Raw genomic sequence first — 54,450 nt, 5'->3', positions numbered from 1 at the left:
CGGGGACGACAACATGCCCGTCTCGATCGGGCATGGCTGGCAGAAGGGGCCGCGCAACTCGCCCACCGTTCTCAACGCGGTGTTCAACGAGGCGCAGTTCTGGGACGGACGCGCGCCCGACCTCGCCGAGCAGGCGAAGGGGCCGGTGCAGGCTGGGGTGGAGATGGCGAACACGCCCGACAACGTGCTCGCGACGCTCAACTCGATGCCCCAATACGTCGACTGGTTCGACGCGTCCTTCCCGGGCGAGGGCGATCCCGTGACCTTCGACAATTTCGCGAAGGCGATCGAGGCGTTCGAGGCCACGCTCATCACGCCGTCGCGCTTCGACGCCTGGCTGAACGGAGACGACAACGCGCTCGACGCGGAGGAGACGCAGGGCCTGGAGCTCTTCCTCGAGGCGGGCTGCGCGAGCTGCCACAACGGCGTGAACCTCGGCGGCAACGGCTACTATCCCTTCGGCCTCGTCGAGAAGCCCGGCGCCGACATCCTGCCCGTGGGCGACAAGGGCCGTTTCACCGTGACCGAGACGGCGGTGGACGAATACGTCTTCCGCGCCTCGCCGCTGCGCAACATCGCGGTCACGGCCCCCTACTTCCATTCCGGGGTGGTCTGGGATCTGCGCACCGCCGTCGACATCATGGCGAGCTCGCAGCTCGGCGCGGACCTCGACGAACAGGAGATCGACGCGATCACCGCGTTCCTGGGCTCGCTGACCGGCGACATGCCGGAGATCACCTACCCGATCCTGCCGGCGGAAACCGCCGACACGCCGCGCCCGACCGGCGAAGTGCTGCCGAACTGACCCGGCATCCGGCCCGATGCGAAGCCCCCGGCCTCGTGCCGGGGGTTTTTGCGTCGAGGATGCCTCCGCGCGGGTCAGCCGGCGCCGGGCAGAAGCGCGGCGACGATGGCCTTCGCGCTCTCCGACGCCCAGTCGGCATCGCCCTGGAGCCGCGCGATCTCTCGCCCCTGCGGATCGAGGATCACGGTGATGGGCAGGCCGAAGACGCCCATCTCCCGCGCCAGCGCCTGGCGCGGGTCGCGGTGGAGCGGCAGGTTGTCTACCCCGATCTCCTCGAAGAAGTTGCGCATCGCCGGCAGCGCGTTGCGCCCGGTGGCGATGGTCACGACCTCGAAATCCTCGCCGCCGAACTCGGACTGAAGTTCGGAAAGCTGCGGCATCTCCTTGCGGCAGGGCGCGCACCAGGTGGCCCAGAAATTCACCACGAGATGCTTGCCGCGGTAATCGGCGAGCGAGCGCGTCGCGCCCTCCGCCGTCTCGAAGGCGGTCTCGGGGGCGGGCTTCGCTTCTGTCGCGAAGGCGAGCTTCTTCATGTCGCCCTCGGCGAGCGCCCGAAGCGCGGCGGTGTCGGCGGCCGCGGCGGCGTTTGCGCCGAGCGCGAGAGCCGTGTAGAGGGCGAGGGTCGAAAGGCGCATGGACGAACTCCCGGGTAGCGGCATGTCAGCAGATTCCTCGAATGCGATGTGGGGCGGGCGCTTTGCGGCCGGTCCCGATGCAATCATGGAGGCGATCAACGCCTCCATCAGCTTCGACCGACGGCTCGCGCCGCAAGACATCGCGGGCTCTCGGGCCCACGCGGCGATGCTCGCCGCGACGGGCATCCTGAGCAATAGCGATGCCGAGGCGATCCGGGAAGGCCTCCTCACGGTGTTGTCAGAGATCGAGGGCGGCAGTTTCGGATTTTCCACCGCGCTGGAGGATATCCACATGAACGTGGAAGCGCGGCTGAAGGACATCGTGGGCGAGCCGGCGGGCCGGCTGCACACGGCCCGCTCGCGCAACGACCAGGTGGCCACGGATTTCAGGCTCTGGGTGCGCGACCAGGCCGACGCGGCCGACGCGGGGCTCGCCGCGCTGATGCGCGCGCTCCTCGCGCAGGCGGAGGCGGGGGCGGACTGGGTCATGCCGGGGTTCACCCATCTCCAGACCGCGCAGCCTGTCACCTGGGGCCATCACATGCTGGCCTATGTGGAGATGTTCGCGCGCGACCGCGGCCGGCTTCGAGACGCGCGCGCGCGGATGAACGAATGCCCGCTCGGGGCGGCGGCGCTTGCCGGCACATCTTTCCCGATCGACCGGGAGATGACGGCGCGCGAGCTCGGCTTCGACCGGCCCTGCGCGAATTCGCTCGACGCGGTGAGCGACCGCGACTTCGCGCTCGAGTTCCTCGCCGCGGCCTCGATCTGCGCCATGCACCTCTCGCGACTGGCCGAGGAGCTGGTGATCTGGTCTTCGGCGCAGTTCCGTTTCGTCGCCATGTCGGACCGCTTTTCCACCGGCTCGTCGATCATGCCGCAGAAGAAGAACCCGGACGCCGCAGAGCTGATCCGCGCCAAGATCGGGCGGATTTTCGGTGCGAACGTGGCGCTGATGACGGTGATGAAGGGCCTGCCGCTGGCCTATTCCAAGGACATGCAGGAGGACAAGGAACAGGTCTTCGACGCCGCCGACACCCTGATGCTGGCGCTCGCCGCGATGGAGGGGATGGTGCGCGACATGGCCGCCAACCGCGACGCGCTGGAGACGGCCGCGGCGAGCGGCTTTTCCACCGCCACCGATCTCGCGGACTGGCTCGTGCGCGAACTCGGGCTACCCTTCCGCGAGGCGCACCACGTCACCGGGAGGCTCGTGGCCGTGGCCGAGGCGGCGGGCCGCGACCTGCCCGATCTCACGCTCGAGGAAATGCGCTCGGTGCACGAGGGCATCCGCGAGGACGTGTTCGATGTGCTGGGCGTCCACAATTCGGTGGCGTCGCGCCGGTCCTATGGCGGCACGGCGCCGGAGCAGGTGCGCGCGCAGCTCGCGCGCTGGAAGGAGCGATTGGGATGAAACGTCTTCCGATCACCGCAGCGGCGCTTCTGGCGCTCGCCGGATGCGGCGCCGACGGCGCGCCGGAACCGCCCGCGCCGAAGCCCGCCACCGGGATCACGATCAGCGGAACCGCCGAGATCGGCGTGTCGGGACGGCGCTGATGGCGCGGCTCAAGTATCTGTGGGCCGCGCTCGCCGTCTGGGGCTCGATCCACCCGATGTACTGGTTCGTGACGTGGTTCCGGCAGAATGGCTGGGACCTCGGCGCAATGATCGACGCGTGGTATGTCAACGCCGCCACCACGGGGCTCGTCTGGGACCTGACCATCGCGGCCATCGCGCTGACGCTCTGGGTGCTCTTCGACGCGGTGGCGCGGCGCGACTGGCTATCGCTGGTCACGATCCCGGCGATCTACGGCATCGGTGTCAGCTGCGGGCTGCCGCTTTACCTCTATTTCCGGGCGCGGCGGCAGGGCCCGGCGGCATAGGGGCGTCCCGCCGCGCGCGCGTCGCGCATCCCATGAGGGCCCCGGGCCTGGAGTTCGAGGATGGATCACTTCCTTTACCGCGACGGCGCGCTTCACGCCGAAGACGTGCCCGTGGCCGAGATCGCGGCGCGGGTCGGCACGCCCTTCTACCTGTATTCGGCCGCCACGCTGGCGCGGCATTACCGGCTTTTCGACGAGGCGCTCGAGGGGCTCGACCATCTCGTGTGCTTCGCGGTGAAGGCCGCCTCCAACCTCGCGATCCTGAAGCTTCTGGGCGACATGGGCGCGGGGATGGACGTGGTGTCGGGCGGGGAATACGCCCGCGCCCGCGCCGCCGGCGTGCCGGGTGAGCGCATCGTGTTCTCGGGCGTCGGCAAGACGCGCGAGGAGATGGCGCAGGCGCTCGCGGGCGGGGTGCGCCAGTTTAACGTGGAAAGCGAGCCCGAGATGCGGGCGCTTTCGGCCGTGGCGACGCAAATGGGGCGCACGGCCCCGATCACCGTGCGCGTGAACCCCGACGTGGATGCGCGCACGCATGCCAAGATCGCCACCGGCAAGGCCGAGAACAAGTTCGGCGTGCCGATCTCGCGGGCGCGGGAGGTCTATGCCGAGGCCGCGGCGCTGCCCGGGATCGAGGTGGTGGGGATCGACGTCCATATCGGCTCCCAACTGACCGAGCTTGCCCCGTTCGAGGCCGCCTATGCCAAGGTCGCGGAGCTGACCGAACTCCTGCGCGCCGACGGCCACGACATCCGCAGGCTGGATCTTGGCGGCGGGCTCGGCATCCCCTACGAGCGGTCGAACGCGGCGCCGCCGCTGCCCACCGAATACGGTGCGATGATAAAGCGCACCGTGGGGCATCTGGGCTGCGAGGTGGAGATCGAGCCGGGCCGCCTCATCGCCGGGAACGCCGGCATCCTGGTCTCGCGGGTGATCTACGTGAAATCCGGGGAGGGGCGGGATTTCCTCATTCTCGATGCGGCCATGAACGACCTGATCCGCCCTGCGATGTATGACGCGTGGCACGAGATCGTGCCGGTCGTCGAACCTGCGCCGGGCGTCGCGCAGGCGCGTTTCGACGTGGTGGGGCCCGTCTGCGAGACGGGGGACACCTTCGCCCGCGAAAGGATGCTGCCCCCGCTCGCCGAGGGCGATCTCGTGGCATTCCGCTCCGCCGGGGCCTACGGGGCCGTGATGGCGAGCGAGTACAACACCCGCCCCCTGATCCCCGAGGTTCTGGTGCGGGGCGATCACGTGGCCGTCATCCGCGCCCGCCCATCCTTTGACGACATCCTGAATCGGGATACCATTCCTGAATGGCTATAGGACGGGGGCGCAGTCACGCGCCCGTGCCTCATGGCCGAGGGAAGGGATCATGCAGGACAACCCGACCGGACAGGACGACGTTTTCCGCGCGATACGCTGGCCTTTCAGGCTGACGCGCGCGGGGATGGCAGCCGAACGCGCGGTGTGGGCGTTCTGGCCGCTCTGGTCGATCCTGGCCGCGGCGCTCGCTCTTCTCATGCTCGGCGTTCAGGACATGGTGCCGGTCGAGGCGGTGTGGGCCGCGGGCGCGCTCGCGGGTCTGGGCGCGACCGCTGCGGCGATCCACGGGGCGCGCCGGTTCCGCTGGCCGTCGCCGGCCGAGACGCTGGTGCGGCTCGATGCGACGATGGCGGGCCGGCCGATCCGGACGCTGCTCGACGAGCAGGCGATCGGCGCGGGCGACGCGGCCTCGGCGGCCGTCTGGGCGGCGCATCAGCGCCGAATGGCCGCCCGCGTCGCGGCGGCACGCGCCGCGCCCCCCGACCTGCGGGTCTCGTCGCGCGATCCCTTCGCGCTGCGTTACGTGGCGCTGCTGGCCCTCTCGGTCGCGCTCGTCTTCGGCTCTTTCTGGCGGGTCGGCTCGGTGACCGAGATGGCCCCCGGGCAGGCGAGCGCGCTGGCCGGCGGGCCGGCCTGGGAGGGCTGGGTGGAACCGCCCGCCTACACCGGGCTTCCCGCCGTCTATCTCAACGACATTACCGCGGGCGAGCTTTCCGTCGCCGAGGGTAGCCGCGTGACGATCCGCCTTTATGGCGAGGTGGGCGCGCTGTCCGTGGCCGAGACCGTCTCGGAGCGCGAGGCCCCCGCGGAACCGGCCGCGGAGCCCTCGCAGGGGTTCGACGTGGCGCGCTCGGGCCGGATCGAGATCGACGGACCCGGGGGCCGCGGCTGGGATGTCGCGCTCCGTGGCGACGCCGCTCCGCGCGTGAGCCTTGCCGGCGAGGCGGAAGCGTCGGCGCGCGGCGAGATGACGTTGCCCTTCACGGCGCGCGACGATTACGGCGTGGTGGCGGGCACGGCGCGGCTCGCCCTCGATCTCGATGCGGTGGAGCGGCAGCACGGGCTTGCCGCCGAGCCGGAAGCCCGTCCCGCCATCGAGGTGCCGCTGCCCATGCCGGTCACCGGGGATCGGGCCGAGTTCGAGGAAAGCCTGATCGAGGACTTCTCGAAGCACCCCTGGGCCAACCTGCCGGTGCGCGTCGAACTTTCGGTGGAGGACGCCGCGGGGCAGCAGGGCGCGTCCGCCCCGACGACCATGGACCTGCCGGGCCGTCGCTTCTTCGATCCGCTGGCCGCCGCGGTGGCAGAGCAGCGCCGCGACCTGCTGTGGACCCGCGACAACGCGCGCCGGGTGGCGCAGGTGCTGCGTGCCGTCTCGCACCGCCCGGACGACGTGTTCCGCTCCGAAACGGCCTACCTGCGGCTTCGCGTGCTTCTGCACCGGATGGAGACCTTCACGAACCATGGCGGCGGGCTCAGCGGGGAGCAGCGCGACGAGATCGCCGAGGCGCTCTGGGATCTCGCCATCCTTCTGGAAGAGGGCGATCTCGGGGACGCGCTGGAACGGCTGCGCCGGGCCCAGGACCGGCTCTCGGAGGCCATGCGCAACGGCGCCTCCGACCAGGAGATCGCCGAACTGATGCAGGAGCTGCGCGAGGCGACGAACGAATACCTGAACGAACTGGCCCGCCAGGCGCAGCGCGACGGCGAAGAGGGCGCGCAGGACCAGATGGCCCAGCAGATGCCCGGCATGGAAATGTCGCAGGACGACCTGCAACGCATGATGGACCGCATCCAGGAGCTGATGGAGCAGGGCCGCATGGCCGAGGCGCAGGAGGCGTTGCGCCAGCTTCAGCAGATGATGGAGAACATGCGCGTGACCCAAGGCCAAGGGCAGGGTCAGCAATCCCCGGGCCAGCAGGCGATGGAGGGTCTGTCGGAAACGCTGCGCAACCAGCAGGGGCTTTCCGACGAGGCCTTCCGCGACCTTCAGGAGCGTTTCAATCCCGGCCAGCAAGGCCAGCAGGGTCAGCAAGGTCAGCAAGGTCAACAGGGGCAACAAGGACAGCAGGGCCAGCAGTTCGGCCAGCAGCCCGGACAGGGGCAAGGGCAGGCGCCCGGTCAGCAGCAGCCCGGGCAGGGCGGCCAGCAACAGGCCCGCCCCGGCGAGGGGCAGGGCGATGCGCCCGGCACCGAGGAGTCGCTCGCGGACCGGCAGCGCGCGCTTCGCCAGGAACTGAACCGCCAGCGCGGGAACCTGCCCGGCCTCGGCGGCGAGGCGGGCGAGGAGGCGCGGCGCGCGCTCGATCGGGCCGAAGGCGCGATGGAAGGCGCCGAGGGCGCGCTGCGCGAGGGCGACCTCGCCGAGGCGATCGACCGCCAGGCGGAGGCCATGGATGCGCTCCGCGAAGGGTTGCGCAACATGGGCGAGGCGCTCGCGCAGGAGCAGCGCCAGAACGGGCAGGGCCAGCAGGGCATGGCCGAGGGGGATCCGGGCAGCGAGTCCCGCGATCCGCTCGGACGCAGCGCGGGCAACGCGGGCCAGATGGGCACCGAAGACAGCCTTCTTCAGGGGGACGATGTCTATCGCCGGGCGCGCGACCTTCTCGAAGAGCTGCGACGCCGGAGCGGCGACAGCGAGCGCCCGGAGATCGAGCGCGAGTATCTGGAACGGTTGCTGGACCGCTTCTGATCCCGGGCGCGATCGCGAAAGGCGCGGTGATCAGGCCGTGTCGAGATCCGCGGGTTTCGCCTCCGTGAGGCCGTCGAGCCAGACGAGGATGCCGGTGACCTGCCCGTTGAGCCAGCCCCGCCCCGCATCGACCACCGCGACATACCCTTCGAGAAGGGGGGCGAGCACCGGGATGTCCCGGGAAAGCTGAGGCGCCAGCGCGTATGTGACGACGAGCATGACCGCCAGAAGCAGCGCGATCGCGAAGCCGCGGGAGAAGCCGCCGCCCCTGCCTGTCTCCTCGGGCTCGTGACAGTCGTCCGCGGCCGGGGCGTCGTGGATCGCGGTCCCCTCGTCGGTGGCGCGCAGCGTCGAATTGATCGCGTCGATATCGGGCAGAAGATCACGCCGCGCGCCTGCGGAGGCCGATCCGGTGGCCGCCGCGACCTCCTCTTCCTGCGCCGGGGCGGGGATGTCGGGCGTGTCCGCGGGCTCTGCCGGGGCGTCGGCGTCGCGATCGACCGGCGCGTCCGCTTCCGGAGCCACCTCCCCCCGCATCCGGGCCATGCGCGCGCGCGCCTCGCGGGCGCGGCGGCTTGCCGCATCCTCTCCGTCGCCGTCGTCAAGGCCAAGCTCGGGCTGGCTTTCGATCGGGGACGCCGCCTCCGAGGCGCGGGCGCGGGCCTCCTGTTCGGCTTCCTCTTTCAGAAGATCGGCGACCGAGGGGTCGAGTTCGCGTCGCGGGGGCGGCGGTGGCGCCTCCGCGCTGTCCTGCGCGTCCTCGGCCATGTCGTCGTCGCTTTCCGCCCGGGGCTGCGCCGCTTCAGGGGCGGCCGCCGGCCCGTCAGCCTCTTCTCCGGCATGGGTCGGATGGTTCTGGAACCATGTGATGCCGCAGGCCGAGCACTGGACGTCGCGCCCCTCTTCGGGGATGACTTCATCGGGAACTTCGTACTGCGCACCGCAATTCGGGCAAGTCAGACGCATCGCCACTCCTCTCGGACCAACCAGCCGGCGCGTCGCGCCGGAACGGCCCTTTCCCCAAGCCCACCGCGCATGAAGTTACCGGCTGGTGCGAGGCCGCGAAAGCCCATTCGCCCGCGCAGCCGGCGATTGCAACCCGACCGGTGCTGAGGCACAACATGGCCCCTGCGGGCAGGCGGAAAACTGGGGGCGGCGGTGATCGAGCTGGACGGTGTGGGCTACAGCTACGGGGGCGGCGAGCTTCTGCAGGACATCTCGCTGGCCATCACGCCCGGCAGTTTCCATTTCCTCACCGGGCCGTCGGGCGCGGGAAAGACGACCTTCCTGAAGCTTTGCTACGGCGCGCTGCAGCCCAGCGCCGGCCGGTTGCGGATTTTCGAGACCGACGTGACCGCCATGAGCCGCGACGCCATCGCCCTGGCGCGGCGCCGCATCGGGGTGGTGCACCAGGATTGCCAGTTCCTGGACCATCTGCCCGTGATGGAGAACGTGGCATTGCCGCTCACGGTGTCGGGGCAGGGGGGCGGTGCCGCACAACAGGACTTGCACGAACTGCTGAACTGGGTGGGCCTGACGGAGCGCGCCACGGCGCTGCCGCCCGAACTCTCCGGCGGGGAACGCCAGCGTGCCGCGCTCGCCCGCGCGGTCATCATGTCGCCGGACGTGATCCTTGCCGACGAGCCGACGGGAAACGTGGACTGGGAAATGTCGGAACGGCTTCTTCAGCTTCTGGTGGAGCTCAACCGGCTCGGCAAGGCGGTCATGGTCGCCACCCACGACCTTGCGCTCATCCGCGCCGCGAAACACCACGTGCAGGCGCGCGTCGTCCGGATCGCCGGTGGCCGGTTGCAGGCGGCGGGGGCCGATCTGTGAGGGGCGCGGTCACGCTGCTGCGCGGGGACACGCAGGCCGACCGGGTGGTCCCGCCCACCGGGATCACCGCGCGGCTGACCGTCTTCACCGCCGCGGCCATGGCCTTTCTGGCGGTCTTCGCGCTGGCGCTGTCGCTTGCCGCTGGGCGCCTCGCCGACCGCTGGGGCGAGGAACTCGCCCGTTCGGCCACGCTGCGCATCTCGGCGCCCGAGGGGCAGATGGCGGAACAGACGCGCGCGGCGCTGCGGCTGCTGGAGACCACGCCGGGGGTCGCCGGGGCACGCGCGCTGGCGCCGGAAGAGCAGCGCGCGCTGCTGGAGCCCTGGCTCGGGCCGGACCTTCCGCTCGACACGCTGCCGGTGCCGCAGCTCATCGAGATCATCGAGACCGAAGAGGGCTACGACGCGGCGGGGCTTCGACTGCGTCTCGCGGCGGAGGTGCCGGGGGCGGTCCTTGACGATCACACCCGCTGGCGCCGTCCGCTGGTGCAGGCGGCCGACCGTCTGCGCCTTCTGGGCTGGGTCTCGATCGCGCTCATCGGCGCGGCGGTGGCGGCGATGATCACCCTGGCCGCGCAGGCAGCGCTGGCGGCCAACGCGCAGGTGATCGCGGTGCTGCGGCTCGTCGGCGCGCGCGACGTCTACATCGCGCGCGCCTTCGTGCGCCGCTTCACGCTCCGCACGCTCACCGGCGCGGCCGTGGGAACGGCGTTCGGCATGATCGCGGTGGCGGCGCTGCCGGGCGGCGGCAGCGGTGAGGACAGTTTCCTCACGGGGCTCGGCTTTCGGGGCTGGCACTGGCTTGCGCCGCTTCTCGTGCCGCCGCTCGCGGCGGTCGTGGCGTTCTGGGCGACGCGCGCGGCGGCCGGGCGCACGCTCAGGGCGCTGACCTGATGCTGCGCTGGGCGCGCTCGGCGCTTTTCGTGGGGCAGATGTACGCCATGATGGCGATCATGGCCGTGTTCTTCACGCCCTGGGCGATCTTCGACCGGCGCGGCGCCTATGCCGGCGTCCGCACCTATTGCCGCTATGTCCGCTGGACGGCGCGCTGGATGGTGGGGCTGCGCACGGAGGTCCGCGGACGGGTCCCGGTGGAGGAGGTGCTGATCGGCTCCAAGCACCAGAGCTTCCTCGACATCATCCTCATCGTCAGCGTCGTGCCACGGCCGAAGTTCATCATGAAGAAGGAACTCGGGCGCGCGCCGATCCTGGGCTGGTACGCCAAGCGCATCGGGTGCGTGGCCGTGGATCGCGGCCGCCGCCGCGCGGCGATGCGCCAGATGGTCGAGGGGGTACGCCACGGTGACGCGCCCCCGGGGCAGCTCATCATCTATCCCCAGGGCACGCGGGTCGCGCCGGGCGTGAAGGCGCCCTACAAGATCGGGACGGCGGTGCTCTACGAGGAGACGGGGCAGCCCTGCGTGCCGGCCGCGACCAATGTCGGCGTCTTCTGGCCGCGCAAGGGCATCCTGCGCAAGCCCGGCCTCGCCGTGGTCGAGTTCCTCGAGCCGATCCCGCCGGGACTGCCCGCCGAAACCTTCATGGCACGCCTCGAGCAGGTCGTGGAAACGCGGTCGGACGCGTTGATGGCCGAGGCCGGTTTCGATCCGCGCCCGCCGGGGCGGGAGAGCGCGGAAGAGAGCTGAGCGGATCCTGCCGGGGGCGCGCGACGTCCCCCGGCCCCCCGCGGTCAGGCGTGGATCGGACCATCGCCGCAGGCCAGCGCCGCCTCGCGAACCGCCTCGGAATAGGTCGGGTGCGCGTGGCAGGTCAGCGCGAGATCCTCGGCGCTGGCGCCGAATTCCATCGCCACGCAGATCTCGTGGATCAGGTCGCCGGCCATCGGGCCGATGATGTGCGCGCCGAGGATGCGGTCGGTCTGCTTGTCTGCGAGGATCTTCACGAAACCGTCGGCGGCGAAATTGGCCTTGGCGCGGCCGTTGCCCATGAAGTTGAACTTGCCCGCCTTGTAGGCGCGGCCCTGCTCCTTGAGGGTCTCCTCGGTTTCGCCGACAGCGGCGACCTCGGGATGGGTGTAGATCACCGACGGGATCACGCCGTAGTTCACGTGCCCGGCTTTGCCGGCGATGACCTCGGCGCAGGCCATGCCCTCGTCCTCGGCCTTGTGGGCCAGCATCGGCCCCGCGATGCAGTCGCCGATGGCGTAGACCCCGTCGACGTTCGTGCGCCAGTGGCCGTCCGTCTTCACCTGGCCGCGCTCGGTCATCTCGACTCCGAGCGCCTCGAGGCCGACGCCGTCGGTGAAGGGTTTGCGGCCCGTCGCCACCAGCACGACATCGGCGTCGAGGGTCGCCTCGCTCTCGTCCTTGCGGAGCTTGTAGTGGACCTTGGCCTTGGTCTTGAGCGCCTCCACGGACTGGACGGCGGCCCCCATGACGAAGTCCAGACCCTGTTTCTTCAGCAGGCGCTGGAAGCCCTTCTGCACCTCGGCGTCCATTCCGGGCGTGATGTGGTCGAGGTATTCCACGACCGTGACCTGCGCGCCGAGGCGCGCGTAGACGGAGCCGAGCTCGAGCCCGATCACCCCGCCGCCGATCACCGCCATCCTTTTCGGGATCCTGGAAAGCTCGAGCGCGCCGGTGGAGGTGACGACCACGGTCTCGTCGATCTCGACGCCGGGCAGGCCGGAGGCCTCGGATCCCGTCGCGACGATGATGTTCTTCGCCTCGTGCGTCTCCTCGCCCACCGTCACCTTGCCGGGCGCGGGGATCGCGCCCCAGCCCTTGAGCCAGTCGATCTTGTTCTTCTTGAAAAGATACTCGATGCCCTTGGTGTTCTGCGCGATCGTGTCGTCCTTGTAGGCGAGCATCGCTTTCCAATCGACCTTGGGCGCGCCGACCTTGAGGCCCATCTTCTCGAAATTGTGCTCGGCCTCGTGAAGCTGGTGGGTGGCGTGCAGAAGCGCCTTGGAGGGGATGCAGCCCACGTTGAGGCATGTCCCGCCCAACGTCTCGCGCCCTTCCACGCAGGCGGTCTTGAGACCCAGCTGCGCGCAGCGGATGGCGGCCACGTAGCCGCCGGGTCCGGAGCCGATAACGATCACGTCGTAGGAGGCCATTGGGTCAGTCCTTTCCCTTTCTGGCGGAGGAGGGGGGCGCTGCCCCCCTCGGCGGCCTGCGCCGCCTCACCCCCCGGAGTATTTGAACCAAGAAGAAGTCACAGGAGCGCCGCGAGGATCATCACCAGGGTGGCGAGGAAGCCCGCCGCCCAGATGAGCGAGCGGCCCGGCACCCAGCCGAAGAGGTAGGCGGGCACGTAGAGAAGGCGGGCGGCGAGGTAGATCCAGGCGCAGGCGGCGGTGACGGGGCTGGATTGCTGCGACAGCATGACGATCGCCACGGCTGCTGTGAAGAGGGTCAGCCCCTCGAAGTGGTTGTCGAGCGCGCGCTTGGCCCGCCCGGCCATGCCGGGCAGCGCAATCGCTTCGTCGCGCGGGCTCATCGCGGCGCGGGGGCCGGCCACCTTCTGGCCGAGCACGGAGTAGAGCGCGAGCTGCCCGGCCTGCAGCAGCACGGCGAGGGCGAGGGCGGTGAGTTCGGGGGTCATGGAATGTCTGCCTTGGTGATCGAGGACGTGGCCGATAGCACGTCCTGCCACTGCGGGGGCGGCGCAGCGGGCCGAGGACGCGTGGTGACGGGGGATATGACGGGCGCCCCGAATACCCTAGCCATTGTTCCGGTAAAGCTGAACATGCGCGTTTTCAAAACCGTCAGATTGGAAATCCGTGTGTCCGTCCCTGCGCGGGCGCTGCAGGCCGGCAACCCGGTGGCGGGGCCGTGGGGACGGCTGCCCGCGCGCCGCGACGCCCCGTGCACGCGGGCGATGATCTTTGCGACGGACACGCAAGGCCCGCCTACAGGTCCATCAGGAGCCGCCGCGGGTCTTCGAGCGCCTCCTTCACGCGCACGAGGAAAGTGACCGCGCCCTTGCCGTCCACGATGCGGTGATCGTAGCTGAGCGCGAGGTACATCATCGGGCGGATCACGATCTCGCCCTTCACCACCACGGGCCGGTCCTGGATCTTGTGCATGCCCAGGATGCCCGATTGCGGTGGGTTGAGGATCGGCGAGGACATGAGGGAGCCGTAGACGCCGCCGTTGGAGATGGTGAAGGTGCCGCCCTGCATCTCGGCCATCGAGAGCTTGCCGTCGCGGGCGCGCTTCGCCTTTTCCGCCATCTCCTTTTCGAGCTCGGCGAAGGNTCTCGCCCTTCACCACCACGGGCCGGTCCTGGATCTTGTGCATGCCCAGGATGCCCGATTGCGGTGGGTTGAGGATCGGCGAGGACATGAGGGAGCCGTAGACGCCGCCGTTGGAGATGGTGAAGGTGCCGCCCTGCATCTCGGCCATCGAGAGCTTGCCGTCGCGGGCGCGCTTCGCCTTTTCCGCCATCTCCTTTTCGAGCTCGGCGAAGGACTTGGCGTCGGCGTCGCGGATCACCGGCACCACGAGGCCCTGCGGCGTGCCCGTGGCGATGCCGATATGGACGAAGTTCTTGTAGACGATGTCGGTGCCGTCGATCTCGGCGTTGACCTCGGGCACCTCGCGGAGCGCGTGGCAGCAGGCCTTGGTGAAGAACGACATGAAGCCGAGCCGCACGCCGTGCTTCTTCTCGAAGAGGTCCTTGTATTCCGAGCGCAGGTCCATGACCGCCGACATGTCCACCTCGTTGTAGGTGGTCAGGATCGCCGCCGTGTCCTGGGCATCCTTGAGGCGGCGCGCGATGGTCTGGCGCAGGCGGGTCATCTTCACCCGCTCCTCGCGCCCGGCATCCTCGGCCGGGACCGGGGCGCGCGGGGCCTGCGCGGGGGCCGCGGGGGCCTTCGCGGCGCTTCCGGCGGCGGCCGCCTTGGCGACGTCGTCCTTCATGACGCGCCCGTCGCGGCCGGTGCCGGTGACCGCGTCGCGCGACAGCCCCGCCTCGGCCATGGCCTTTTTCGCGGCCGGCGCGTCTTCCACGTCCGCACGCTGCCCGGCCGTCTCTTGCGAGGTCTCGTGCTTGTCCGTCCGGGCCGTGTCATCCGATGCGGGCGTGGGGGCCGCGCCGCCCGCCGCGCCCGAGATCACGCCGAGCTTCCCGCCGGCCTGCACCGTTTCGCCTTCGGGGGCGAGGATCTCGGACAGCACGCCGGAGGCGGGCGCCGGCACTTCCACCGAGACCTTGTCGGTCTCGAGCTCGCAAAGCATCTCGTCCTGCTCGACCTTGTCGCCGGTCTTCTTGAACCAGGTCGAGACGGTGGCCTCGGTCACGCTTTCGCCCAGCGCGGGGACCATCACGTCCGCGCTGTCCCCCGCGCCGCCGTCGTCATCGCCGCCCGCGTCGCCGGCCTTCCCGGCGCCCGCTTCGGACGCGGCAGGCGTCTCGCGCGGCTTGATCTCGGTGCTGTCCACCTCGCCGGCCGGGGCGAGATTGGCGAGCAGCGCGTCGACGCCCACCGTCTCGCCCTCCTGGGCGACGATGTCCTCGAGCACCCCGTCGGTGGGCGCGGGCACCTCCACCGTGACCTTGTCGGTCTCGAGCTCGCACAACATCTCGTCGGCGGTGACGCTGTCGCCCGGCTTCTTGAACCAGGTGGCGACGGTGGCCTCTGTCACGCTCTCTCCGAGCGTCGGCACGCGGACTTCGACAGTCATCTTTATCTCACTTTCCTTCGATGGAGAGCGCCTCGTCGACGAGCGCCTCCTGCTGTTTCTTGTGCTGCGAGGCGAGCCCGGTGGCGGGCGAGGCGCTCGCGGGGCGGCCGACATAGCGCGGGCGCCCGTGCTCGGCGCCGATGCGCCCCAGAACCCATTCGAGGTTGGGTTCCATGAAGGTCCAGGCCCCCTGGTTCTTCGGCTCCTCCTGGCACCAGAGGATCTCGGCCTGCTTGAAGCGCTCGAGCTCCTTCACCACCGAGATCGCCGGGAACGGATAGAACTGCTCCACCCGCAGCAGGTAGACGTCGTCGATGCCGCGCGCGTCGCGCTCTTCCAGCAGGTCGTAATAGACCTTGCCCGAGCACATCACCACGCGGCGGATCTTGGCGTCGGGCTTGAGCCGGGTGTCGGAGTTGCCCTTCTCGGCATCGTCCCAGAGCACGCGGTGGAAGCTTGAGCCGGTGACGAACTGCTCGGCATCCGACACGGCGAGCTTGTGCCGCAGCAGCGATTTCGGCGTCATCAGGATGAGCGGCTTCCGAAAGCTTCGGTGCAGCTGGCGGCGCAGGATGTGGAAGTAGTTGGCCGGCGTCGTGCAGTTGGCCACGATCCAGTTATCCTGACCGGACATCTGAAGGAAGCGTTCGAGCCGCGCCGAGGAGTGCTCGGGGCCCTGGCCCTCATAGCCGTGCGGCAAGAGGCAGACGAGCCCCGACATGCGCAGCCACTTCGATTCGCCCGACGAGATGAACTGGTCGAACATGATCTGCGCGCCGTTGGCGAAGTCGCCGAACTGCGCCTCCCACAGCGTCAGCGCGTTGGGCTCGGCCAGGCTGAAGCCGTATTCGAAGCCGAGCACCGCGTATTCCGACAGCATGGAGTCGATGACGTCGTAGCGGGCCTGGCCCTCGCGAATGGCGTTGAGCGGGTAATGGCGCTCTTCGGTGTCCTGATCGACGAGCGCGGAGTGACGCTGGCTGAAGGTGCCCCGCGTGCTGTCCTGCCCCGACAGGCGGACCGGGTAGCCCTCGAGGAGAAGTGAGCCGAAGGCGATCGCCTCGGCCGTCGCCCAGTCGAAGCCCGTGCCTGTCTCGAACATCTGCTTCTTGTGCTCGAGAAGGCGCCCCACGGTCTTGTGGAGGTTGAAGCCCTCGGGCACGCGGGTGAGCGCGACGCCCACGTCCTCCAGCGTTTTCTCGGAGATCGCGGTGTCGCCGCGCTGGTATTCCTTGCCCTCGCGGTCGAGGTGCGACCAGCGGCCATCCAGCCAGTCGGCCTTGTTCGGGCGGTAGGTCTTGCCGGCCTCGAACTCGTCGGCGAGCAGCGACTGGAACTGCGCCTTCATGTCCTCGACCTCGCCCTCGGGGATCAGGCCGTCCCGCACCAGCCGTTCGGTGTAGAGCGACAGCGTGGTCTTGTGCTGCTTGATCTCCTTGTACATCAGCGGGTTGGTGAACATGGGCTCGTCGCCCTCGTTGTGACCGAAGCGCCGGTAGCAGATCACGTCGATGACAACGTCCTTGCCGAACTTCTGGCGGAACTCGGTGGCGACCTTGGCGGCGTGCACCACCGCCTCGGGGTCGTCGCCGTTGACGTGGAATATGGGCGCCTCGACCATCAGCGCGATGTCGGTGGGGTAGGGCGAAGAGCGCGAATAATGCGGCGCCGTGGTGAAGCCGATCTGGTTGTTCACGACGATATGCATGGTGCCGCCGGTACGATGCCCCTTGAGGCCGGAAAGCCCGAAGCATTCGGCCACGACGCCTTGTCCGGCAAAGGCCGCGTCGCCGTGGAGCAGCACCGGCAGCACCTTGCGGCGCTCGGCGTCGTTGAGCTGGTCCTGCTTGGCGCGCGCCTTGCCCAGCACCACCGGGTTCACGGCCTCCAGATGCGAGGGGTTCGCCGTCAGCGACAGGTGCACCGAGTTGCCGTCGAATTCGCGGTCGGACGAAGCGCCGAGGTGGTATTTCACGTCGCCCGAGCCGTCCACCTCCTCGGGCTTGAAGCTGCCGCCCTGGAACTCGTTGAAGATGGCGCGGTAGGGCTTGCCCATCACGTTGGCCAGTACCGACAGCCGCCCGCGGTGGGGCATGCCGATGACGACCTCCTTCAAGCCCAGCGCGCCGCCGCGCTTGATGATCTGCTCCATCGCCGGGATCACCGCCTCGCCGCCGTCGAGGCCGAAGCGCTTGGTGCCCATGTACTTGACGTGAAGGAACTTCTCGAAACCCTCGGCCTCGACGAGCTTGTTGAGGATCGCGCGCCGGCCTTCGCGGGTGAACTTGACCTCCTTGCCGTAGCCCTCGATGCGCTCCTTCAGCCAGGCGGACTGCTCGGGGTTGGAGATGTGCATGTACTGCAGCGCGAAGGTGCCGCAGTAGGTCCGCTTCACGATGTCGAGGATCTCGCGGATCGAGGCGATCTCCAGCCCCAGCACGTTGTCGATGAAGATCGGCCGGTCCATGTCGGCCTCGGTGAAACCGTAGGTCCGGGGGTCGAGTTCCGGGTGGTCGGTCTTGGCGCGCAGGCCGAGAGGGTCGAGATCGGCGGCCAGATGCCCGCGGATACGGTAGGCGCGGATCAGCATGAGCGCGCGCACCGAGTCGAGCACGGCGCGCTGCACCTGGTCGTCGGTGACCTCCACGCCATGCGCCTCGGCCTTCTCGCGGATCTTGTCGCCGGCGGCCTTGGCCTCCGCCCGCGCCTCGGCTTCGGGCCATTGCCCGTCGAAGGCGTTGATGAGCTCGCCCGCGGGCGTGGGCGGCCAGTCCCGCCGCGCCCAGGAGGGGCCCTCGGCCTCCCGTCTCACCTCGGCCTCGGGGTCGCCGAGCTCCTGGAAGAAGGCGGCCCAGGCCTCGTCCACCGCGGAGGGGTCCTCCGCGTAGCGCGCGTAGAGCTGTTCGAGATACTCGGCGTTCTGCCCCTGCATGAAGCTCGAGGCCTTGAAGAGATCGTTCGGGCTTTGCTCGGTCATGGGCGCACCTCTTGTGGGTTGGGGCCGAAGCGGTTGGAGCCGGGCTCGGACGGCCGGGTCAGCCAGTAGACGACGATGAGGGGGGAAATCAGGAAGATCAGGAAGGCGACATGCATGACGATCGCGCTCGCGCCGAAAAGGATCGCGCGTAGATCGCCGGCAAGCACCGCGTCGAGGCCGGACACCACGCTCGCGAAGCCGCCGATGCCCACCATCACGATGAGCGGGTAGAGAAGGTGCAGGCCCGAGCGCCCGCTGTCATGCATCCGTCGCCAGCCGGCGGAGAGACCGGGCAACAGGGTGACGAGAAAGAAGCCGGTCGCGAGGACGCCCTCGCTCCGGTACTCGATCACGCCGGGGGCGACCTCGACGGCCCGGGCCCCGAAGATCGCCGCGTCGAGGACGCTCAGCGCAAGGCTTCCCCCGACGACGAAAAGGGTGAACCACCAGTATTCGGGGCGCGACGCGCGCCCGGAAAAGGTGGCGAACTTGCGCAGGCAGGTGGTGACGGCGTCGGCGAAACTCATGCCGGCGCCTCCGTGACGGGCCGGACCCTCGGTTCGGGGCCGTAGTCGTTCGGGCCTTTCTGAGAGGGCCGCGTCAGCCACCACAAGATCAGGATCGAGGCCGCGAGCTGCGCGATCGCGGCCGCCGCCGCCAGCCCCGCACCCATGCCAGGCATCATCGCGCCCGGCCCGGCGCCCGGCCCGTCCCCGGCCATGCGCGCCGCGAGCCCGAAGCCCGCGAAGAACAGGATCGCCAGGGAAATCAGCATCGGGATCAGAAGGTACCACCCGGGCCGGCCGGTGTCGTGCATACGCCGCCAGCCCGCGGCGAGCAGCGGCAGAAACATCGCGAGGCTGAAGAGCGGGCCGACGATGCGGGTCTCGGGCGCCTGCGGCGTGCCGAAGCCGAAAAGCGCCCCGTCGACCAGGCGCGCCACGAGGCCGCCCAGCATCACGAAAAGGAAGAACCACCAGTATTCGGGCCGCCGCGCGCGGCCCGAGAAGGTGGCGTATTTGCCCAGGCAGTTCCGGACTGCCTCCGAAAACCCCATGCTACGTGCCTCCTTCGCGGCACTCCCGCTCAGCCGATGGCCTTCAGCACCGCCTCGCCCAGCCCGGCGGGGCTGTCGGCCACGACGATGCCGGCCGACTTCATCGCCTCGATCTTGTCCTCGGCGCCGCCCTTGCCGCCGGCGACGATGGCGCCGGCGTGGCCCATCCGCCGCCCCGGGGGCGCGGTGCGCCCGGCGATGAAGCCCGCCGTCGGCTTGGAGCGGCCCTTCTTCGCCTCGGATTTCAGGAAGTCCGCGGCGTCCTCCTCGGCCGAGCCGCCGATCTCGCCGATCATGATGATCGCTTCCGTCTCGTCGTCGGCGAGGAACCATTCCAGCACGTCGATGTGCTCGGTCCCCTTGATGGGATCGCCGCCGATGCCCACGCAGGTGGACTGGCCGAGGCCGACATCCGTCGTCTGTTTCACGGCCTCGTAGGTAAGGGTGCCCGAACGGCTTACAACCCCCACCTTCCCGCGCTTGTGGATGTGGCCCGGCATGATGCCGATCTTGCAGGCGTCGGGCGTGATCACGCCGGGGCAGTTCGGCCCGATCAGCGTGGTCGTGGCCCCTTCGAGCGCGCGCTTGACCTTCATCATGTCGAGCACCGGAATCCCTTCCGTGATGCAGACGACGAGCGGGATGCCCGCGTCGATCGCCTCCAGGATCGAATCCGCGGCGAAGGGCGGGGGCACGTAGATGACCGAGGCGTTCGCGCCGGTCTGCTGCACCGCCTCGTGGCAGGAGTTGAAGACCGGCAGGCCCAGATGCTCCTGCCCGCCCTTCCCGGGCGTCACCCCGCCCACCATCTTCGTGCCGTAGGCGATGGCCTGCTCGGAGTGGAAGGTGCCCTGGCTGCCGGTGAAGCCCTGGCAGATCACCTTGGTGGTTTCGTCGACGAGAACTGCCATTTTAATTTCTCCCAAGCCCCAATCGGAGCTCTCTTTGTCTGTAGAGCTTTATTGCTGTTTCTCTGCGGATGACAGAAAGAGCGCTTGAAAAAGCATCCCCTGGTGGCTGTTCTTGCAGATAATCTCGAGAATTGACCATGTCGTTTGCCAAGTCTGTCGCAGCGAACATGCACAGTGCTTCGGCGATTAGCTTGGCGCCGTCCCAGACGGATGGTTCAGCCTGTTCAACGTTCGCCAGAACGTTGGCTTCGCAGGCCCAGTATTCCTCCCAACGTTCTTGTGAAGACGCTGAAGTCGCCAATGCAGCGAATACAGCGACTGGAAGCAATCGTCGGAGCATCTTCTACCCCTTGACCGCCTTGACGATCTTCTGCGCCGCGTCGGACAGGTCGTCCGCCGCGATCACGTTCAGGCCGGAAGTGTTGATGATCTCCTTGCCCTGCGCGACGTTCGTGCCCTCGAGCCGGACGACCAGCGGCACCTCGAGCCCCACCTCCCTGACGGCGGCGACGACGCCCTCGGCGATGATGTCGCAGCGCATGATGCCGCCGAAGATGTTCACGAGGATGCCCTTCACGTTCTTGTCCGACGTGATGATCTTGAAGGCTTCCGTCACCTTCTCCTTGGTGGCCCCGCCACCCACGTCTAGGAAGTTCGCGGGCTCGGCGCCGAAGAGCTTGATGATGTCCATCGTCGCCATGGCGAGGCCGGCGCCGTTCACCATGCAGCCGATCTCGCCGTCGAGCGCGATGTAGTTGAGATCGTATTTCGACGCGGCGAGTTCCTTCGGATCCTCCTCGGACTCGTCGCGCAGCGACGCGATGTCGGCGTGCCGGTAGAGCGCGTTCGAGTCGAAGCTCATCTTGGCGTCGAGGCATTTCAGCTCGCCCTCGTCCGTCACGATGAGCGGGTTGATCTCCAGCATCTCCATGTCCTTGTCCACGAAGAGCCTGTAGAGCGTGCCCATGAGGCCGACGCACTGCTTGATCTGCTTGCCCTCGAGGCCCAGCATGAAGGCGATGCGGCGGCCGTGGAAGGGCTGGTATCCGGTCACCGGATCCACCGAGAAGGACAGGATCCGCTCCGGCGTCGACGCGGCGACCTCCTCGATGTCCATGCCGCCCTCGGTGGAGCAGACGAAGGACACGCGGCTCGTCTGCCGGTCCACCAGGAGCGCAAGGTAGAGCTCGCGCGAGATGCCGGAGCCGTCCTCGATGTAGATGCGCCCCACCTGCTTGCCCGCGGGGCCGGTCTGGTGGGTGACGAGGGTGCGGCCGAGCATCCGGCGCGCCTCCTCGGCGGCCTCCTCCACCGACTTCGTGAGGCGCACGCCGCCCTTCTCGCCGGCGCCGTCCTCCTTGAAGTGGCCCTTGCCGCGACCGCCCGCGTGGATCTGCGCCTTCACCACCCAGAGCGGGCCGTCGAGCTCTCCGGCGGCGGTCTTCGCATCCTCGGCCTTCAGCACCACGCGCCCGTCGCTCACCGGCGCGCCGTAATCCCGCAGAAGTGCCTTGGCCTGATATTCATGTATGTTCATTCAGCACTGTCCCGTCACGGTTCGTTTGTCCCGGTATACTCATATTGTCGCACCCGGTCGAAACCGTTTTCTGGTCTGTCACGCGGTTTTGTGCATTCTTGGGGAGGTTTGTGATCACGCATTTTCGGGGTGTGATCACGAAACTGGCGTCGGTGCGCCCGTGCCGGCAAGAATCGCTTCCGACCGGGCGCTCCGCGGAACAATTCTCGTGTCCGCGCGGGCGCATGTGCCCGCGCCGCGCGGCAGACCACTCCCGGGCCGGCGCCATGGGGCGGGCCCGGGAGCGGGCGTCGCGCCGGTATCAGGCGAGTGTCTCGTCGATTTCCTTGCACGCCTTCACGAGGCCGCGCACCGAGTCGACGGACTTGTCCATCATCGCCTGCTCGTCCTTGTTGAGCGCGATGTCGACCACCTTCTCGATGCCGCCCGCGCCGATCACCGTGGGCACGCCGACATACATGCCGTCGAGGCCATAGGCGCCCGAAACATAGGCCGCGCAGGGCAGCACGCGTTTCTGGTCCTTGAGATAGGCTTCGGCCATCTCGATCGCCGAGGCGGCGGGCGCGTAGAAGGCGGAACCCGACTTCAGCAGCCCCACGATCTCCGCACCGCCGTCCCGGGTGCGCTGCACGATCGCGTCGAGCTTTTCCTGCGTCGTCCAGCCCATCTTCACCAGATCCGGCAGCGGGATGCCCGCCACGGTGGAATAGCGCACGAGCGGCACCATCGTGTCGCCATGCCCGCCGAGCACGAAGCCCGTCACGTCCTTCATCGAGACGTTGAACTCCACGCTCAGGAAGTGGCGGAAGCGCGCGCTGTCGAGGATGCCGGCCATGCCGCAGACCTTCTCGTGCGGAAGGCCCGAGAACTCGCGCAGCGCCCACACCATCGCGTCGAGCGGGTTGGTGATGCAGATCACGAAGGCGTCGGGGGCGTTGTCGCGGATGCCTTCGCCGACCGCCTTCATCACCTTGAGGTTGATGCCGAGAAGGTCGTCGCGGCTCATGCCGGGCTTGCGCGGCACGCCGGCGGTCACGATGCAGACGTCGGCGCCGGCGATGTCGGCGTAATCCTGCGTTCCCTTGAGCGCGGCGTCGATGCGCTCCACGGGGCCGGATTCGGCGATGTCCAGCGCCTTGCCCTCGGGCGTGCCTTCGGCGATGTCGAACAGGACGACGTCGCCGAGCTCCTTGATGGCGGCGAGATGGGCGAGCGTGCCGCCGATCTGCCCCGCGCCGATCAGGGCGATCTTGGGTCTGGCCATGAAAGTCTCTCCGGTCGATTGCAGACGCCGCATGGCCTAGAGCCTCGCGCAGCGCATCGCAAGAGCGGAGCGGGGCTGTCGCGCGCCCGCCCGAGCGGCTAAGCCTGAACCACGACGCGTGTTGCGTGCGGGGAGGGGGCGATGCTGAACGATCCGGGCATCTTCGTGCTGGCGGCGCTCGCGGTGGTCTTCGCCGGCGTCTCGAAGGGCGGCTTCGGCTCGGGCGCGGCTTTCGCATCCGCCGCGGTCCTGGCCCTCGTGATGCCGCCGGGCGAGGCGCTCGGCATCATGCTGCCGCTTCTCATGCTGATCGATCTTGTCACGCTGCCGCCTTACTGGCGGCGCTGGGATCCGGCGGCGGCGCGGCTTCTCATCCTGGGCGGCCTGCCCGGCGTCGCGCTCGGGGCGGCGCTCTGGCGGGTGGCCGACGACGACCTGATACGGCTCCTGATCGGGGCGATCAGCCTGGCCTTCGTCGCCTGGCGCGTGCTGGAAACGCGTGGCGTCATCCGGCCCGCCGCGCGCCGCCCGGGGCGGGGCTGGGGGCTCTTGGCCGGGCTCACCGCGGGCTTCACGAGCTTCGTCAGCCATGCCGGCGGCCCGGCGGCCGCCGTCTACCTGCTTGCGGGGCGGCCCGACAAGACGACCTATCAGGCGACAACGGTGCTGATCTTCTGGGCGCTCAACATCGCCAAGGCGATTCCCTACGGCGTCCTCGGCATCTTCACTGCCCAGACGCTCATGGCGAACGCCGCGCTCGCCCCTTTCGCGGTGCTTGGCGCCTGGCTCGGCGTGAAGGCGCATTTCCTCGTGCCGGAGCGCGCCTTCTTCCTGCTGACCTACACGCTGCTCACGCTGACCGGCGCGAAGCTGATCTGGGACGCGCTCACCTAGCCGTCGCGGCCCGGGGGCGGCGCGTCGTGGGCGGAAAACGCCCCTCCCGATGCCAGCAGGCAGGTGCGGCCCGCGGCCGTCGTCGCGGTGAGCGTCCAGCTTCCCGTGTCCGGGTTGGCGAAAAGCTCGACGAGCGCCCCGGAGGCGAGACCCGCCGCGCGACGCGATTCGCCCCAGCCCCGGGCGAGTTCCTCGAGCATCGCGTCCCGCGGCCCGCAGCCGGGCAAGGCTTCGCCCTCGACGGTGGTCGCGGCAAGCGCCATGAGCGCGAGGCCGGTGGCGTGGACGAGGGCATGCCGGATCATGGCGGGATCTCCTTCGATGGGGGCGCGACGTCGCCGTGAAGATCCGGAGAAGGCGTTAACGGCGGCCGAAGGGCGCGTGGCGCAGCCGTTGCGGGGCCGGTTTTGCCGCATTGCAGCAGAAAGGGGCTTGAACATCTGCCAAGAAAATGCGCTCTACCGCGCAACTTTGTTACGGGAGGCTTCGATGGACCCGCGCTCACGCCCCTACCGGTCCGTGCTCTACATTCCCGGCTCGAAGGAGCGTGCCCTCGAGAAGGCGCGGTCGCTGCCGGTGGACGCCATCATCTTCGATCTCGAGGATGCGGTGGCGCCCGATGCCAAGGAAGAGGCCCGGCGCACGTTGCGTACCGAGCTCGACGCGGGCGGATACGGCAAGCGCGCGCGGATCGTCCGGGTCAACGGGCTGGAGACCGCCTGGGGCGCGGCGGACATCGAGGCGATCCGCGGCGCCGATATCGACGCGCTGCTGCTGCCCAAGGTCGATGACCCCGCGCAGCTCGACGCCGCGGCCGACGCGCTGGGCGCGAACGTGCCGATCTGGGCCATGATGGAGACGCCGCGCGGCGTCCTGAACGCGCAGGCCATCGCGGCGCATCCGCGCCTTGGGGGATTCGTCGCCGGGACCAACGACCTCGCCAAGGAGCTGGGCTGCGCCATGCGCGCCGACCGGCTGCCGATGCTCCAGGCGCTGCAGCACATGCTCATGGCGGCGCGGGCCGAGGGAAAGGTCTGCGTGGACGGCGTCTTCAACCACTTCCGGGACGAGGACGGGCTGCGCGCCGAGTGCGAACAGGGCCGCGACATGGGCTTCGACGGCAAGACGCTCATCCACCCCGCGCAGGTGGCCACCGCCAACGCCGTCTTCGCCCCGGGCGCGGAAGAGATCGACCTCGCGCGCCGCCAGATCGCGGCATTCCGGGACGCCAAGGCGCGCGGCGAGGGCGTGGCCGTGCTGGACGGCCGGATCGTCGAGAACCTGCATGTCGAAACCGCCCGCAGGATGCTCGCGAAGGCAGAGGCCATTGCGGCGCTCGCGCATTGATCTAGGGTAGCGACCGACAGGGCAGGGAGAGCCGCGATGGCACTGACGTTACTGATCCTCGGCGTGATCCTCTGGATCGGGGCGCACACGTTCAAGCGCCTTGCACCCGACACGCGCGCCGGCATGGGCGAGACCGGCAAGGGCGTGGTCGCCGTGCTGCTTCTGGTCGCGCTGGCATTGATGATCGTGGGCTATCGCGGAGCTTACGGCGATGTCTGGTGGGGGCGTCACCCGGCGACGGTGGGCATCAACAACCTGCTCAACCTCTTCGCCGTGTACCTCTTCGCCGCCTCGGGGATGAAGACGCGGATCACGGCCCGGATCCGCCACCCGCAGCTGACCGCCGTCAAGGCGTGGGCGGTGGGCCATCTGCTCGTCAACGGCGATCTTCCCTCGCTCATCCTGTTCGGCGGGCTGCTCGGCTGGGCCGTGTGGGAGGTCATCCTGATCAATCGCGCGACGGAGCGTCCGGCGCCGCCGCCGCCCGCCTCGATGGGCAAGGAGATCGGCGCCGTCGTCGGCACGCTGGTGGTCTACGGCCTGATCGCCTGGGCGCATTACTGGTTCGGCTATCCGGCATTCGGGTGACGCGATGCGCCTCTACCGCTTCCTGACCGCCGACGACACCTCCGCCTTCTGCCACAAGGTGACCGCCGCGCTGAACGCCGGTTGGGATCTCTACGGCGCCCCCGCCTATGCCTACGACGAAAGCAACGGCGTGATGCGCTGCGGGCAGGCGGTGGTGAAGGAGGTGGAAGGCACCTACCACCCCGACATGAAGCTGGGAGAGCAGTGAGCATGCCGAAGGACAAGCCCAGCCGGCTGAAGACCAACCCGGGCCGCTTCTTCGAGGATTACACCGTGGGCGAGGTGATCCCCCATGCCGTGCCGCGCACGATCTCGGGCGGCGAGCGGGCGATCTACCACGCGCTCTACCCGGCGCGCCACGCGCTTTACTCGTCGGACGAGTTCGCGCGGGTCTGCGGCCTTCCGGCCAGCCCGGTGGACGATCTGGCCGCCTTTCACATCGTTTTCGGCAAGTCGGTGCCCGACATCTCGCTCAACGCCGTGGCGAATCTCGGCTATGCCGAGGCGCGCTGGCTGCGGCCGGTCTATGCCGGCGACACGCTGCGCGCTTCGTCCGAGGTGATCGGGCTGAAGCAGAACTCCTCCGGCAAGACCGGTGTGGTCTACGTGAAGACCACGGGCTTCAACCAGCACGGGCTTCCGGTGATGGAGTTCAAGCGCTGGGTCATGGTGCGCAAGAAGGACCCCGGGACGCCGGCCCCCGAAGCGGTGGTGCCCGAGACCGCGCCGCATGTCGCGCCGGGCGACCTGGTCATTCCGGCCGGGCTCGACTTCACCCAGTATGATTTCGGCCTCGCCGGAGAACCGCACCGCCTGTCGGACTACGAGGTCGGCGAAACGATCGACCATGTGGACGGCGTCACGCTGGAAGAGGCCGAGCACATGATGGCGACGCGGCTCTGGCAGAACACGTCCAAGACCCATTTCGACGCCACGCCGCGCGAGGATCGCAAGCGGCTGATCTATGGCGGGCACGTCATCTCCATGGCGCGCGCGCTTTCGTTCAACGGTCTCGCCAACGCGCAGATGATCGCGGCGATCAACGCGGGCGCGCACGCGAACCCCTGCTTCGCGGGCGACACCGTGCGCGCCTGGTCCGAGGTGCTCGACATGGCCGAGACGCCCGCGCCCGGCGTCGGCGCGATCCGGTTGCGTCTGGTGGCGACGAAAGGCGGCGCGCCCTTCACGCTCAAGGGCGAGGACGGCAAGTATCTGCCGGATGTCCTTCTGGACCTCGACTACTGGGCGTTCATGCCGATGTGATCGCCGAAGGCCGGGCCGGCGATCGGGGGCACCGGGGGATCCGGGTGCCGCCGAGACCGGACTGGCGTGATCACAGGCTGTGCCGGCCTCCTTGCGCCGAAGGGCGGGGCCGTCCCAGGCCGCATCCGAATCCTTGCGCGCTCGGCCCGCATGCACCGCATCGTGCGCCATGGCCACGCGAAGACGCAGATAAGACAGGTGAAAATTTGCGATCACATGATATCGCTCAGTGATCACGAACGGCCCCGAAGAGGTTGCGTTGCGCAGATTTTCCGGTGATGGCGTGGCTTTGCCCCCATGACAGCGCCGAAAAATGCGCTATCAGTTGGGCAGCAGACCGAAAGGACATGCCATGGCCGACGTCAACAGAGGCAACCGCCCGCTCTCGCCCCACCTGCAGATCTACCGCCCGCAGCTCACATCGGTGACGTCCATCTTCGTGCGCATCACCGGAAATGCGCTTCTGGTGGCCGCGCTTCTGGTCGTCTGGTGGTTTCTCGCCGCCGCGACCTCTCCCGAGGCGTTCGCGCGAGCCGACGCGGTGCTGACGAGCTGGTTCGGCGATCTGGTGATGTTCCTGTCGCTCTGGGCGCTCTGGTATCACACGCTCGGGGGCATCCGGCATCTCGTCTGGGACAGCGGGCGCGGCCTCGACCTCGATAGCTCCTACATGATGGGCTATGTGATGATCGGCGGGTCGGTCGTGCTCACGCTCGCCACCGTCTTCGTGATCTGAGGGGGATCGCCATGCATATTCTGACCGCACGCAAGCGTGCCGAGGGCACGGGCGCCGCAAAGACGGGAACCGACCATCATTGGAGCATGATCGTCTCGTCGGCGGCCCTGATCGGGCTCGTGCCGCTTTTCATCTTCACCTTCGGGCAGGCGCTGGGCCGCCCCCATGCGGAGGTCGTGGCCTATTACCAGCAGCCGTTCCCGGCCATGGTGGCGATCCTCACCCTCCTCGTCGGCTTCTACCATTTCCGGGGCGGTGTTCAGACCCTGATCGAGGACTATGTCCACGGCACGCGTCAGAAGGTTCTGATCGTGGCGATGATTTGCCTCAGCTACGCGGCCGCCGCCGTCGGCATTTTCGCCGTGGCGAAGCTGGCGCTTTGAGATAACGGAGCAGCATTCCATGGCAGCATACGACTACGAGACGCACGATTACGACGTGGTTGTGGTGGGCGCCGGCGGCTCGGGGCTTCGCGCGACGCTCGGAATGGCGGAGCAGGGGCTTCGCACCGCCTGCGTCACCAAGGTCTTTCCCACCCGCTCGCACACCGTGGCCGCGCAGGGGGGCATCGCCGCCTCGCTCGGCAACATGGGGCCCGACAACTGGCAGTGGCACATGTACGACACCGTGAAGGGGTCGGACTGGCTCGGTGACGTGGACGCGATGGAATACCTGGCCCGCGAGGCGCCCAAGGCCGTCTACGAGCTCGAGCATTACGGCGTGCCCTTCTCGCGCACCGAGGACGGCAAGATCTATCAGCGCCCGTTCGGCGGCCACACCACCGAGTTCGGCGAGGGGCCGCCGGTGCAGCGGACCTGCGCGGCCGCCGACCGGACCGGCCATGCGATCCTGCACACGCTCTACGGCCAGAGCCTGAAGCAGCAGGCCCAGTTCTACATCGAGTATTTCGCCATCGACCTCCTGATGGACGAGGACGGCGCCTGCCGCGGCGTGCTCTGCTGGAAGCTCGACGACGGCAGCATGCACGTCTTTTCCGCCAAGATGGTGGTGCTGGCCACCGGCGGCTACGGGCGCGCCTATTTCTCGGCCACCTCGGCGCATACCTGCACCGGTGACGGCGGCGGCATGATCGCGCGCGCGGGCCTGCCGCTCCAGGACATGGAGTTCGTGCAGTTCCACCCCACCGGCATCTACGGCTCGGGCTGCCTCATCACCGAGGGTGCCCGTGGCGAGGGGGGGTATCTCACCAATTCCGAGGGCGAGCGGTTCATGGAACGCTACGCGCCCACCTACAAGGACCTCGCCAGCCGCGACGTGGTCAGCCGCTGCATGACGATCGAGATCCGCGAAGGGCGCGGCGTGGGCCCGAACAAGGACCACATCCACCTGCACCTCAATCACCTGCCGCCCGAGACGCTGGCCGAGCGGCTGCCGGGCATCTCCGAATCCGCGCGCATCTTCGCCGGCGTCGACGTCACGAAGGAGCCCGTCCCGGTGCTGCCCACGGTGCACTACAACATGGGCGGCATCCCGACCAACTACTGGGGCGAGGTTCTGAACCCCACCGAGGCGGATCCCGACCGCATCGCGCCCGGACTGATGGCCGTCGGCGAGGCGGGCTGCGCCTCTGTCCACGGGGCGAACCGTCTGGGCTCGAACTCGCTCATCGACCTCGTGGTGTTCGGCCGCGCCGCCGCCATCCGCGCCGGAGAGGCCGTGGAGCATGGAACGCCGGTGCCCGAGGCGCCGAAGGCGGCCATCGAGCAGGCGCTCGACCGCTTCGACGCGATGCGCCACGCCAAGGGCGGCACGCCCACGGCGGAGCTGCGGCTCGAGATGCAGAAGACCATGCAGGAGGACGCGGCCGTCTTCCGCACCGAGGAAACCCTCAAGCAGGGTCTCGAGAAGATGACGACGATCGCGGGCAAGCTCGACGATATCGCCGTCACCGACCGGTCGCTGATCTGGAACTCGGACCTCATGGAAACGCTGGAGCTTGCCAACCTCATGCCGAACGCGCTCGCGACCATCGCGAGCGCCGAGGCGCGCAAGGAAAGCCGCGGCGCCCATGCCCACGAGGACCATCCCGACCGCGACGACGAGAACTGGCGCAAGCACACGCTCGCATGGGTCAACGGCGGCGTGAAGCTCGACTATCGCCCGGTGCACCTCAACCCGCTCATGGGGCACAACGAGGGCGGCATCGACCTCGACCGTATCAAGCCCAAGGCCCGCGTGTACTGAGGAGACGACCGAGATGGTTCAACTGACGCTCCCCAAGAATTCGAAGATCCGCACCGGGAAGACCTGGCCCAAGCCCGACGGCGCGACGAACCTGCGTAAGTTCCAGATCTATCGCTGGAACCCCGACGACGGGGAGAACCCGCGCGTGGACACCTACTGGGTGGACATGGACAGCTGCGGGCCGATGGTCCTGGACGCGCTCATCAAGATCAAGAACGAGATCGACCCGACGCTGACCTTCCGCCGCTCCTGCCGCGAGGGGATCTGCGGATCCTGCGCGATGAACATCGACGGGATCAACACGCTCGCCTGCATCTACGGCATGGAAGAGATCAAGGGCGACGTGAAGATCTACCCCCTGCCGCACATGCCGGTGGTGAAGGACCTGATCCCGGATCTCACGCATTTCTACGCCCAGCACGAAAGCATCATGCCGTGGCTGGAGACGAAGTCGAACGCGCCCGCGAAGGAGTGGCGGCAGTCGATCGAGGATCGCGAAAAGCTCGACGGGCTTTACGAGTGCGTGATGTGCGCCTGCTGTTCGACGGCCTGCCCGTCCTATTGGTGGAACGGCGACCGGTACCTCGGCCCTGCTGCGCTGCTGCATGCCTATCGCTGGATCATCGACAGCCGCGACGAGGCCACGGGCGAGCGGCTGGACGACCTCGAGGATCCGTTCAAGCTTTACCGCTGCCATACCATCATGAACTGCGCGAAGACCTGCCCCAAGGGTCTGAACCCGGCGAAAGCCATCGCCAACATCAAGAAGATGATGGTGGACCGCGCGGTCTGAGGCCTTGTATCGGGCGAGCGGTCGCTGACGCCGCTCGCCCAGGCAGACCCGCAGCCCGTGAGGGTTGCAGCGCTCGGGCGATATGGCGCGATGCATTAGGCCCGTTCCGCACGGACATCACGCGCGCCGCCCCGCTGACGCGGAGGACGCACGCCCGGCTTCCCCGGCCCACGCGATGCCGTGACGGTCCGCGCCACCGGGGCTATGCCTGCGGCGACTGAAAGCACGGGCAACGGAGTATCCAATGGCCAATCCACCCGCCGACGCCGACGCGCGCCGCGCCGTGGCCCCCGTGATCTGCTATCCGGACGACACGCTGCCCGCGCCGGACCTGGCGCTTTACCGCGCGGCGCGGCCGGGGGCGGAAAAGCTGGGCGAGGTCATCGTGCCGCCGCGCGAGGGTCGCTGCTTTCGCGTGGCCGCCGGGCAGTTCTTTCGCATCGCGAGCGTCGAGGGGCCGCAGGTGGGCGACCTGAACCTCTGGAACGCGGGCGATCTGTCCGAGCGCTTCTACTCGGGCAAGACGCGCGCGCTGCACGGCACGCATCTGACGACGGGCGACCGGATGTGGTCGGCCTTTCCGCATCTTCGCCCGATGGCGACCATCGTGGAGGATACGCTCGCCTGGTACGGCACGGATGACTTCGGCGGCCGGGTGCACGACGTGATCGGCACGCGCTGCGATCCCTACACCCACGCGCTGCTCTCGGGCGGGGACGCCTACCACCATTGCTGCCACTCGAACCTGACGCGGGCGCTGGCCGGGGAAACCGGGATGGCCGTGGCCGAGGCGGAGGGCCATGTGCACGACGTGCTGAACGTCTTCATGTGCACGGGCTTCACCCCCGACACGGGGCAGTATTTCATGAAGGCGAGCCCGGTGCGGCCCGGCGACTACCTCGAGTTCTTCGCCGAGATCGATCTTCTGGGCGCGCTCAGTGCCTGCCCCGGCGGGGACTGCTCAGCCGAACATTCGAGCGACGCGGCGCGTTGCCATCCGCTGCTGGTGGAGGTTTTCGCCCCGAGAACCGGCGCGCTCGAGGGGTGGAGGCCGCCCGCGCCCAACCCCTACGACCGCAGCCACGGAACATAGGGATCAGGCGAAGGCGGCCTCCAGCGCGATCTCGACCATCTCTGCGAAGCCTCTCTCGCGCTCATCGCTCGGCAGGTGTTCCCCGGTCCGAAGATGATCGCTGACGGTCAGGACGGCGAGCGCGCGCGCGCCGAGGCGCGCGGCTACGTTGTAAAGTTCCGCCGCCTCCATCTCGACGGCGAGCGTGCCGTGACGGGTCAGGATCTCGTTCAGGTCGGGGCGCTCGTCGTAGAACACGTCCGACGAGTAGATGCCGCCGACATGATGCGTGGCGCCGCGCGCCTCGGCGGCGGCCGCGGCCGCCCGCAGAAGCGGCCAGTCGGCGCAGGGCGCGAAGGACAATTCGCGGAACGTCCCGCGCGAGGGCGTCGAAAGGCTCGACGCCGTCATTGCGAGCACGAGATCGCGAAGCGCGACCTGCGTCTGCATCGCGCCGCAGGACCCGATGCGGATGAGCGTCTTCGCCCCGTAATCGCGGATCAGTTCGTTGGCGTAGATCGACAGTGACGGCATTCCCATGCCGGAGCCGTGGATCGTGACCGGCTCGCCCCGCCAGGTTCCGGTGAAGCCGAGCATGCCGCGGGTTTCGTTCACGAGGCGCGGGGCATCGAGAAAACGCTCGGCCGCCCAACGGGCGCGGTAGGGGTCGCCCGGCATCAACACCGTTGGCGCGATCTCGCCTTCGGCCGCGCCGATATGGATCGTCATGCGGAGCCTTTCCTTACGCCGGTTGCTAGCGACGGATCTCGAAATCCCGAAGCGCGGGATCGGCGGCAGTCTCCTCTTCGGAAACCTGCGTCACCCTTGCCGCGGGCGGCCCCTCGCGGAGCCGTTCGAGAAGGCTGGAGACGGCGTCGTCGGGCCCCTGAATCAGAGCCTCGACGCTGCCATCGGAGCGGTTGCGCACCCAGCCGGCAAGGCCGAGGCTGCGCGCCTGCTCCTGCGTCCACGCGCGGAAGGAGACGCCCTGCACCCGGCCTTCCACGCGAGCCGCGATCGCCTTTTCCGCCATCGCCACGCGCGCCCCCGCGTCAGATCGAGAGGTCTTCGAGTGTCTTGCCCGCCTTCAGCGCCTCGTTGACCCACTGCGGCTTGCGCCCGCGGCCGGTCCAGGTCTGGCGCGGATCGGCGGGGTTGGCGTATTTCGGCGGGTTCTTGCTGCCTTTCGGCCCGGCTTCCTTGAGGTCGTTGAGCGAGAAACCATAGGCTTTCGCCGCGTCTTCGGCCGCTTTCAGCGCCTCGGCCTTGCGGCGAACCTCGATCGTCTCCAGCGCCTTGTCGATATCGGCGCGCAGCTGTTTCAGTTCCTCGCCGGACATCTTGTACAAATCGATATTCATGGGCTTTTCCTTTGTTGCGTGGTCGTCTTCTGTTGCGCCCCGGCCGCGTGGACATGACTCCTTACCCGCAATTTTCAAGGATACAAGAAAAAAACGGCATTGGAAAAGTTTCCGCGCAAAGTCTTTGCGCGGAGTGGTTGTGGAAAAGGCGATGGCGTGCGGAGTAATCGCTGACCCTGCGTAATCCTTATTGCGCGGCGACCGCTTTGGGATCGGCCAGCTCGACGACATCCATCATGATCGCGTTCAATTCGAAATCCTTCGGCGTATAGACGCGCGCCACGCCCATGGCGCGCAGGCGCCTTGCATCCTCCTCGGGGATGATTCCGCCCACGATGACGGGAGTTTCCTCGAGTCCCGCCTCGCGCAGCCGGCCCATCATGTCTTCCACGAGCGGAATATGGCTTCCCGAAAGGATGGAAAGCCCGATGACGTGCGGGGTGTTCTCCTGCGCGGCGCGAACGATCTCTTCAGGGGTGAGGCGGATGCCCTCGTATTCGATGTCCATGCCGCAATCGCGGGCGCGGAAGGCGATCTGCTCCGCCCCGTTGGAATGGCCGTCGAGCCCCGGTTTGCCGACGAGAAAGCGCAGGCGCCGGCCGAGACGCTGGCTGACGGCATCGACCGCCTCGCGGATCTCGTCGAGTCCCTCGGTCATGTTCGAGGGGCTCTTCGACACGCCGGTCGGCCCGCGGTATTCACCGAAGGCCTTGCGCATCTCGGCGGCCCATTCGCCGGTGGTGACCCCCGCTTTCGCCGCTGCCACGGAAGGCGGCATGATGTTGCGGCCCTCGGCCGCGGCGGCGCGCAGATCGGCGAGGGCGGCCGCCACGGCGGCCTCGTCGCGCGCCGCGCGCCACGCGTTCAGCCGGTCGATCTGGTCCTGCTCCACCGCGGCGTCGACGACCATGATCCCGCCCTCCTCGTCCATGAGCGGCGAGGGTTCGCATTCCATCCACTTGTTGACGCCGACCACGACGGTCTCGCCGCGCTCGATGCGGTTGAGCCGCTCCGCGTTGGCGTCCACGAGGCGGGCCTTCATGTATTCGATGGCCGCCACGGCGCCGCCCATGGCGTCGATGCTGGCCAGTTCGTGGCGCGCGCCCGCCTTCAGCTTCTCGACCTTGGCGTCGACGGCCGGGTTCTGGTCGAAGAGGTCGTCGAATTCCAGAAGATCGGTCTCGTAGGCGAGGATCTGCTGCATCCGCAGCGACCATTGCTGGTCCCACGGGCGCGGCAGTCCCAGCGCCTCGTTCCAGGCCGGCAACTGAACCGCCCGTGCCCGCGCTTTCTTGGACAGGGTGACCGCGAGCATCTCGATCAGGATGCGATAGACGTTGTTCTCCGGCTGCTGCTCCGTCAGCCCGAGCGAATTGACCTGCACGCCGTAACGGAAACGGCGGTATTTCGGATCCTCGACGCCGTATCGCTCGCGGCAGATCTCGTCCCAGAGATCGGTGAAGGCGCGCATCTTGCACATCTCGGTGATGAAACGGATGCCGGCGTTCACGAAAAAGGAAATTCGGCCGACGAGCAGCGGGAAATCCTCGTCCGGCACCTTGCCCTTCAGGTCGTCCAGCACCGCCGTGGCGGTGGCGAGCGCGAAGGCGAGTTCCTGGTCGGGCGTCGCGCCGGCCTCCTGCAGGTGATAGGAACACACGTTCATCGGGTTCCATTTCGGAATCTCGCGGTAGCAATAGGCCGCGACGTCCGTGATGAGGCGCAATGACGGTTTCGGCGGGCAGATATATGTCCCGCGCGAGAGGTATTCCTTTATGATGTCGTTCTGCACCGTGCCCTGGAGTTTCGACACGTCGGCGCCCTGTTCCTCGGCCACCGCGACGTAAAGCGCCAGAAGCCAGGGCGCTGTCGCGTTGATGGTCATCGAGGTGTTCATCTGGTCGAGGGGAATGTCCTCGAAGAGGGTGCGCATGTCGCCCAGATGGGCGACGGGCACGCCGACCTTGCCCACCTCGCCCCGTGCGAGGACGTGATCGCTGTCATAGCCCGTCTGCGTGGGTAGATCGAAGGCCACCGAAAGGCCGGTCTGCCCCTTGGAGAGGTTGCGGCGGTAAAGCGCGTTGGAGGCTTTCGCGGTGGAATGCCCCGCATAGGTGCGCATGAGCCAGGGTTTGTCTTTCTTGGGCGCGGATCCGGTCTCGGTCATCTGGGGCCTCTCGACTCTGTCGTGCAACTTTGTTGCGTTCGGGCGTGGATACTTGAAACTTTCTGGCCGGTCAATTCGCTGCGCCGCGGCACGGCGCGGGGCGCCATCGCGGCGTACGTCAAGGATTTACGCGGGGCGGGGGAGCCTTCAATATCCCTGCGATGACCGCGCCCGTGACCCTTCCGCTCTGGCTCTTCCTGCTGATCCTCGCCTTCGCGGGCGTCACGTTCGCCTCGCATTTCCTGTTCCCCTCCGTGCGCTGGTTCTTTCGCCGCCGGCTCGAGCGCGCGGTCGCGCGGCTGAACGAGCGGCTGGAACGGCCGATCCGGCCCTTCAAGCTGGCCGAACGCCACGATACCATCCAGCGCCTGATCTACGACCCCGAGGTGAGCCGGGCGATCGTCGCGACCGCCGAGGCCGAGGGCGTGCCCGAGAACGTGGCCTTCGAGCGTGCGCGCCGCTACGCGCGGGAGATCGTGCCGGCCTTTTCCGCCTCGCTCTACTTCGGCCTGGCCATCCGCCTTGCGCGGTGGCTTTCGGGCAGGCTCTACGCCGTGCGGCTGGAACAGGCCGAGGTGGTCGCCCGGATCGACCGCGACGCCACGGTGGTCTTCGTGATGAACCACAGAAGCAACATGGACTACGTGCTGCTGACCCATCTCGTGGCCGAAACCTCGCCGCTGGCTTACGCGGTAGGGGAATGGGCGCGCGTCTGGCCCGTGTCGCGGCTGATCCGGGCGCTGGGCGGCTACTTCATCCGCAGGCGCGAGGGCAACATGCTCTATCGCCGTGTGCTGGCGCGCTACGTCCAGTTGGCCACCGAGGGCGGCGTGACGCAGGCGCTCTACCCCGAGGGCGGGCTGAGCCTGACGGGAGGGCTGGGGCCGCCGAAGCTGGGCCTTCTGAAATACATCGCCGAGGCCGAGACGGCCGGGCGCGACGTGATCTTCGTGCCCGTGGGGCTGAACTACGACCGAGTGCTGGAGGACCGGCTGCTCACCTCTGCGGGGCAGGCCGGCACGCGGCGCTTCCGGGCGCGCCCCCTGGCGATCGCGCGCTTCGTGTTCGGGCAGCTCTGGTTCAAGATCACGGGCCGGCACCGCCGCTTCGGGCAGGCGGCGGTGCGCTTCGGGCGGCCCCTCTCGCTTGCGGACTTCCGGGGCGCGCATGACGCGGACCCGCGGGCGCTGGCCGAGGCGCTGATGCGCCGGATCGGCGCCGCGGTGCCGGTGGTCCCCGTCCCGGTCGTCGCGCATCTTCTGCGCAGCGACGGGGCGATGCCGCGCGCGGCGCTGCATCGCAGGGCCGCGGCGCTGACCGAGGGGCTGGGCGTGCCTGCTCTGACGCCTGCGGCGCTCGACCAGGCGGTGGGCCAGCTTGCCGCGCGGAAGATCGTGGTGGAACAGGGCGACACGCTCGCCCCGGCGGAGGACGAGACCGTGCTGCTCGACTTCTACGCCCGCTCCATCGCGCATCTTCTGCCCCCCGATGCTGCGGCTGCGGAATAGTTTTCTGCACGCGCTCGGTCATAAAGTTTCAATCGGGCCCCTCAGGGTGTTGCATTGTTGCGCGACCGGCGCTATTCCCGGGGCGTCGCCGGCAACTCCGCAGCGCGGCGAGACTCATTTGCGAAGGAGGCCCCGATGGCTCTGGATTCCGACACCGGCATCGCCGCCTACGAGGCACCGGAAAAGGATCTCTACGAGATGGGCGAGATGCCGCCCCTCGGCTACGTGCCCGAGAAGATGCACGCCTGGGTCCTTCGCCAGGAACGCCACGGCGAGCCCGACAAGGCGCTTCAGAAGGAGGTCGTGGACGTCCCCGAGATCGACAGCCACGAAGTGCTGGTGCTCGTGATGTCCGCGGGCGTCAACTACAACGGCGTCTGGGCCTGCCTCGGCCAGCCGGTCAGCGTCTTCCTCGGCCACAAGGCGCCCTATGCCGTGATCGGCTCGGACGCCGCCGGGATCGTGTGGAAGGTGGGCGACAAGGTGAAGCGCTGGAAGGTCGGCGACGAGGTCGTGGTCCACTGCAACCAGGACGATGGCGACGACGAGGCGTGCAACGGCGGCGATCCGATGCTCTCGCCCAGCCAGCGCATCTGGGGCTACGAGAGCGCCGACGGCTCCTTCGCCCAGTTCACCCGCGTGCAGGCGCAACAGCTCATGCCGCGGCCGAAGCACCTGACATGGGAGGAGTCGGGCTGCTACACGCTGACGCTCGCCACCGCCTACCGGATGCTCTTCGGGCACGAGCCGCATGATCTGAAACCGGGCCAGAACGTGCTTGTCTGGGGGGCGTCGGGCGGGCTCGGCTCCTTCGCGATCCAGCTCATCAACACCGCGGGCGCCAACGCCATCGGCGTCATCTCCGAGGAGGACAAGCGCGAGTTCGTGATGGACCTGGGCGCCAAGGGCGTCATCAACCGCAAGGATTTCAACTGCTGGGGGCGGCTGCCCGAGGTCGGCACCAAGGAGTACAAGGAATGGTTCGCCGAGGTCCGCCGGTTCGGCAAGGCGATCTGGGAGATCACGGGCAAGGGCGTGAACGTCGATATGGTCTTCGAACACCCCGGCGAGGCGACCTTTCCCGTCTCGACCTTCGTGGTGAAGCGCGGCGGCATGGTGGTGATCTGCGCCGGCACCACGGGATATAATTGCACCTTCGACGTGCGCCACATGTGGAGCCACCAGAAGCGGCTTCAGGGCAGCCACTTCGCCCATCTCAAGCAGGCGAGCGCGGCCAACAAGCTCATGCTGGAGCGACGGCTCGATCCCACGATGTCCGAGGTTTTCACGTGGGACGAGCTGCCCCAGGCGCACATGAAGATGCTGCGCAACGCCCACAAACCGGGCAACATGGCGGTCCTCGTGCAGGCCCCGCGCACCGGGCTGCGCACCTTCGAGGACGTGCTCGAAGCCGGACGCTGACTTTCCGCGGCCGGCCGGCCCACCCGATCGTCGGGCGGGCCGGCCGATCCCTGCCCGGGCGGGCGTTGCCCGCGCCTCCCGGACAAGGCCGCCCGCCACGCGAGGGCCCGATCGCGCATCCCCGGCCGTATTCGCCTCGCCGCGGAGCCGGTCGCAGGCTTCCGCCCACCCCGCGGCGTCGGTCCGCACCCGACATCGCCCTTCACCGTAAATTCGCTCGACAGGCTTGGCATGTTGCCGCGTCGCGCCCGCGGCGTGCGCGCGCTCGCCGTGGAGATTGTCAACTCACTGGAAACGGGGAGTTGAATAGTGCGAATACAGTCGCCCGCATGGTTCGTGCTATGATTGCATTAACCATACTTTAACGTGTCGGAACGAGATTTGCGATGAAACACGACTGGATACTCGACGTACTCGCGGACCTGAAAAACTTCTCCAGGGCCAACGGGTTGCCGGCTCTGGCCGAGCGTCTGGACGACACGCGCCTGCTCGCCATGGCCGAGATCGCGTCGCAAAGCGGAAGGGCGCCGCGCGGTGACCGGCTTACGGCTGGATGGCATTCTGAAACGCCTGGAGACGGCAGCCGGGACTGACGATCTGCAAACGGCGATCGAGGCGCTGGGCGAGCGGCTCGGGGTCGGGCAGGTCGGCTACCGCTGGGTCGGCCCGGAGGGCGAGCGCTATCGCCTGGGAACCTACTGTCCGGCCTGGCTCAAGCGCTATGCCGAGATGGGATATCTGCGGATCGATCCGGTGGTGCGGGGCTGTCTCGATCACGTCCATCCGGTCGACTGGAAGCGCCTCGACTGGCGCGGCAAGACCGCGCGCGCCTTTCTGGAAGACGCCCTGCGCCACGGGGTCGGACAGCAGGGCGTCTCGGTGCCTCTGCGCGGGCCGAACGGACAATTCGCGCTTCTCACGGTGAACCACGACTGCGACGACGTGGACTGGCGCGCCTTCAGCGAGGCGCATCGCCGCGACCTGATCCTGCTGGGACACATGGTCAACCAGAAGGCGCTCGAGCTCGACGCGTCGCGCGCGCCCGTGCGGGCCTGCGCGCTCTCCCCGCGCGAGGTCGACGCGATGACGCTGCTTGCCGCGGGCTACAGCCGGGCGCAGGTGGCCGAAACGCTCGCGATCTCCGAACACACCCTGCGGGTCTATATCGAAAGCGCGCGCTTCAAGCTGGGCGCGATCAACACCACCCATGCGGTGGCCCGCGCCATGAGCCGCGGGCTCATCATGCCCTGAGCGCGGTGGTTCTGGCGTCCGGCTCGGGGCAGGGCTAGGGTCGCGCCATGACCGCTTCTGCCCTGACCCTTTCGGCCGACCAGGCCGAGGCCCACGACCGTGTCGCCGAACTTCTGCGCGCGGCGGGGATCGACCTCGACGCGGGCCGCCTCGCCCCTCCGCGCGAAGGCCGGGCCCAGGTCATGGCGCTGGTGGGGAAGGCGGGGTCCGGCAAGACGCTGCTTCTGGCCGAGCTTTGCCGCGCGCTCGCGGATGCGGGGGTGGAGACCGTCTCGGGCGACTGGGAAGGGCGGCGGCGCCGCGACCGGCGCACCCTTGCCGTGCTCGCGCCCACGAACAAGGCCGCGAGCGTGCTGCGCCAGCGCGGCGTGCCCGCCACCACGATCCACCGGATCCTCTATACCCCCGTCTACGATCCCGATTACGAGCGGATCGCGGAATGGCTGGCGGGCGAGGGGGAGCGCCCCGAGATCGCGGAGCTGGGCGACGCCGCGCTCGACCGGGCCGCGGCCTTCTACGCCCGCCACGCCTCGGTGCCGGGGGCGCTCGCGGCGGCCGGTTTGCGCGGGTCGGACTTCATCACCGGCTGGAAGCGCCGGGAGGATCCGCTCGACGTGGGATTCGTGGACGAGGCCTCGATGCTCGACACGCGCCAGTTCGACGACCTGCGGGAGATATTTCCGACGCTTCTGCTGTTCGGCGATCCCGCGCAGCTCGCCCCCGTCGGGCAGTCGGGCGAGATGATCTTCGACCGGCTGGCACCGGAGCAGACGATGGAACTGCACCGCATCCACCGGCAGGAGGCCGACAACCCGATCCTCGACTTGGCCCACGCCCTGGCCGATCCCGCGCTCGGCTTCGCGGAGTTCGAGGAAATGATCCGCGCCGCCGCCGCGCGCGACGATCGCGTCGTCTGGAGCCAGCGGGTGGAGGTGGACCTGATGGCGCGCAGCCCCGTGCTCGTCTGGCGCAACGCCACGCGCATCCGTCTCATCGATGCCTTCCGCAAGGTGCATGATGCACCCGAGGACCGGCTGCTGCCGGGCGAGCCGCTGATCTGCGACGGGATCGAGCTGCCGCTCAAGCACCGCAAGAAGCGGCTCGACCTCGAGGCGCGCGGGCTCATCAAGGGGGCGCAGGTGATCTACAAGGGGCCGGGCAAGCGTCCGGGCTTTTCGCGGCTCCATGTCGTGGGCGCGGAGGAGCCGCAGGTCTCCGCCGCCTCGATCGTGAAGATCGAGAAGCCAGGCGAGGAGGAACCCTTCCTGCCCTATGCGGCGCATATGGGCGCGGTGTTCCTGCACGGCGCGGCCGTGACGATCCACAAGGCGCAGGGCTCGCAGTGGGACACGGTGCAGGTCTTCGCGCCCGATCTTTTCGCCGCGGCGCAGGCCGGGCGCAGCGAGGCGGGCCAGCCGCTCTGGAAACGGCTGGCCTATGTCGCGATCACGCGGGCGCAGGAGCGGTTGATCTGGGTGGTGCGCAATCGCCTCGCGCGGCCTTCCGCGGCGCTCTCCGCCGAGGACCTGGAACGCCCGCCCGCCGCGCCGCTCGCCCTCGAGGCGCAGGAGGACGGCCCCTGAAGGCCGCGCGCCCCCGGCGCCGCGGGTCAGCCGACCCGCACGAGCTGCTTGCCGGTGTTGCCGCCCTTCAGCATGGAGACGAAGGCCTCCGGCGCGCTCTCGAGGCCGTCCGCCACGTCCTCGAGATGCGCGATCCGCCCCGCCTCGACCATCGGCGCGACCTCTTCGAGGAAGGCGTCGTAGCGGTCGTAGTGATCGAAGATGATGAAGCCCCGCACGGCGAGCCGGCGGACGAGGATCGTCCGCCAGAGCATGGGCAGCCGGTCCTGCGCGCCGTCGGCGCCGCCGGAATACCACGCCACCGTGCCGCAAAGCGGGATGCGCCCGTGATCGTTCAGGAGGGGCAGCACCGCTTCCAGAACCATCCCGCCCACGTTTTCGAAGTAGATGTCGATGCCGTCCGGTGCGGCCCCGGCGATCGCGGCCGAGAGCGCGCCCGCCTCCGTGAAGGCGCGGTGATCGATGCAGGCGTCGAAACCGAAGGTCTCCCGCGCGATGCGGGATTTCTCCGGCCCGCCGGCAACTCCCACGGCGCGGAGGCCCTTGCGCTTCGCGAGCTGGCCCACCATCGACCCCACCGGCCCGGTGGCGGCGGCGACGGCCAGCGTCTCGCCCTGCCGCGGGCGGCCGAATTCGGAAAGTCCGACCCAGCCGGTGAAGCCGGGCATGCCGAGCACGCCGAGGAAGAGTTCGGGCGCGAGCGTGCCGTCGAGCTTGCGCAGCGCCTCCGCGGGCAGGCAGGCGTGATCGGCCCAGCCGGTGATGCCGAGCACCCTGTCGCCCGGTGCGAAGCGGGGCGAGCGGCTCTCGATCACCTCGCCGACGCCCTGGCCGGTCATCGTCCCGCCGATCTCCACGGGGGGCGCGTAGCTTTTCGCGGCGCTCATCCGGCCGCGCATGTAGGGATCGAGCGACAGGTACGTGACGCGCACCAGCACCTCGCCTTCGGCCGGGCGGGGCAGGTCGGCTTCTTCCAGTCGGAAGTTGTCGGGCACGGCCTCCGCCTCGGGGCGGCTGGCCAGCACGATTCGGCGCATTTCTTCGGGCATGGGATTTCCTCCGGTCGCTCGTGCGCGAGCCTAGGCGCATCGCGCGGCGGGGAAAACCCGCGCCGCCCCCCCCCCCGCGCTGGCATGGCCGCGGCGATCCCGCTATGAGGCCCTGAAACGCGGACGCAGCGAGCGAAAGGATATCCGGCCATGGACGAGCGGCTGATCGAGGATTCGTTTCCCTTCCAGCGCCATATGGGCTTCGGGATGGTGGACTGGGGGCCTGATTACGCCCGCTTCGAACAGCCGGTGAGCGACGTTCTCACGAACCGGCACGGGAACATGCATGGCGGCGTCTATGCCGCGATTCTCGACACGGCGATGGGCTATGCGGGGTGCTACACGGGCGATCCCGATCACCTTCGGATGGCGATGACCCTCTCCATGACGGTGAACTTCCTCTCGCGCCCGAAAGGCACGCGGCTCATCGCCGAGGGGCGGCGCACGGGCGGCGGGCGGCGCAGCTTCTTCGCCGAGGCCGAGGCGCGGGACGAGACCGGCGAGCGCCTCGCCACCGCCACCGGCGTCTTCCGCTACCGCGATGGCTGAGCCCGCCCGCCTGATCCGCGCCCGCACGCTGAGCTTCCGCCGTGCGCCGGAGGGGCCGGGCGACGCGGCGGCGCTCGACCACCGAGAGGACGGCGCGCTGCTCATCCGCGAGGGCCGGATCGCGGCCGCGGGGGACTACGCGGCGATCGCGCCCGGGGCGCGCGACGCCGAGGTGATCGACCACCGCCCCCATCTCGTGCTTCCGGGCTTCATCGACCCGCACATCCATTTTCCGCAGTCGCAGGTGGTCGCCTCCTGGGGCGCGGATCTTCTGGACTGGCTCGCGCGCTACACCTTCCCCGAGGAGGCGCGCTATGCCGACCCCGACCTCGCGCGGGCCATGGCGGGGCCCTTCCTCGACCGGCTCGCGGCGGCGGGCACCACCACCGCGGCGGTCTACGGCTCTTCCCATGCCGCGAGCGTGGAGGCGCTATTCGCCGAGGCCGAGCGCCGCGGCCTGCGGCTCGTCGCGGGCAAGGTGATGATGGACCGCGAGGCGCCGGAGGGCGTGCGCGACACCGCGCAATCGGCCTACGACGACAGCAAGGCGCTGATCGCGCGGTGGCACGGGCGCGGGCGGCTCGGCTACGCGATCACGCCGCGCTTCGCCATCACCTCGACGCCCGCGCAGCTCGAGGCGGCGGGCGCGCTGGCCGCCGAGCATCCCGGCTGCCTGCGCCAGACCCACATGTCCGAAAGCCTGGCGGAGATCGCCCGCGTGCGGGAGCTTTTCCCCAAGGCGCGCGACTATCTCGACATCTACGAACAGGCGGGCCTGCTCGGCCCCGAACTGCTGCTCGGGCACTGCATCCACCTGGAGCCGCGCGAGGTTGCGCGGATGGCCGAGACCGGGAGCCGCGCGATCTTCTGCCCGACCTCGAACCTCTTCCTCGGCAGCGGGCTCTTCGACGCGGCGCGGCTGCACGGCGCGGGCGTGGTGACGGGCGTCGCCACCGACATCGGCGGCGGCACCAGCTGGTCGATGCTCGCGACCCTCGGGGAGGGCTACAAGGCGCTCGCGCTTCGCGGCCAGCGGCTCCATCCCTACGAGGCGTTTCACTGGGCGACGCGGGGAAATGCCGTGGCGATGGGGCTGGGGGATCGGATCGGGACGCTCGTCGCGGGCATGGAGGCCGATCTCGTCGTCCTCGACGCGCGTGCCACCGAACCGATGCGCCTCAGGATGACGCGGGCGGAAACCCTCGTCGAGGAGCTTTTCGTACTCCAGATCATGGGCGACGAGCGTGCGGTCGCGCAGTGCTACATCGACGGGTGTCCGCAGCTCGGACCCGGCGTCACTCGTTGAGCGCCATGACCGCGGCAGCGGGCTCTACCGCGCGCCCGTCTGCGTCGAAGGCGCGGAGCGATCCGGCATCCGGGGCGAGAGAGACCCGGTCGCGCTCGGCAAGGCCGGCCATGGCATGGGCGCGCAGCACGATCGGGGCATCCAGCCCGTCGGGCAGCACATGCGCCAGCATGTCCGCACCCAGCGCCTCGATCAGCACGACCTCGCCCGCCATGCCGGGCCCCGACGTGACCTGGAGCGCCTCGGGGCGGACGCCCAGCCACCGCGCCTCCGCGGGCGCGCGCCAGCCCGTGGCGAGCGCCTGCGCGGCGGGGCTTTCGGCGGGCAGGATGTTCATCGGCGGCGTTCCGATGAACTCGGCCACGAAGCGGCTCGCCGGACGGTCGTAAAGTTCCATCGGGGTGCCGATCTGCTCGATCCGGCCGCCGTTCATCAGCACGATCCGGTCGGCGAGCGACATCGCCTCCACCTGGTCGTGGGTGACGTAGATGAAGGTCGCGCCGAGCCGGCGGTGCAGCGCCTTGATCTCGGTGCGAAGCTGGGTCCTGAGCTTCGCGTCGAGGTTCGAGAGCGGCTCGTCGAACAGGAACGCCTTGGGATCGCGCACGATGGCGCGGCCCATCGCCACCCTCTGGCGCTGCCCGCCCGACAGCTGGCGGGGCCTGCGGTCGAGGTAGTCCTGCAATTGCAGGGTGCGCGCGGCCTCCTCGATGCGGCGGGCGATCTCGTCCTTCGCCATGCCCTGGTTCCTGAGCCCGTAGGACATGTTCTGCCGCACGCTCATGTGCGGGTAGAGCGCGTAGTTCTGGAACACCATCGCGATGTCGCGTTCGCCGGGCTCCAGCCGGTTGACCGGCGCGCCGCCGATCCGGACCTCGCCGCCCGTCACCGTCTCGAGCCCCGCGATCATGCGCAGGATCGTGGACTTGCCGCAGCCCGAGGGCCCGACGAGCACGACGAACTCTCCGTCGCGGATGGCGATGTCCACCGCCTCCACCGCCTGCACGCCGCCCGCGTAGGTCTTGGACAGCGCCTTCAGTTCCACCGTTGCCATCGTTATTTCTCGCTTTCCACAAGGCCTTTCACGAAGAGGCGCTGCATCGCGAGCACCACCAGGACGGGCGGGATCATGGCCAGCACCGCGGTGCCCATGATGTAGTGCCAGACCGGCAGCTGCTCGCCCGAGTTCGCCATGCGCTGGATGCCCATCACCACGGTATAGAGGCTTTCGTCCGTCGTGACGATGAGCGGCCACAGATACTGGTTCCAGCCATAGATGAAGAGGATGATGAAGAGCGCCGCGATATTCGTGCGCGAGAGCGGCAGCAGGATGTCGCGGAAGAAGCGCATCGGCCCCGCCCCGTCGATGCGCGCGGCCTCCACCAGTTCGTCAGGCACGGTCAGGAAGAACTGCCGGAAAAGGAAGGTGGCCGTGGCCGAGGCGATGAGCGGCACGATCAGCCCGTGATAGCTGTTGAGCATGTCGAGCCGCGTGATCACGTCGAAGGTGGGCAGGATGCGCACCTCGACGGGCAGCATGAGCGTGATGAAGATCATCCAGAAGAAGCCCATGCGGAACGGGAAGCGGAAATAGACGATGGCATAGGCCGCGGTGAGCGAGATGGCGATCTTGCCCACCGCGATGCCGAGCGCCATGACGAGGCTGTTCGCCATCATCAGCCCCACCGGCACGCCGCCGGCCTCGGGCAGCCCGGTCGTCAGCAGGGTGCGGTAGTTCTCCCAGCCCCGGTCCCCGAACCACAGCGGGATCGGCGCGCGCGACAGCGCTTCGGGACCGTGGGTGGACGCGACGAGCGCCATCCACACCGGAAAGCACAGGAACGCCACGCCCGCGATCAGCACCGCGTGGGTCAGGAAGGTGCCAAGGGGGCGGTTTTCGACCATCAGTAGTTCACCCGGCGTTCGACGTATCTGAACTGGATCGCGGTCAGTGCGATCACGAGCGCCATCAGGATCACCGATTGCGCCGCGGAGGATCCGTAGTCCTGCCCGACGAAGCCGGTGTTGTAGACCCGGAAGACCAGGATGGAGGTGGCGTCGGCCGGCCCGCCGCTCGTGGTGGCGTGGATCAGGCTGAAGGTGTCGAAGAACGCGTAGACCAGGTTGATGACGAGCAGGAAGAAGGTGGTGGGCGACAGGAGCGGAAAGGTGATCGACCAGAACCGGCGCCACGGGCTCGCCCGGTCGATCGCCGCGGCCTCCAGCATGGATTTCGGGATCGACTGAAGCCCGGCGAGGAAGAAGAGGAAGTTGTAGCTGATCTGCTTCCACGCCGCCGCGACGGTGACCATCAGAAGCGCCTCGTCGCCGTTCTGGTAGTGGTTCCAGTCATAGCCCGCGAGGTCGAGCCAGTAGGCCACGATCCCCAGCGACGGGTTCATCAGGAAGAACCAGATCACGCCCGCCAGCGCGGGCGCCACGGCATAGGGCCAGATGATGAGCGTGCGATAGGTCGTCGCCGCGTGCAGCACCCGGTTGGCCGCCACCGCGAGCGCCAGTGCGATCGACATCGCAAGGCCGGTCACGCCCAGCCCGAAGATCAGCGTGGTGCGAAAGCTCTTGAGATAGCCGGGATCGTTGAACAGCCGGACGTAGTTCTCGAACCACACGAACTGGCGCGAGAATCCGAAGGCGTCCTCGATGAAGAACGCGCTTTCGACGGCGCGAAGAGCCGGCCAGAAGAAGAAGACGAGCGTGATGGCGATCTGGGGCGCCAGCAAGGCGTAGGGCAGCCACCTCGACCGGAAGAAGACGCGTTTCATGCAGTTCCGAAGGCAAGGGGGCCCGGCCCCGCGACGGCGGGACCGGGCGGGTGTCGTTTCAACGGATCAGCTGTTCGACTGCTCGAAGCGGCGAAGCAGGTCGTTGCCCCGCTCGACCGCGGCGTCCATCGCCTCTTCGGCCGACTTGGTGCCGGACCAGACGGCCTCCAGTTCCTCGTTGATGATGTCGCGGATCTGCACGAAATTGCCGAAGCGCAGGCCCTTGGAGTTGGGCGTGGGCTCGTTCAGCGAAAGCTGCTTGATGGCCACGTCGGTGCCCGGGTTCTCCTCGTAGAAGCCCTGTTCGCGGCTCAGCTCGTAGGCGGCGGTGGTGATCGGGACGTAGCCCGTCTCCTGGTGCCACGCGGCCTGCTGCTCGGGCTGCGAGATGTAGTCGAAGAACTGCGCGGTGCAGGTGTATTCGGGCGCTTCGTGGCCGGTCAGCACCCAGAGCGTCGCGCCGCCGATGATCGAGTTCTGCGGCGCGTCGGCGACCGCGGTGTCCAGCGGCAGCATGGCTTGCCCGAACTCGAAGTCGGTGATGTCGCTCGCGAAGCCGCCGTAATAGGCCGACGAGTTGATCCAGAGCGCGGTCTCGCCGTTCACGAACATCGAGCGCGAGTCGCCGCGGCGGCCGCCATAGGCGAAAAGCCCCTCCTCGCGCATCCTGGCGATGCGGTCGATGTGATTGACGACATTCGCGTTGTCGAAGGTGAAATCGGTGCCCAGCCCGGCAAAGCCGTTCTCCTCGCTGCCGATCGGCAGGTCGTGCCAGGCCGAATAGTTCTCGATCTGCGTCCAGGACTGCCAGCCGAAACCGAAGGGCGATTTCACGCCGTTATCCTTCAGCGCGCGCGACACCTCGACCACCTCGTCCCAGGTGGCCGGCACCTCGACGCCGGCCGCGTCGAGCGCGGTCTTGTTGTACCACAGCACCGGGGTGGAGCTGTTGAAGGGCAGCGACAGAAGGTTGCCGTCAGTGTCGGTGTAGTAGGAGATCACCGCGGGCAGGTAGTCGGACTGGTCGAAGGCGACGCCCGCGTCCTCCATCAGCTTGTAGACGGGGTAGACTGCGCCGTTGCCCTCGGCGGCCATCATGGTGGCGGTGCCGACCTCGAAGACCTGGACGATGTGCGGCTGCTCGCCGGCGCGGAAGGCCGCGATCGCCTGGGTCATGTTCTCGGTATAGTTGCCCTTGTAGATCGAATTGACCTGGCAGGCGTCCTGGGAGGCGTTGAAGTCGGTGGCGAAGCGGTCGGTGATCTCGCCGAGTTGGCCGCCCATGGCGTGCCAGAAATTCACCTGAGCGCGGTCCTGCGCATAAAGCGGCGCAGCCGCGACGGTGCAAAGCAGCGTGGCCGCGACAATCGGTTTGCTGGTCATCGTGATCTCTCCTGGTCCCGTCGCGCGGGCCGCGCGCGGGCACATGTTGCGAGTGGTGGGCGAAGAGAGCCTCGCTCTCTGGCCGCATCCGCTAACCGCGTTTGATGACACGCGGATGACAAGCGATTCCAAATTGTTGTGGCACCGGGGGGCGGCGCGCCGCGCGGCTGCGCGTGGCTCAGTCGCGGATCTCGTCCGGGTCGACGCCCCACAGCGCGGCCTTCTCGGCCCAGCCGCGATGGCCGCCCGCGCTCAGCCGGCAATGGGTGCGGTCGCAGGCGCCGAGCCGGGCGACCACCCCCGCCTCGAGACGCGCCACCTCGGGCGCGCGGGCCTCGGGCCGGACCGTCAGCGGCAGCATGTCGTCCACGACGATGACGGTGCGCACGCCCGAAAGCAGCGAGTAGTGCATCCAGCCGCCCGCGCCCTCGCGGTCCTGCACGCGGCGCCAGTGGCCATGCTCGGCGGTGATCATAAGCGGCATGTCGCGGCGCTTGAGCACCCAGTCGATGCGATGGGTCAGCGACGGGCCGCGGCGGACATTGCCTTCGGACGCCTTGAGCGAGACGTAGCGCGGCAGGGGAAGATTGGTGACCGGGCCGCGCTCGGCCGCGACGGCCGGGACGACCGCCAGCCCGCAAAGAAGCGCCGCGATCGCCATGGCGGCCACGCCGCGGCCGCACCTCCGGAAGGATCTGATCATCGCCTGTCCGCTGCCCCGCACCCGCGACGGGTGCCGTTTTCCGGCCGGGGTTCTTGTGCCCCGGCGTCTTCTTCGACACTGTGCCACCGACCCCGGGCGAGGGGAAGCGAGAGGAGGCGCCCTATGACATCTGAGCGGCTGAGTGTTGTCGTCACGCGACGCCTGCCGGAGCCCGTGCAGGCGCGCATGCGGGACCTCTTCGACGTCCGCCTGCGCGAGGACGACGCGCCCATGAGCAGAGAGGAACTCGCCGCCGCGATGGCCGAGGCCGACGTGCTGGTGCCGACCATCGTCGACGACATCGACGCGCGGCTCATCGCGCAGGCCGGGCCGCGGCTGAAGCTCATCGCCAATTACGGCGCCGGCGTGGACCATATCGACGTGGAAACCGCGCGCTCGCGCGGGATCCTCGTGTCGAACACGCCCGGCGTGATGACCGACGACACCGCCGACATGACCATGGCGCTGATCCTCGCCGTGACGCGGCGGATTCCCGAAGGGCTCGCGCTCATGCAGTCGGGCGAATGGGGCGGCTGGTCGCCGACCGCGCTTCTGGGCGGGCGGCTCGCCGGCCGGCGCCTCGGCATCCTCGGCATGGGGCGGATCGGGCAGGCCGTGGCGCGCCGCGCGCAGGCCTTCGGCATGCAGGTGCATTACCATAATCGTCGCCGCCTCCGCCCCGAGATCGAGGACGCCCATGGCGCCACCTACTGGGAAAGCCTCGACCAGATGGTCGCGCGGATGGACATCATCAGCGTGAACTGCCCGCACACGCCCTCCACCTTCCATCTGATGAACGCGCGGCGGCTGAAGCTCATGAAGCCGGACGCGGTGATCGTGAACACCTCGCGCGGCGAGGTGATCGACGAGAACGCGCTCACCCGGATGTTGCGCGCGGGCGAGATCGCGGGAGCAGGCCTCGACGTCTACGAGCACGGCACCGGCGTGAACCCGCGCCTGCGGCAGCTCAGGAACGTGGTGCTTCTGCCGCATATGGGCTCGGCCACGGTCGAGGGGCGGATCGAGATGGGCGAGAAGGTCATCATCAACATCAAGACCCACGCCGACGGCCACCGCCCGCCCGACCTCGTCGTGCCGGCGATGCTCTGACGCGGCGCGCGATGGCCGACGACCTCCGACCGGACGGCCCGTTCGAGATCTTTCTCGCGGCGCCGCCCGGCCTCGAACCGGTGCTCGCGGAAGAGGCGCGCGAAAAGGGCTTCGACGTGACCGCGACGGTCGCGGGCGGCGTGCTCGCGCGGGGCGGATGGCAGGAGGTCTGGCGCGCCAACCTCGAGCTCAGGGGTGCGGGCCGCGTCCTGGTGCGGCTCGTCGGGTTTCCCGCGGTGCACCTTGCGCAACTCGACAAGCGTGCACGGCGTGTCCCCTGGGGCGAGGTCTTTCGCACGGACACGCCGGTGCGCGTCGAGGCAAGCTGCCGGCGCTCGCGGATCTACCACGAAAAGGCCGCGGCCCAGCGCGTGGTCCAGGCGCTGGGCGGCGCGGGCGTTCCGGTGTCGGACGAGGCGGAGTTGCGCGTCCTCGTCCGGATCGAGAACAACCTTGTCGAGATCAGCCTCGACAGTTCCGGATCGCCGCTGCACCGGCGCGGGCACAAGCAGGCGGTCGGAAAGGCGCCCCTGCGCGAGACGCTGGCGGCGCTCTTTCTCCGCGCGGCCGGGTTCGACGGCGCGGAGCCGGTGGTGGACCCGATGTGCGGCTCGGGCACCTTCGTGATCGAGGCCGCCGAGATCGCCGCCGGACTCGCGCCCGGGCGCGACCGCACCTTCGCCTTCGAAAGGCTGGCAGGCTTCGACCCCACCCGCTGGGACGCGATGCGCGCCACGCGCGCGGCGCGCGACGGGCCACTGCGCTTCCACGGCTTCGACCGCGACGCCGGCGCCGTGCGCATGAGCCTTGAAAACGCAGCGCGCGCGGGCGTCGACGGACGCTGCGCCTTCGCCCGACAGGCGATCAGCGATCTCGTCCCGCCCGAGGGGACGCCCGGCCTCGTCATCGCGAATCCCCCCTATGGCGGACGGATCGGCGATGCGGGCGCGCTGCGCGCGCTTTACGGCCGGTTCGGAGAGGTCATGCGCGCGCGCTTCGCGGGCTGGCGGGTGGCGCTGGTGACGAGCGAGGACACGCTCGCCCGCGCGAGCGGCCTGCCGCTCGGTGCCGGCCCGCAGGTGCCCCATGGCGGGCTGCGCGTCCGGCTTTGGCAGACGGCGGGGCCGCTGGGCTGAGCGCAAGGGCCTTTGAAGGCCCTTGCAAGCCGCTTCGAAGCGGCTTGCACGCGGTCCGTAGACCGCGTGGCGCCCTCAGCCCGCGTCCTTGTAGCTGATTTCCTTCTCGTCCTGCCCCAGCCGGTCCCGGCGGACGAGCAGGCGGTTCAGCGCGTTGACGTAGGCCTTGGCGGAGGCCACGACCGTGTCGGTATCCGCCGACTGGCCGGTGGCGATGTTGCCATCCTCCTCGAGGCGCACGCTGACCGTGGCTTGCGCGTCCGTCCCCTCCGTCACGGCGTGAACCTGGTAGAGCTGGAGACGCGCGTCGTTGGGCCAGATCTCGCGCACCGCCTTGAAGGTCGCGTCCACCGGGCCGTCGCCCCGGGCCGTGGCGGATTTCTCCATGCCGTCCACCGTCATCACGAGTTCGGCCTCCGCCGGCCCGCCGGTGCCGCAGGCCACCCGCAGCGAGTGCACCACGAGATGGTCCTTCGCCGCGTCCTCGCCCGCGCGCATCAGCGCGATGAGGTCCTCGTCGTAGACCTCCTTCTTGCGGTCGGCGAGGTCCTTGAAACGGACGAAGACATCCTTCAGCTGGTTTTCGCCCAGCTTGTAGCCGAGCTCCTCGAGCTTGGCGCGGAGCGCCGCGCGGCCCGAATGCTTGCCCATCACCAGCGAGGTGGCCGCGAGCCCGATATCCTCGGGGCGCATGATCTCGAACGTGTCGGCGCTCTTCAGCATCCCGTCCTGGTGGATGCCCGATTCATGCGCGAAGGCGTTCTTGCCCACGATCGCCTTGTTGTACTGCACCGGGAAGCCCGACACCGCGGCCACGCGGCGCGAGATGTTCATGATCTTCGTGGTGTCCACGCGGGTCTCGTAGGGCATGATGTCGCCCCGCACACGGAGCGCCATGACGATCTCCTCGAGCGCGGTGTTCCCGGCCCGCTCCCCGAGCCCGTTGATGGTGCACTCGATCTGTCGCGCGCCGCCCGCGACCGCGGCGAGGGCGTTCGCCGTCGCCATGCCCAGGTCGTTGTGGCAGTGGGTGGCGAAGACCACCTCGTCGGCGCCCGGCACCTCGGCGATCAGCCGCCGGATGAGATCGGCGGATTCGACGGGCGCGGTGTAGCCCACCGTGTCGGGAATGTTGATCGTCGTGGCGCCCGCCTTGATGGCGATCTCCACCACGCGCCTGAGATAGTCCCATTCCGTCCGCGTCGCGTCCATCGGCGACCATTGCACGTTGTCGCAGAGGTTGCGCGCGTGGGTGACCGTCTCGTGGATGCGCGCGGCCATCTGGTCCTGGTCGAGGTTCGGGATGGCGCGGTGCTGCGGCGAGGTGCCGATGAAGGTGTGGATGCGCGGGTGCTTCGCGCGGCGCACCGCCTCCCAGCAGCGGTCGATGTCGGTCGGGTTGGCCCGCGCGAGCCCGCAGATCGCCGCGTTGCGCGCGCGCTCGGCGATCTCCTTCACCGCGCGGAAGTCGCCCTCGGAGGCGATCGGGAAGCCCGCCTCGATGATGTCCACGCCCATCTCGTCGAGAAGATCCGCGATCTCGAGCTTCTCGTCGTGGGTCATGGTCGCGCCGGGGCTCTGCTCGCCGTCGCGCAGCGTCGTGTCGAAGATCAACACGCGATCTTTCGTGCTCTGGTCGGTCATGGCTTGATCTCTTCGGTTGTCCTTGGCTTCTCTCCGGCGCGGCACTGCGTCCTCTGAGCGGTCGCGCCGAGCGGCACGCTCAGAGGCGGCTAAGGAGAAGAAGGCCGAGGGCCGGCGCGACGGCACCGACGCGGGAAACGGCGATATGATCCCGGCTCGTCATGGGGGCGAACTATACGCCATTTGGCGTTCGGGAAAACCCCTGAAATGCGCCGGCCTCCCCGGGGCGGCGACGCGATTGACAGCGCGGGCGCCTGCGTTAATTCGCGGCCATGATACCTTCGAACGCACTTGTGATCGGCGCCTCGGGCGGGATCGGCGCGGCCGTTGCGGCCGAGCTGGACCGCCGCGGCGCGAACGTCACGAGCCTGTCGCGATCCGCCGACGGGTTCGACGTCACCGACGAGGCCTCGGTCGAGGCGGGATTGTCCCGGCTCGAGGGCCCCTTCGACCTGATCTTCGTGGCGACGGGCGCCCTCGAACTCGACGGGCACGGGCCCGAAAAAAGCCTTCGCCACCTCGAACCCCGGGCGATGATCGACCAGTTCTCGCTCAACTGCGTCGGGCCGGCGATCGTGCTGAAGCACGCCGTCGGGCTGATGCCGCGCGAGGGAAGATCGGTCTTCGCCGCGCTTTCGGCGCGGGTGGGTTCCATCGGCGACAACCGCATGGGCGGCTGGTATTCCTACCGCGTGGCCAAGGCGGCGCTGAACCAGATGCTTCACGGCGCGGCGGTGGAGATCGCGCGCACCCGGCCCGAGGCCGTCATCGCCGCGCTGCATCCCGGCACCGTGGAGACGGCGCTCACTGCGAAATACGCCGGCGGCCATCCCACCGTCACCCCCGAGCGCGCCGCCGAGCGGCTGGCCGAAGTGGTGGAGCGGTTGCAGCCGCGCCATTCGGGCGGGTTCTACGATTACGCCTTCGAGGAGATCCCGTGGTGAGCCGTCTCGTCCTCGTCCTCGGGGATCAGCTGACCGAAGAGATCGCGGCGCTGCGCGCGGCGGATCCATCGCAGGATATCGTCGTCATGGCCGAGGTGCGCGACGAGGCGAGCTACGTGCGCCATCACCCCAAGAAGATCGCCTTCCTCTTCGCGTCCATGCGCAAGTTCGCCGAGCGGCTGCGCGGGGCGGGCTGGCGGGTGCTCTACACGCCCTTCGACGACCCGGAGAACGCCGGCAGCATCTGCGGCGAACTGCTGCGCCGGGCCGATGAGACCGGCGCCACAGAGGTCCTCGCCACCGAGCCCGGCGAATGGCGGCTGATCGAGACGCTGCGCCATTGCCCGGTGCCGGTCACGCTCTGCGAGGACGACCGCTTCATCGCCTCTCACGCCGAGTTCGAGAGCTGGGCCGAGGGGCGCAAGTCGCTGCGCATGGAGTATTTCTACCGCGAGATGCGCCGCAAGACCGGTCTCTTGATGGAAGGCGACACCCCCGCGGGGGACAAGTGGAACTTCGACCACGAGAATCGCAAGCCCGCCCCGGACGAGATCGCGAACGACGGGCCGCCGCGGTTTGACCCGGACGCGACCGTGGAGGAGGTTCTGGACCTTGTCGAGCGGGAGTTCGCCAGCAATTTCGGCGACGTCCGGCCGTTCTGGTTCGCCACCGATCGCGAGCAGGCGCTTGGCGCGCTCGATCACTTCGTGACCCGTGCCCTGCCGTGCTTCGGCGACTACCAGGATGCGATGCTGGACGGGCACCGGTTCCTTTACCATGCCGTGATCTCTCCCTATCTCAATGCCGGTCTGCTGTCCCCGCTCGAGGTCTGCTGGGCGGCGGAGGCGGCGTGGCGTGACGGCCGCGCGCCCATCAACGCGGTGGAAGGGTTCATTCGCCAGATCATCGGCTGGCGCGAATACGTCCGCGGCATCTACTTCCTCGAAGGTCCGGACTACACCGCGCGTAACGCGCTCGGCCACGACCGGCGGTTGCCGGATTTCTACTGGGGGGCGCGGACGCACATGCGCTGCCTCGCGCAAAGCGTGGCCCAGACGCGGGAAGAGGCCTACGCCC

General features: G+C 68.8%; 54 protein-coding genes and 1 pseudogene (2 of these 55 running past the window's edge). 30 read left to right on the top strand and 25 right to left on the bottom strand.

Features of this window, described 5'->3' with window-relative positions:
* Window positions 1–805 carry the 3' portion of a cytochrome-c peroxidase gene (locus tag AB6A66_RS05080; RefSeq protein ID WP_371055028.1) on the top strand. Its footprint begins 248 nt before the window's first position, so the window shows 805 of its 1,053 coding nt (coding positions 249–1,053); its start codon lies off the left edge, out of view; the stop codon is at window positions 803–805.
* Window positions 806–879: 74 nt separating this feature from the next.
* Here the strand turns inward: AB6A66_RS05080 and AB6A66_RS05075 are convergent, their stop codons facing one another.
* Entirely contained in the window at window positions 880–1,440 is a 561-nt protein-coding gene (locus AB6A66_RS05075) for a TlpA family protein disulfide reductase (RefSeq protein ID WP_371055027.1), read from the bottom strand.
* A gap of 22 nt (window positions 1,441–1,462) precedes the next feature.
* Between AB6A66_RS05075 and argH the strand changes: the two genes are divergently transcribed.
* From argH to AB6A66_RS05050, 5 genes are read left to right on the top strand one after another with little or no spacing between them, the layout of a single operon-like run.
* A complete protein-coding gene (gene argH / locus AB6A66_RS05070; protein WP_371055026.1) occupies window positions 1,463–2,854 on the top strand; it encodes an argininosuccinate lyase in 1,392 nt (463 codons plus the stop codon).
* Window positions 2,851–2,997: an argininosuccinate lyase gene (locus tag AB6A66_RS05065; protein ID WP_371055025.1), complete on the top strand. Its 147-nt coding sequence runs from the start codon at window positions 2,851–2,853 to the stop codon at window positions 2,995–2,997. Before argH ends, AB6A66_RS05065 begins: the two co-directional genes overlap by 4 nt.
* Window positions 2,997–3,323, top strand: coding sequence for a DUF2834 domain-containing protein (locus AB6A66_RS05060; RefSeq protein ID WP_371055024.1), 327 nt, complete (start codon window positions 2,997–2,999; stop codon window positions 3,321–3,323). Before AB6A66_RS05065 ends, AB6A66_RS05060 begins: the two co-directional genes overlap by 1 nt.
* A gap of 60 nt (window positions 3,324–3,383) precedes the next feature.
* Window positions 3,384–4,649, top strand: coding sequence for a diaminopimelate decarboxylase (gene lysA, locus AB6A66_RS05055; protein ID WP_371055023.1), 1,266 nt, complete (start codon window positions 3,384–3,386; stop codon window positions 4,647–4,649).
* Between the two features lie 49 nt (window positions 4,650–4,698).
* Window positions 4,699–7,341 (top strand): TIGR02302 family protein, encoded by a 2,643-nt coding sequence (locus AB6A66_RS05050; RefSeq protein ID WP_371055022.1) that lies wholly within the window; start codon window positions 4,699–4,701, stop codon window positions 7,339–7,341.
* Window positions 7,342–7,371: 30 nt separating this feature from the next.
* Here the strand turns inward: AB6A66_RS05050 and AB6A66_RS05045 are convergent, their stop codons facing one another.
* On the bottom strand, window positions 7,372–8,307 hold the full coding sequence (locus AB6A66_RS05045) for a zinc-ribbon domain-containing protein (protein ID WP_371055021.1): 936 nt from the start codon (window positions 8,305–8,307) through the stop codon (window positions 7,372–7,374).
* A gap of 192 nt (window positions 8,308–8,499) precedes the next feature.
* Here AB6A66_RS05045 and AB6A66_RS05040 point away from each other — a divergent pair, with 192 nt between their 5' ends.
* The 3 genes from AB6A66_RS05040 to AB6A66_RS05030 are packed head-to-tail and all read left to right on the top strand — an operon-like array spanning window position 8,500 to window position 10,822.
* Window positions 8,500–9,177 carry a cell division ATP-binding protein FtsE gene (locus AB6A66_RS05040; protein ID WP_371037407.1) on the top strand — a complete coding sequence of 226 codons (678 nt, stop codon included), beginning with the start codon at window positions 8,500–8,502 and terminating at the stop codon, window positions 9,175–9,177.
* Window positions 9,174–10,070: a cell division protein FtsX gene (locus tag AB6A66_RS05035; protein ID WP_371055020.1), complete on the top strand. Its 897-nt coding sequence runs from the start codon at window positions 9,174–9,176 to the stop codon at window positions 10,068–10,070. The genes AB6A66_RS05040 and AB6A66_RS05035 overlap by 4 nt, the downstream gene beginning before the upstream one ends.
* The gene (locus AB6A66_RS05030; protein WP_371055019.1) at window positions 10,070–10,822 is read left to right on the top strand and encodes a lysophospholipid acyltransferase family protein; all 753 of its coding nucleotides are present in this window, start codon (window positions 10,070–10,072) and stop codon (window positions 10,820–10,822) included. The genes AB6A66_RS05035 and AB6A66_RS05030 overlap by 1 nt, the downstream gene beginning before the upstream one ends.
* A 44-nt stretch (window positions 10,823–10,866) precedes the next feature.
* Here AB6A66_RS05030 and lpdA read toward each other — a convergent pair whose 3' ends face one another.
* From lpdA to mdh, 11 genes and pseudogenes are all read right to left on the bottom strand, one after another.
* Window positions 10,867–12,255, bottom strand: a complete 1,389-nt coding sequence (gene lpdA / locus AB6A66_RS05025) for a dihydrolipoyl dehydrogenase (RefSeq protein WP_371037404.1) — start codon at window positions 12,253–12,255, stop codon at window positions 10,867–10,869.
* A gap of 98 nt (window positions 12,256–12,353) precedes the next feature.
* The gene (locus tag AB6A66_RS05020) at window positions 12,354–12,743 is read right to left on the bottom strand and encodes an MAPEG family protein (RefSeq protein ID WP_371037403.1); all 390 of its coding nucleotides are present in this window, start codon (window positions 12,741–12,743) and stop codon (window positions 12,354–12,356) included.
* A gap of 307 nt (window positions 12,744–13,050) precedes the next feature.
* Window positions 13,051–13,374, bottom strand: coding sequence for a 2-oxo acid dehydrogenase subunit E2 (locus AB6A66_RS05015; protein WP_371055156.1), 324 nt, complete (start codon window positions 13,372–13,374; stop codon window positions 13,051–13,053).
* A gap of 25 nt (window positions 13,375–13,399) precedes the next feature.
* A pseudogene (gene odhB, locus AB6A66_RS05010) lies at window positions 13,400–14,830 on the bottom strand (2-oxoglutarate dehydrogenase complex dihydrolipoyllysine-residue succinyltransferase); the annotation flags it as partial.
* A gap of 7 nt (window positions 14,831–14,837) precedes the next feature.
* Window positions 14,838–17,807: a 2-oxoglutarate dehydrogenase E1 component gene (locus AB6A66_RS05005; RefSeq protein ID WP_371055018.1), complete on the bottom strand. Its 2,970-nt coding sequence runs from the start codon at window positions 17,805–17,807 to the stop codon at window positions 14,838–14,840.
* Window positions 17,804–18,334, bottom strand: a complete 531-nt coding sequence (locus AB6A66_RS05000; RefSeq protein ID WP_371055017.1) for a DUF805 domain-containing protein — start codon at window positions 18,332–18,334, stop codon at window positions 17,804–17,806. The genes AB6A66_RS05005 and AB6A66_RS05000 overlap by 4 nt, the downstream gene beginning before the upstream one ends.
* A complete protein-coding gene (locus AB6A66_RS04995) occupies window positions 18,331–18,864 on the bottom strand; it encodes a DUF805 domain-containing protein (protein WP_371055016.1) in 534 nt (177 codons plus the stop codon). Before AB6A66_RS04995 ends, AB6A66_RS05000 begins: the two co-directional genes overlap by 4 nt.
* Window positions 18,865–18,893: 29 nt before the next feature.
* Window positions 18,894–19,775, bottom strand: a complete 882-nt coding sequence (sucD, locus tag AB6A66_RS04990) for a succinate--CoA ligase subunit alpha (RefSeq protein WP_371055015.1) — start codon at window positions 19,773–19,775, stop codon at window positions 18,894–18,896.
* 1 nt (window position 19,776) lies between these two features.
* A complete protein-coding gene (locus tag AB6A66_RS04985; protein WP_371055014.1) occupies window positions 19,777–20,115 on the bottom strand; it encodes a hypothetical protein in 339 nt (112 codons plus the stop codon).
* A gap of 3 nt (window positions 20,116–20,118) precedes the next feature.
* Complete coding sequence (gene sucC, locus AB6A66_RS04980; RefSeq protein ID WP_371055013.1) at window positions 20,119–21,312, bottom strand: ADP-forming succinate--CoA ligase subunit beta; 1,194 nt, start codon at window positions 21,310–21,312, stop codon at window positions 20,119–20,121.
* A gap of 301 nt (window positions 21,313–21,613) precedes the next feature.
* A complete protein-coding gene (mdh, locus tag AB6A66_RS04975) occupies window positions 21,614–22,576 on the bottom strand; it encodes a malate dehydrogenase (RefSeq protein ID WP_371055012.1) in 963 nt (320 codons plus the stop codon).
* Window positions 22,577–22,717: 141 nt separating this feature from the next.
* On the opposite strand from mdh, the gene AB6A66_RS04970 reads away from it, so the two are divergent.
* Window positions 22,718–23,470 carry a sulfite exporter TauE/SafE family protein gene (locus AB6A66_RS04970; protein ID WP_371037394.1) on the top strand — a complete coding sequence of 251 codons (753 nt, stop codon included), beginning with the start codon at window positions 22,718–22,720 and terminating at the stop codon, window positions 23,468–23,470.
* Here the strand turns inward: AB6A66_RS04970 and AB6A66_RS04965 are convergent.
* The gene (locus AB6A66_RS04965) at window positions 23,467–23,775 is read right to left on the bottom strand and encodes a hypothetical protein (protein WP_371055011.1); all 309 of its coding nucleotides are present in this window, start codon (window positions 23,773–23,775) and stop codon (window positions 23,467–23,469) included. The genes AB6A66_RS04970 and AB6A66_RS04965 overlap by 4 nt on opposite strands.
* Window positions 23,776–23,959: 184 nt before the next feature.
* Between AB6A66_RS04965 and AB6A66_RS04960 the strand changes: the two genes are divergently transcribed.
* From AB6A66_RS04960 to AB6A66_RS04920, 9 genes are all read left to right on the top strand, one after another.
* Window positions 23,960–24,817, top strand: a complete 858-nt coding sequence (locus tag AB6A66_RS04960; RefSeq protein WP_371037392.1) for a CoA ester lyase — start codon at window positions 23,960–23,962, stop codon at window positions 24,815–24,817.
* Between the two features lie 42 nt (window positions 24,818–24,859).
* The gene (locus AB6A66_RS04955) at window positions 24,860–25,405 is read left to right on the top strand and encodes an NnrU family protein (RefSeq protein ID WP_371037645.1); all 546 of its coding nucleotides are present in this window, start codon (window positions 24,860–24,862) and stop codon (window positions 25,403–25,405) included.
* Between the two features lie 4 nt (window positions 25,406–25,409).
* Window positions 25,410–25,613 carry a DUF1737 domain-containing protein gene (locus tag AB6A66_RS04950; RefSeq protein WP_371037391.1) on the top strand — a complete coding sequence of 68 codons (204 nt, stop codon included), beginning with the start codon at window positions 25,410–25,412 and terminating at the stop codon, window positions 25,611–25,613.
* A 2-nt stretch (window positions 25,614–25,615) separates the two neighbouring features.
* Complete coding sequence (locus AB6A66_RS04945) at window positions 25,616–26,668, top strand: MaoC family dehydratase (RefSeq protein WP_371055010.1); 1,053 nt, start codon at window positions 25,616–25,618, stop codon at window positions 26,666–26,668.
* A gap of 352 nt (window positions 26,669–27,020) precedes the next feature.
* Window positions 27,021–27,404 carry a succinate dehydrogenase, cytochrome b556 subunit gene (gene sdhC / locus AB6A66_RS04940; RefSeq protein WP_371037389.1) on the top strand — a complete coding sequence of 128 codons (384 nt, stop codon included), beginning with the start codon at window positions 27,021–27,023 and terminating at the stop codon, window positions 27,402–27,404.
* Window positions 27,405–27,415: 11 nt separating this feature from the next.
* Window positions 27,416–27,787 (top strand): succinate dehydrogenase, hydrophobic membrane anchor protein, encoded by a 372-nt coding sequence (sdhD, locus tag AB6A66_RS04935; RefSeq protein WP_371037388.1) that lies wholly within the window; start codon window positions 27,416–27,418, stop codon window positions 27,785–27,787.
* Window positions 27,788–27,806: 19 nt separating this feature from the next.
* Window positions 27,807–29,609, top strand: coding sequence for a succinate dehydrogenase flavoprotein subunit (sdhA, locus tag AB6A66_RS04930; protein ID WP_371055009.1), 1,803 nt, complete (start codon window positions 27,807–27,809; stop codon window positions 29,607–29,609).
* Between the two features lie 13 nt (window positions 29,610–29,622).
* Window positions 29,623–30,402 carry a succinate dehydrogenase iron-sulfur subunit gene (locus AB6A66_RS04925; RefSeq protein WP_371037386.1) on the top strand — a complete coding sequence of 260 codons (780 nt, stop codon included), beginning with the start codon at window positions 29,623–29,625 and terminating at the stop codon, window positions 30,400–30,402.
* 244 nt (window positions 30,403–30,646) lie between these two features.
* A complete protein-coding gene (locus AB6A66_RS04920; RefSeq protein WP_371055008.1) occupies window positions 30,647–31,495 on the top strand; it encodes an urea carboxylase-associated family protein in 849 nt (282 codons plus the stop codon).
* A 3-nt stretch (window positions 31,496–31,498) separates the two neighbouring features.
* On the opposite strand, the gene deoD is transcribed toward AB6A66_RS04920, so the two are convergent.
* The 4 genes from deoD to AB6A66_RS04900 form a co-directional block, all read right to left on the bottom strand.
* Window positions 31,499–32,203, bottom strand: a complete 705-nt coding sequence (deoD, locus tag AB6A66_RS04915) for a purine-nucleoside phosphorylase (protein WP_371055007.1) — start codon at window positions 32,201–32,203, stop codon at window positions 31,499–31,501.
* Window positions 32,204–32,228: 25 nt separating this feature from the next.
* A complete protein-coding gene (locus tag AB6A66_RS04910) occupies window positions 32,229–32,507 on the bottom strand; it encodes an acylphosphatase (RefSeq protein WP_371037644.1) in 279 nt (92 codons plus the stop codon).
* A 19-nt stretch (window positions 32,508–32,526) separates the two neighbouring features.
* Window positions 32,527–32,835, bottom strand: coding sequence for an H-NS family nucleoid-associated regulatory protein (locus AB6A66_RS04905; protein ID WP_371055006.1), 309 nt, complete (start codon window positions 32,833–32,835; stop codon window positions 32,527–32,529).
* 187 nt (window positions 32,836–33,022) lie between these two features.
* Complete coding sequence (locus AB6A66_RS04900) at window positions 33,023–35,002, bottom strand: methylmalonyl-CoA mutase family protein (RefSeq protein ID WP_371037382.1); 1,980 nt, start codon at window positions 35,000–35,002, stop codon at window positions 33,023–33,025.
* 161 nt (window positions 35,003–35,163) lie between these two features.
* On the opposite strand from AB6A66_RS04900, the gene AB6A66_RS04895 reads away from it, so the two are divergent.
* From AB6A66_RS04895 to AB6A66_RS04875, 5 genes are all read left to right on the top strand, one after another.
* Complete coding sequence (locus AB6A66_RS04895; RefSeq protein ID WP_371055005.1) at window positions 35,164–36,510, top strand: 1-acyl-sn-glycerol-3-phosphate acyltransferase; 1,347 nt, start codon at window positions 35,164–35,166, stop codon at window positions 36,508–36,510.
* A gap of 135 nt (window positions 36,511–36,645) precedes the next feature.
* Window positions 36,646–37,932 carry a crotonyl-CoA carboxylase/reductase gene (ccrA, locus tag AB6A66_RS04890; RefSeq protein ID WP_371055004.1) on the top strand — a complete coding sequence of 429 codons (1,287 nt, stop codon included), beginning with the start codon at window positions 36,646–36,648 and terminating at the stop codon, window positions 37,930–37,932.
* A gap of 386 nt (window positions 37,933–38,318) precedes the next feature.
* The gene (locus AB6A66_RS04885) at window positions 38,319–38,525 is read left to right on the top strand and encodes a hypothetical protein (protein ID WP_371037379.1); all 207 of its coding nucleotides are present in this window, start codon (window positions 38,319–38,321) and stop codon (window positions 38,523–38,525) included.
* Window positions 38,467–39,183, top strand: coding sequence for an autoinducer binding domain-containing protein (locus tag AB6A66_RS04880; RefSeq protein WP_371037378.1), 717 nt, complete (start codon window positions 38,467–38,469; stop codon window positions 39,181–39,183). The genes AB6A66_RS04885 and AB6A66_RS04880 overlap by 59 nt, the downstream gene beginning before the upstream one ends.
* 47 nt (window positions 39,184–39,230) lie before the next feature.
* Window positions 39,231–40,766: an ATP-dependent RecD-like DNA helicase gene (locus AB6A66_RS04875; RefSeq protein WP_371055003.1), complete on the top strand. Its 1,536-nt coding sequence runs from the start codon at window positions 39,231–39,233 to the stop codon at window positions 40,764–40,766.
* A gap of 26 nt (window positions 40,767–40,792) precedes the next feature.
* Here the strand turns inward: AB6A66_RS04875 and AB6A66_RS04870 are convergent, their stop codons facing one another.
* Entirely contained in the window at window positions 40,793–41,815 is a 1,023-nt protein-coding gene (locus AB6A66_RS04870) for an NADP-dependent oxidoreductase (RefSeq protein ID WP_371055002.1), read from the bottom strand.
* 150 nt (window positions 41,816–41,965) lie between these two features.
* On the opposite strand from AB6A66_RS04870, the gene AB6A66_RS04865 reads away from it, so the two are divergent.
* Together AB6A66_RS04865 and guaD are read left to right on the top strand one after the other, a co-directional pair.
* A complete protein-coding gene (locus AB6A66_RS04865; RefSeq protein ID WP_371055001.1) occupies window positions 41,966–42,364 on the top strand; it encodes a PaaI family thioesterase in 399 nt (132 codons plus the stop codon).
* Complete coding sequence (gene guaD / locus AB6A66_RS04860) at window positions 42,357–43,670, top strand: guanine deaminase (protein WP_371055000.1); 1,314 nt, start codon at window positions 42,357–42,359, stop codon at window positions 43,668–43,670. The genes AB6A66_RS04865 and guaD overlap by 8 nt, the downstream gene beginning before the upstream one ends.
* On the opposite strand, the gene AB6A66_RS04855 is transcribed toward guaD, so the two are convergent.
* From AB6A66_RS04855 to AB6A66_RS04835, 5 genes are all read right to left on the bottom strand, one after another.
* A complete protein-coding gene (locus tag AB6A66_RS04855) occupies window positions 43,660–44,724 on the bottom strand; it encodes an ABC transporter ATP-binding protein (protein WP_371054999.1) in 1,065 nt (354 codons plus the stop codon). The two genes, guaD and AB6A66_RS04855, sit on opposite strands and share 11 nt — an antisense overlap.
* A 2-nt stretch (window positions 44,725–44,726) precedes the next feature.
* Window positions 44,727–45,575, bottom strand: coding sequence for a sn-glycerol-3-phosphate ABC transporter permease UgpE (gene ugpE / locus AB6A66_RS04850; protein WP_371037372.1), 849 nt, complete (start codon window positions 45,573–45,575; stop codon window positions 44,727–44,729).
* Window positions 45,575–46,453, bottom strand: coding sequence for a sn-glycerol-3-phosphate ABC transporter permease UgpA (gene ugpA / locus AB6A66_RS04845; protein WP_371037371.1), 879 nt, complete (start codon window positions 46,451–46,453; stop codon window positions 45,575–45,577). The genes ugpE and ugpA overlap by 1 nt, the downstream gene beginning before the upstream one ends.
* 66 nt (window positions 46,454–46,519) lie before the next feature.
* A complete protein-coding gene (gene ugpB / locus AB6A66_RS04840; RefSeq protein ID WP_371037370.1) occupies window positions 46,520–47,836 on the bottom strand; it encodes a sn-glycerol-3-phosphate ABC transporter substrate-binding protein UgpB in 1,317 nt (438 codons plus the stop codon).
* Window positions 47,837–48,014: 178 nt separating this feature from the next.
* Window positions 48,015–48,539, bottom strand: coding sequence for an SH3 domain-containing protein (locus AB6A66_RS04835; RefSeq protein ID WP_371054998.1), 525 nt, complete (start codon window positions 48,537–48,539; stop codon window positions 48,015–48,017).
* 123 nt (window positions 48,540–48,662) lie between these two features.
* Here AB6A66_RS04835 and AB6A66_RS04830 point away from each other — a divergent pair, with 123 nt between their 5' ends.
* Both AB6A66_RS04830 and AB6A66_RS04825 read left to right on the top strand, forming a co-directional pair.
* Complete coding sequence (locus AB6A66_RS04830) at window positions 48,663–49,649, top strand: 2-hydroxyacid dehydrogenase (RefSeq protein WP_371037368.1); 987 nt, start codon at window positions 48,663–48,665, stop codon at window positions 49,647–49,649.
* Window positions 49,650–49,660: 11 nt separating this feature from the next.
* Window positions 49,661–50,785, top strand: coding sequence for a class I SAM-dependent RNA methyltransferase (locus tag AB6A66_RS04825; RefSeq protein WP_371054997.1), 1,125 nt, complete (start codon window positions 49,661–49,663; stop codon window positions 50,783–50,785).
* Window positions 50,786–50,860: 75 nt separating this feature from the next.
* Here the strand turns inward: AB6A66_RS04825 and AB6A66_RS04820 are convergent, their stop codons facing one another.
* Complete coding sequence (locus AB6A66_RS04820; protein WP_371054996.1) at window positions 50,861–52,429, bottom strand: 2-isopropylmalate synthase; 1,569 nt, start codon at window positions 52,427–52,429, stop codon at window positions 50,861–50,863.
* A gap of 272 nt (window positions 52,430–52,701) precedes the next feature.
* On the opposite strand from AB6A66_RS04820, the gene AB6A66_RS04815 reads away from it, so the two are divergent.
* On the top strand, window positions 52,702–53,373 hold the full coding sequence (locus AB6A66_RS04815; RefSeq protein ID WP_371037366.1) for an SDR family NAD(P)-dependent oxidoreductase: 672 nt from the start codon (window positions 52,702–52,704) through the stop codon (window positions 53,371–53,373).
* Window positions 53,370–54,450 carry the 5' portion of a cryptochrome/photolyase family protein gene (locus tag AB6A66_RS04810; protein WP_371054995.1) on the top strand. 446 nt of this gene lie beyond the right edge of the window, so the window shows 1,081 of its 1,527 coding nt (coding positions 1–1,081); it begins with the start codon at window positions 53,370–53,372; the stop codon falls past the right edge of the window. The genes AB6A66_RS04815 and AB6A66_RS04810 overlap by 4 nt, the downstream gene beginning before the upstream one ends.

Source organism: Rhodosalinus sp. K401 (assembly GCF_041365735.1).
In the GTDB taxonomy this organism is placed as follows: Bacteria; Pseudomonadota; Alphaproteobacteria; order Rhodobacterales; family Rhodobacteraceae; genus Rhodosalinus.
This window is presented reverse-complemented; position numbering and strand designations above follow the sequence as displayed.

What these genes read in the sequence shown, in the direction of transcription:
- ugpA (WP_371037371.1), bottom strand. Translation starts at nt 46,453, where the DNA reads ATGAAACGCGTCTTCTTCCGGTCGAGGTGGCTGCCCTACGCCTTGCTG.
- AB6A66_RS04905 (WP_371055006.1), bottom strand. Translation starts at nt 32,835, where the DNA reads ATGAATATCGATTTGTACAAGATGTCCGGCGAGGAACTGAAACAGCTG.
- AB6A66_RS05045 (WP_371055021.1), bottom strand. Translation starts at nt 8,307, where the DNA reads ATGCGTCTGACTTGCCCGAATTGCGGTGCGCAGTACGAAGTTCCCGAT.
- AB6A66_RS04825 (WP_371054997.1), top strand. Translation starts at nt 49,661, where the DNA reads ATGGCCGACGACCTCCGACCGGACGGCCCGTTCGAGATCTTTCTCGCG.
- AB6A66_RS04910 (WP_371037644.1), bottom strand. Translation starts at nt 32,507, where the DNA reads ATGGCGGAAAAGGCGATCGCGGCTCGCGTGGAAGGCCGGGTGCAGGGC.
- AB6A66_RS04900 (WP_371037382.1), bottom strand. Translation starts at nt 35,002, where the DNA reads ATGACCGAGACCGGATCCGCGCCCAAGAAAGACAAACCCTGGCTCATG.
- sdhD (WP_371037388.1), top strand. Translation starts at nt 27,416, where the DNA reads ATGCATATTCTGACCGCACGCAAGCGTGCCGAGGGCACGGGCGCCGCA.
- argH (WP_371055026.1), top strand. Translation starts at nt 1,463, where the DNA reads ATGTCAGCAGATTCCTCGAATGCGATGTGGGGCGGGCGCTTTGCGGCC.
- lysA (WP_371055023.1), top strand. Translation starts at nt 3,384, where the DNA reads ATGGATCACTTCCTTTACCGCGACGGCGCGCTTCACGCCGAAGACGTG.
- AB6A66_RS04820 (WP_371054996.1), bottom strand. Translation starts at nt 52,429, where the DNA reads ATGACCGACCAGAGCACGAAAGATCGCGTGTTGATCTTCGACACGACG.
- AB6A66_RS05000 (WP_371055017.1), bottom strand. Translation starts at nt 18,334, where the DNA reads ATGAGTTTCGCCGACGCCGTCACCACCTGCCTGCGCAAGTTCGCCACC.
- AB6A66_RS04995 (WP_371055016.1), bottom strand. Translation starts at nt 18,864, where the DNA reads ATGGGGTTTTCGGAGGCAGTCCGGAACTGCCTGGGCAAATACGCCACC.
- AB6A66_RS04830 (WP_371037368.1), top strand. Translation starts at nt 48,663, where the DNA reads ATGACATCTGAGCGGCTGAGTGTTGTCGTCACGCGACGCCTGCCGGAG.
- AB6A66_RS04985 (WP_371055014.1), bottom strand. Translation starts at nt 20,115, where the DNA reads ATGCTCCGACGATTGCTTCCAGTCGCTGTATTCGCTGCATTGGCGACT.
- sdhC (WP_371037389.1), top strand. Translation starts at nt 27,021, where the DNA reads ATGGCCGACGTCAACAGAGGCAACCGCCCGCTCTCGCCCCACCTGCAG.
- AB6A66_RS05005 (WP_371055018.1), bottom strand. Translation starts at nt 17,807, where the DNA reads ATGACCGAGCAAAGCCCGAACGATCTCTTCAAGGCCTCGAGCTTCATG.
- AB6A66_RS05020 (WP_371037403.1), bottom strand. Translation starts at nt 12,743, where the DNA reads ATGACCCCCGAACTCACCGCCCTCGCCCTCGCCGTGCTGCTGCAGGCC.
- AB6A66_RS04960 (WP_371037392.1), top strand. Translation starts at nt 23,960, where the DNA reads ATGGACCCGCGCTCACGCCCCTACCGGTCCGTGCTCTACATTCCCGGC.
- ugpB (WP_371037370.1), bottom strand. Translation starts at nt 47,836, where the DNA reads ATGACCAGCAAACCGATTGTCGCGGCCACGCTGCTTTGCACCGTCGCG.
- AB6A66_RS04835 (WP_371054998.1), bottom strand. Translation starts at nt 48,539, where the DNA reads ATGATCAGATCCTTCCGGAGGTGCGGCCGCGGCGTGGCCGCCATGGCG.
- sdhA (WP_371055009.1), top strand. Translation starts at nt 27,807, where the DNA reads ATGGCAGCATACGACTACGAGACGCACGATTACGACGTGGTTGTGGTG.
- AB6A66_RS04815 (WP_371037366.1), top strand. Translation starts at nt 52,702, where the DNA reads ATGATACCTTCGAACGCACTTGTGATCGGCGCCTCGGGCGGGATCGGC.
- AB6A66_RS05050 (WP_371055022.1), top strand. Translation starts at nt 4,699, where the DNA reads ATGCAGGACAACCCGACCGGACAGGACGACGTTTTCCGCGCGATACGC.
- AB6A66_RS05075 (WP_371055027.1), bottom strand. Translation starts at nt 1,440, where the DNA reads ATGCGCCTTTCGACCCTCGCCCTCTACACGGCTCTCGCGCTCGGCGCA.
- AB6A66_RS04870 (WP_371055002.1), bottom strand. Translation starts at nt 41,815, where the DNA reads ATGCCCGAAGAAATGCGCCGAATCGTGCTGGCCAGCCGCCCCGAGGCG.
- AB6A66_RS04950 (WP_371037391.1), top strand. Translation starts at nt 25,410, where the DNA reads ATGCGCCTCTACCGCTTCCTGACCGCCGACGACACCTCCGCCTTCTGC.
- AB6A66_RS04925 (WP_371037386.1), top strand. Translation starts at nt 29,623, where the DNA reads ATGGTTCAACTGACGCTCCCCAAGAATTCGAAGATCCGCACCGGGAAG.
- AB6A66_RS04855 (WP_371054999.1), bottom strand. Translation starts at nt 44,724, where the DNA reads ATGGCAACGGTGGAACTGAAGGCGCTGTCCAAGACCTACGCGGGCGGC.
- ccrA (WP_371055004.1), top strand. Translation starts at nt 36,646, where the DNA reads ATGGCTCTGGATTCCGACACCGGCATCGCCGCCTACGAGGCACCGGAA.
- sucC (WP_371055013.1), bottom strand. Translation starts at nt 21,312, where the DNA reads ATGAACATACATGAATATCAGGCCAAGGCACTTCTGCGGGATTACGGC.
- AB6A66_RS04965 (WP_371055011.1), bottom strand. Translation starts at nt 23,775, where the DNA reads ATGATCCGGCATGCCCTCGTCCACGCCACCGGCCTCGCGCTCATGGCG.
- sucD (WP_371055015.1), bottom strand. Translation starts at nt 19,775, where the DNA reads ATGGCAGTTCTCGTCGACGAAACCACCAAGGTGATCTGCCAGGGCTTC.
- guaD (WP_371055000.1), top strand. Translation starts at nt 42,357, where the DNA reads ATGGCTGAGCCCGCCCGCCTGATCCGCGCCCGCACGCTGAGCTTCCGC.
- AB6A66_RS05060 (WP_371055024.1), top strand. Translation starts at nt 2,997, where the DNA reads ATGGCGCGGCTCAAGTATCTGTGGGCCGCGCTCGCCGTCTGGGGCTCG.
- AB6A66_RS04920 (WP_371055008.1), top strand. Translation starts at nt 30,647, where the DNA reads ATGGCCAATCCACCCGCCGACGCCGACGCGCGCCGCGCCGTGGCCCCC.
- mdh (WP_371055012.1), bottom strand. Translation starts at nt 22,576, where the DNA reads ATGGCCAGACCCAAGATCGCCCTGATCGGCGCGGGGCAGATCGGCGGC.
- AB6A66_RS04865 (WP_371055001.1), top strand. Translation starts at nt 41,966, where the DNA reads ATGGACGAGCGGCTGATCGAGGATTCGTTTCCCTTCCAGCGCCATATG.
- AB6A66_RS05015 (WP_371055156.1), bottom strand. Translation starts at nt 13,374, where the DNA reads ATGGCGGAAAAGGCGAAGCGCGCCCGCGACGGCAAGCTCTCGATGGCC.
- deoD (WP_371055007.1), bottom strand. Translation starts at nt 32,203, where the DNA reads ATGACGATCCATATCGGCGCGGCCGAAGGCGAGATCGCGCCAACGGTG.
- AB6A66_RS04945 (WP_371055010.1), top strand. Translation starts at nt 25,616, where the DNA reads ATGCCGAAGGACAAGCCCAGCCGGCTGAAGACCAACCCGGGCCGCTTC.
- AB6A66_RS05065 (WP_371055025.1), top strand. Translation starts at nt 2,851, where the DNA reads ATGAAACGTCTTCCGATCACCGCAGCGGCGCTTCTGGCGCTCGCCGGA.
- lpdA (WP_371037404.1), bottom strand. Translation starts at nt 12,255, where the DNA reads ATGGCCTCCTACGACGTGATCGTTATCGGCTCCGGACCCGGCGGCTAC.
- AB6A66_RS04875 (WP_371055003.1), top strand. Translation starts at nt 39,231, where the DNA reads ATGACCGCTTCTGCCCTGACCCTTTCGGCCGACCAGGCCGAGGCCCAC.
- AB6A66_RS04885 (WP_371037379.1), top strand. Translation starts at nt 38,319, where the DNA reads ATGAAACACGACTGGATACTCGACGTACTCGCGGACCTGAAAAACTTC.
- AB6A66_RS05030 (WP_371055019.1), top strand. Translation starts at nt 10,070, where the DNA reads ATGCTGCGCTGGGCGCGCTCGGCGCTTTTCGTGGGGCAGATGTACGCC.
- AB6A66_RS04895 (WP_371055005.1), top strand. Translation starts at nt 35,164, where the DNA reads ATGACCGCGCCCGTGACCCTTCCGCTCTGGCTCTTCCTGCTGATCCTC.
- ugpE (WP_371037372.1), bottom strand. Translation starts at nt 45,575, where the DNA reads ATGGTCGAAAACCGCCCCCTTGGCACCTTCCTGACCCACGCGGTGCTG.
- AB6A66_RS04970 (WP_371037394.1), top strand. Translation starts at nt 22,718, where the DNA reads ATGCTGAACGATCCGGGCATCTTCGTGCTGGCGGCGCTCGCGGTGGTC.